The sequence below is a fragment of the Paenibacillus lemnae genome (assembly GCF_012933385.1).
GTDB classification, from domain to species: domain Bacteria; phylum Bacillota; class Bacilli; order Paenibacillales; family Paenibacillaceae; genus Paenibacillus_AQ; species Paenibacillus_AQ lemnae.
This window is the reverse complement of sequence record NZ_JABBPN010000027.1, coordinates 1-47,877: the sequence shown is the minus strand read 5'-3', so window position 1 is coordinate 47,877 and position 47,877 is coordinate 1. Positions and strand designations below refer to the sequence as shown.

Below are 47,877 nucleotides of genomic sequence, written 5' to 3'. Positions count from 1 at the left end.
ACAACCGCCCTAGGAAATGCCTCGGCTGGAAGTCTTCTCACCAATCGTTCATGGACGAGGTGTCGCGCTTAGCTTGACAATCTGTCATCAGATAAAAATAATTTGTTTTCAAATGAGCTTTACGATAACATAGGTGTAAAACGTTGCCGCTTATTTTGTCGAACTTAAAGAAGGCAGCAAATTTGGAATGGAGGGAGTCGGCTTGGGAAAAACCATGGCAGAAATGCAGCAAGAGGTTGATGCTTACATTTCTCAGTTCAAGGAAGGTTATTTCAGTCCCTTGTCCATGATGGCTAGAATGTCCGAAGAGGTCGGTGAGCTGGCCAGAGAAGTGAATCATCGCTATGGTGAAAAACCGAAGAAAGCGGATGAGGAAGAGAACTCCATTGAAATGGAACTCGGCGACATCCTGTTCATCACCCTATGCTTTGCCAATTCTCTCAATATTGATCTGGCAGAAGCGCATAACAAGGTGATGCACAAATTCAAGACACGGGATGAAGGACGCTGGACGAAAATAAACACCGAATAGGCTCCTATTACATATGCTGTACCAAACCCGCTTAAGGGGGAGGGACAGCCAGTGAAGGATAATCCATATATTCAACATGCATACCGATGCATCCTGCAGAATGATTTTGAAGAGGCGATCCGCTGGTTCAAGGAAGCAATTCAATCTGATCCGGGAGACGCGGAGATTCATTATAGATGTTCGATCACTTATGGAAGAAGCGGGAAATTGGAACCCGCTGTATTTCATGCTGAGAAAGCTGTGGAGTTACATCCGGATCATGAAGGATACCAGCTGCATTTACATCATGTAAAAGCATTGCAGCTTGTACAGCAGGCCAGAAAGCTTGTAGAGAACAAAATCCAACCTGCATCTACGGATTTATACCTTGCGGCCCAGCTGTTAAAATCCGCTGTATCGATGGATCCCTTGGATCCCGAAGCTTATGTATGGCTGGCTTTGGTGTATACAGAGCTGAATGAGCATCCGCTTGCTATTTCCACCTTAAAAGAAGTGATAGGCCTATATCCTCAGGAGAGCGGTTTGCAGCACTTGATGGAAGAACTTAAACAACGATTAAGACAATATTTGCAGGACTCATAAGTTGTATTTCATGGACCGGAGGGATTACGATGTCGAAACGTATAAAAGTGACCGTTGTCGGTGCGGGGGGCCGTATGGGCAAAGAAGTTGTTAAATTGGTGCTGCAGGATGATGAGCTGGAGCTTGCCTCTGCCGTCGGATTGAGCGACAGCGGGAAGGATGCCGGTGAATTGGTGGGACTCCCTTCTTGCGGGATCACGGTAACCTCTGATTTAGAGATGGCATTGGTGGAGAGCAAGCCGGATGTGATGGTTGACTTTACAAATCCTCAGTCGGCGTATGACAACACAGCTTTGGCTATTAAACACGGGGTTCGTCCGGTAATGGGGACGACCGGTTTCACACCAGAACAAATCGAAGATCTGGACAAGCAGTGTCATAGCCGGGGGATTGGCGGACTGATCGCGCCGAATTTCTCCATTGGAGCAATACTGATGATGAAATTCGCGGCCCAGGCTGCGAAATATCTCCCGCATGTAGAAATCATTGAAACCCACGGTGATCAGAAACTGGATGCTCCTTCGGGTACTTCCATTAAGACGGCTGAGCTTATTGCTGCGAACCGTGAAGAGCTGCGTCAGGGTAATCCTGCTGAAGAAGAAGTCATTGAGGGTGCCAGAGGCGGCTATTATAATGGATTTCGGATCCATAGTGTCCGTCTTCCGGGTGTGTTTGCCCAGCAGGAAGTTATTTTTGGCGGCTTCGGACAAAGTTTGAAAATACGTCATGATTCGTATGAACGGGCAGGATACATGCCAGGCGTAAAAATGGCTGTTCAGAAAGTAATGGAATACACAGGGATGATTTACGGCTTTGACCATTTTATAGAGTAGAGAAAGAAGGAGAAAACCATATGATGCAGATTGCTTTTATTGCCCACGACCGTAAAAAAGAAGAGATGGTGAACTTTGTTATCGCTTATGAAAAAGTGTTCCAGGGTCACCAGTTGTATGCTACAGGTACCACAGGCACCAGAATAATGGAACAGACGTCACTGAAGATTGAACGGTTTGCCTCCGGACCACTGGGAGGAGACCAGCAGATCGGTGCTTTGGTTGCCAAGAACGAGATGGATTTGATCATCTTCCTGCGTGATCCCTTAATGGCCCAGCCGCATGAACCGGATATTAATGCGCTCCTTCGCTTGTGCGATGTACAGGGCATTCCTCTTGCGACGAACATTGCAACTGCTGAAGTTCTGGTGAAGGCATTGAATCGTGGAGATTTGGGCTGGCGTGAACTGGTGCACAAATATAAGCCGGGCGTTGACCAATGAGTTCAGAATCACAAAAGCTGGATATATTGATCTTCGGCGCACATTCAGACGATGCAGAAATTGGAATGGCCGGAACGATCGCCAAACATACACAAGCCGGATTATCGGTAGGCGTTTGTGATTTGACCCGTGCCGAGATGTCCTCCAACGGCACAGTGGAGAATCGGCAGATGGAAGCTAAGGCAGCTGCCCGTGCTCTGGATTTGAAAGTACGCTGCAATTTAGAGCTGGATGACCGCGGGCTCTGGATGACTGCGGAGCATGTCGAAGCTATCGTCAAGGTCATCCGAACGTATTCACCTTCAATCGTGTTCGCTCCCTATTGGGAAGACCGCCATCCTGACCATGTTGCTTGCAGCAAACTGGTGGAGGAGGCGGTCTTTAATGCCAAACTGCGCCGGTATATGCCGGATTCAGCAGCTGTAAGAGTGGAACAGTTATATTTTTATTTCATCAATGATCTGGGCAAGGCGGATCTGATTGTGGATGTAACATCCCACTATGAACAAAAAGTGCAGGCTCTTTCGTGTTACAGATCTCAATTCGAAAAAAATGATCCTGATTCTGTATCGACACCGCTTACGGAAGGGTATATTGAACGTGTACGGGCTCGTGATTCGCTGCTGGGACAGCGAAGCCTGATTCCTTATGCAGAAGGCTTTGCCTCCAAGACACCGTACACCGTCCGTTTATTTGGCAGCCATACAGAAGCGTAATTACAGGTACATACGCTGTGCAAACAAAGGAGGTTTCCCTATGAAACAGAAGCCGCTTAAAATCGGCATCACTTGTTATCCCTCATTGGGTGGATCAGGTGTCGTGGCGACTGAACTGGGAAAGCTCCTTGCGGAGCAAGGGCATCAGGTGCATTTTATTGCGCACAGTATTCCGTTCCGTTTAGGGGCTTTTCATAAAAATATATTTTATCACGAGGTTGAAGTTAACGATTATTATGTGTTCCGTTATCCGCCGTATGACCTGTCGCTTGCGACCAAGATGGCTCAGGTGGCCAATATGCAGCAGCTGGATGTCATGCATGTTCACTATGCGGTTCCTCATGCAGTATGCGCATTTTTGGCGAAGCAGATGGTCGGAGACCAGCTTAAAGTCGTCACTACACTGCATGGCACGGATATTACCGTGCTGGCACAGGATGAATCTCTCAAGGATCTCATTCGTCTCGCGATTAATGAAAGTGATGCTGTTACCGCCGTTTCTCAAGACCTGATCCGGGAAACGCGTGAGGTGCTGGACATCAACCGGGACATTGATTTAACTTACAATTTTGTTGATCCTCGGATTTACTACCCTAGAGATTCGGCTTCTCTGCGGCGTGATTATGCGGAACCCGGAGAGAAAGTATTAATGCACATTTCCAATTTTCGTCCTGTCAAAAGAGTTCAGGATGTAGTGGATATATTTGAACGTGTGAATAAGGCCTTACCCGCCAAGCTGCTGCTGGTCGGCGAAGGACCTGATCTTCCAAAAATTCAGTGCCGCATCAAGGAACTGGGTCTGGAAGACAGGGTGCATTTTCTCGGCAAACAAGATGAAATCGCTCATGTGATTTCCATGGCTGATGTGCTTCTGCTGCCTTCCGAGAAAGAAAGTTTTGGTCTCGTATCGCTTGAAGCCATGGCCTGCGGCGTTCCGACTGTTGGATCTATGGCTGGGGGGATCCCTGAGCTTGTGACTCACGGTGAAACGGGATTTTTGGCGTCGATTGGAGATAGTGCCAAAATGGCAGAGCATGCCATCCATCTGCTCAGCAACGAAAAGCTGGCTTCAGACATGAAGGAAGCTTGCCTGAAGCGGGCCACATCAGAATTTTGCAATGAACGAATCCGCAGTGAATATGAACAAATTTATTACCGGGTATTGGGACGGAAAGCGAAGGAGCCACATCCTGCCTGTCGCTGAAGGGAATGGCACCTCTTTCCGCTGATTTGAACGGTTTAAAGGAACAGGAGACCCATGGCAGAACATCGTGAAAGTATAAATTGGAAGCATGCTGATCCTCTATTGGTGTCGGGCAGTGTCCAGGTAATCAAAACCATTCTTGAGAACGGGTATGAAGCCTTTTGGGTGGGAGGATGCGTCAGGGATGAATATATGGGCCGTAACGTCAGTGATATTGATATTACGACCTCAGCCCTGCCTGATGTGATAACCTCTCTTTTTGATCGTGTCATTCCAACAGGAATTCAGCACGGTACGGTAACTGTACTGGCAGAAGGCCAATCCTATGAAGTAACCACCTATCGTGTGGAAAGAGGAAGCGATGATCATCGACATCCTGCCGAAATCGTATTTGTAAATGAAATTGAGAAAGATCTTCGCCGTCGTGATTTTACGATGAATGCCATGGCGTTGGGTTTGGAAGGGCAATGGGTAGATCCATTCGGTGGACGCGATGATATTGATAAAGCGCTGATTCGTTGTGTAGGGGAAGCCAAGGTCCGTTTCCAGGAAGATGCATTGCGCATGGTAAGGTGTATACGTTTTGCTTCTGTGTTCGGTTTTATGATTGCTAAAGACACTTGGAACGGATTGCTGGAGGTTAAAAAGACATTAGGCTGGATTGCTATGGAAAGAATTCGCAGTGAGCTGGATAAAATGATGTCTGGACCGGACCCGCTGCGCGGACTGTCTCTGATTAAGGAGAGCGGATTGCACCTGGAGATGAAGGTGCCTTTTCCATATCAAGATCAGGAGCAGGATGTTTCCTTTATCAGAGCGATTCAAGGTGTATCGGCAGATCAGCCGGATATCCGCTGGGCTTTACTGCTGATGGGCTGTAAAATATCAGCAGCGGAAAGTTCAGATCTCCTGCGAAAGTGGACCTTTTCCAATCGGCGCAGGGAACTGATCTTGGGTCTGGTGAAGTTCCAGGAGGCATGGGACTATTCCTTGAGAGAAGCACAGCCTGATGCTGATCGGGTGCTTTGGATTCAACTCGTTCTGCAGATGGGGGTTCCTGCAGCGGAAGCGTGGCTGCAGCTGCAGGAAGGTATCCGGAGTACGGGGGGGACCGCACTTGTCCAGATCGAGGATGCGAGGGTTTGGCTTAAGGGAATGCAGGTCAAGAGTTTGAAGGAATTGGCTTTGACTGGTGATGAGCTGTTGACATCCGTAAATCGCAGAGGCGGACCGTGGATGAAGGGGCTGCTTTCTCATCTGCTGTTTCAGACGGCAGCCGGTTATATGCAGAATGATGAAACAGTTTTGATTGAAGAAGCGAAGCGGGTGATTCAAGATGAAGGAATATAAACAAGATCCTCTGCTGGATATGTTCCGGCAAAGTCCGGATCAATTTCTATCCGGTGAAGAGATTAGCCGTAAACTGTCAATCAGCCGGACAGCAGTGTGGAAGCAGATCAACAAGCTTAGACAGGCCGGGTACGAATTTGAAGCCCTGCCGCGCATGGGATACCGGATCACAGAAACCCCGATGCCGCTGGATGAGCACATGTTGGCAGAACGATTAAAGTCTCAAAAATTTGGGCGCAAGCTTCATATATTATCGACTACGGAATCGACTCAGGAAGATGCCAGGCTTTTGGCAGAACAAGGAGCCTCTGAAGGTACTGTTGTTCTGGCAGAGGAGCAGCGAAGCGGCAGAGGGCGCATGGGCAAGACGTTTTATTCACCATTCGGGAAGGGAATCTTTATGAGTATTATCCTGAGGCCCGAGCAGCCTGTCCATTTGGTTCAGCAGCTTACCTTGTTATGCGGTGTTGCCGTTCAGAAAGCGATTGAAAAAACAACAGGACTCAAAGCCGGCATTAAATGGCCAAATGATGTACTGATTGGTTCTAAAAAGGTGTCCGGAATCCTTTTGGAATCGAAGGCTGAAGATGATGCAGTACGATACTGTATAGCCGGACTGGGGATTAGTGTCAATATTCCTGAGGAGGGCTTTCCGGATGAATTAAAACCCATTGCTACATCTTTAAAAGTTGCAGGAGGCCGGTCCGTGGATCGGAATGAATTGATTGTCTCTACACTACATGAGCTTGAATATCTTTACGAACTCTATAAAGAGCAGGGTTTTCAAATCATAGCCGATATGTGGGAGGCTTCTTCCGTAACACTTAACCGAAGAGTAGCAGTACATACACCTCGAGGGATAACCGAGGGGACAGCATCAGGGCTTCATTCATCCGGGGCACTCTTGATCCGCAGAGATGATGGAGAATGGATGCCTGTGTTCTCTGGAGAGATTCGTGTTGTGCCGCTGGATAAAGAATAGTGAAAATTTACTGTGGATTTGTTATACTTAAGAAGTAAAGGCGGTATCTGAAACTAAGAACTGCACTTTATCATTCTTATTATGATTAAATCATTAAACTGCACAGCCGGTTACGTGGATTCTGCTCTGAGCCGAAAGGACCGAGACAGAAGGGACGATCGCGAGTGACTCTTTTTTGCCTTTCGGACCTTTTTAGCGGTACAGCTAAAAAAGGTTTTTTTGTTGTGTTTATACAAAAACTATAGGAGGCATGGTGTCGCATGGCAGGTAAACAACCTTTAAATATTATTAAAATTCAAAATATGAAGCATGAACGCACCCCGATCAGCATGATCACGGCCTATGATTATCCATCTGCCCAACTGGCTGAAGAGGCTGGTGTAGATATCATTCTGGTAGGAGATTCTCTAGGAAATGTTGTTCTTGGCTACAATTCTACAATCCCTGTGACGATGGAGGATATGGTATATCACACCCGCTCGGTTGCCCGCGGTGCGGAGAATACATTCATTGTGGCAGATCTGCCTTTTATGACATATCACGGAAGCCTGGACGAAACGCTGGGCAATGTACGCAAACTGATGCAGTACGGGCATGCCCATGCTGTTAAATTGGAGGGTGGAGCCGAGATTGCAGATACGGTCAAGCATATTGTGCAGGCGGGAGTGCCGGTGCTGGGTCATATCGGTTTAACGCCTCAGTCCGTGAACCAGATCGGTGGATACCGGATTCAAGGTAAAGATGAACAGGATACTGCTCGCTTGATGAGGGACGCCAAAGCATTGGAGCAGGCAGGGGCATTTGCCGTCGTGCTGGAGCTGGTAACCGAAGAGGCTGCCGCTTCCATTAGTGAAGCACTGAGCATCCCGACGATCGGGATCGGGGCGGGCCGTGCCTGTGACGGACAGGTTCTGGTATATCATGATGTTCTGAAATACACGTCTTCATACCGTGAGAAAAAATTCGTGAAGAATTATGCAGATGTCGGAGCCTTGGTAAGGGAAGGCATCTCGCAGTACGTGCAGGAAGTGAAAGAGCGTTCATTCCCGGCAGAAGAGCATGTGTTTGCAGGCAGCTCAGGGACTTCGGGTTCCACCCCTGGACTTTACGGACATTCCAAGGATAAAGGTGAGTCATAAATGAAAGTCATAAGAACGATAGATGAGCTTCGTTCAGAGCTGGCAGACGGCCGTTCTTCTGGAAGGGGGCCTGTCGGTTTCATCCCGACCATGGGGTACCTGCATGAGGGTCATGGCAGCTTGATGGAACTGGCGCGCAAACAGTCAGGGACGGTAGTTGTGAGTATTTTTGTGAATCCTATTCAATTCGGACCGGGAGAAGATTTCGAGACCTATCCTCGAGATGAGCAGCGTGATTTGAGCTTTGCGAAATCAAAAGGGGTAGACATCGTGTTCCTTCCTTCTGTCAACGAGATGTATCCACAGCCTACAAAAACCAAAGTGTCAGTATCTGAGTTGACTTCTCTTTTATGCGGGGCTTCCCGTCCAGGACATTTTGATGGCGTAACAACGGTAGTTAATAAATTGTTCAACATCGTGAAACCGGATTTTGCCTATTTCGGCATGAAAGATGCGCAGCAGGTTGCAGTCATTGAACAAATGGTGCGTGATCTGAATCTGGATGTGAAGATTGTTCCATGTCCCATTGTCAGAGAAGCTGATGGTCTGGCGTTAAGTTCCAGGAATGTATATTTAAACGACGAAGAGCGAATGCAGGCATTGGTATTGTCCAAGTCGTTACAAGATGCTGTTGATGGCATGCATAAAGGGATTCTTACAACAGCAGGAGAGGTAAGGGAACAGTTGACGTCAGCCATTTCCAAGGCGCCTCTTGCAGACATCGATTACACAGAAATTCTACAGTTCCCTGATCTCGTAAGTATCCCTGATGATGCGGAACTTGAAACCATCGAGAATGCTATCATTTTGGCACTCGCAGTGAAATTTGGGGAAACCCGATTGATTGATAATATATTATTTCAACCGAAAGCAGGTGCATGACATGTTTAGAACAATGATGAAATCCAAAATACATCGTGCCACCGTCACAGAAGCCAATCTGAATTATGTCGGAAGTATTACCATTGATGAAGATCTGATGGATACTGCTGATTTGCTGGAGAATGAAAAAGTTCAGATCGTAAACAATAACAACGGTGCAAGGCTGGAAACTTACGTTATTAAAGGGCGCCGCGGGAGCGGAGTCATCTGTCTGAACGGAGCTGCAGCCCGTCTGGTTCAGCCTGGGGATCAGGTCATTATCATCTCTTACGCCATGATGTCCAAGGAAGAATATGAAGTCCACCAGCCTACAGTCGTCATTGTTGATGGAAACAATAAACCGCTGATTACCGAGCATCGTGAAATTCATGCAACGATCCGTTAAACGGTTATCCCCCAAAATGTGACGAATGGATTTTAGAATGAAAAGAAGCGCCTTTACAAAAAATGATATCAGGTCGGCCGCACTGATCTCATTTTCTGGCTAAGGGTGGGATGCACTCCATGTTTCAGCATGTATTCGATGAAATGAACAACATGTTAGATGATATTGTGAAGCATTACCCTTCTGCTCAAGGCTCACAAAAACAGGCGCTCGTACACAACTGGAATTTGCTGAAAAAAATGAGTGAAGGCATTATCGATGAATGGCTGCGGTTTGAGGAGCGGATGGCCATTTTTCGTGAAAATGCGGCTTCTCCACCGGTATTTCCGCCGACCGAATCACCGGAGCTGCAGCTGGATTCATTTATCCGCGGACAAGGATATTACAAGCTGCTCATGTTCAAACCGGCCATTGCCCAATTTACTGCAGCAGCAGCTGTTTATCCTGAAAGCCTGCTCATCCGGTTGTATATGGCGATGTCACACCTTCATCTTGGCGATACAGGAGAAGCCTCGAAGTACTTGATCTCTATACTCCCGATGGCGGATGATAAAAAACTGAAAGCCATGATTTATAACGCCATGGGATGTATACAGGTACTGAAGGGTGTGACGGAGAAGGCTTCGGAGTTTTTTACGCTTGCCATTCAAAGCGATCCGACCTTCCCTGATCCGCTGATCAACCTGGAGGTGTGTCACAAGAAACGCGGTGAGCTTCAGTATGGCAGTCCGCTGATCTCGATGATGTGATGATTATCATACTGTCCAAGAAGCGATGCCCGCTCGTTGTATGAGCACCAGGGCATCGTCTTTTTGTGCCTGGAATGTTCAAAAGGCATAACTTCTGTTATGCTGGTAAGTAGACTGCAGGAAAGGGATTTAGCTAAAATGAAATTTGCCGTTTTGGATTTTGAAACCACGGGCAGCCAGTCAAGTGATGAGATTATTCAAGCAGGACTGGCCATCATCGAAGAGGACCGCACCGTTTCGCGTATATTCGGTTCTCTGGTGAATCCTGGAATTCCGATTCCGCCTTTCATAACGGGTCTCACCGGTATTTCCAATGAGGATGTTGCAGATGCACCGTCCCTGGAAGAAATGATGATGCAGCTGGTGCCTTTGCTGGACGATGTTGTTCTTGTGGGGCACAACGTGACGTTTGACTTTAACTTCTTACAGAACGCGCTGGACCGGTGCGGATATTTGCCGTTCAGCGGACGTATTCTGGATACTATACATTTCTTGAAAATTTGTTTTCCTTCCCTGCACACGTATCAGCTGGGGATGGTGGCATCTCAGTTTGGGCTGACACATGATCGTCCTCACCAGGCAGATAGTGATGCGCTTGCGACGGCGCATGTACTGTTGAAATGTCTGGAGGAGCTTGATCATCTTCCGTTGATTACGGTTCAGCGACTTAGTGACCTTTTCACCGATGAAGATAGTGACCTGAGGTGGTTCTTTGATGGTCTGAGAGCGGAGAGGGAGAACAGGCCGCTGGATGAGACGGAGGATCAAGGGAAAATCTTCTTCAGGCAGTTTGCACTGGCCGTGGATGATTGGACGGATATGACTCCCGTCAGAGATGAAGAGGATGGCAATCCGCTGGAGAATGTCACCTTTCAGCAGTATATGCAGCAGGTGCGGGATAATCTCAGCGACACGCTTCCTAACTATGAGAGCAGGGAAGCACAGGATCTTATGTTCCAGGAGGTCATGACCGCGCTGGATGAACATAAACATCTGCTCATTGAAGCGGGTACTGGAACAGGTAAATCCTTAGGCTACCTTCTGCCATCCATCTATCAGAGTGTGAAGCAGGAGCAGAAAGTGATGATCAGTACACATACGATCAATCTCCAGGAGCAGCTGCGTGACCGGGATGTCCCTTTGTTAACGAAGGTAATTCCCTTTCCGTTTCAAGCAGCCGTCTTTAAGGGAAGACAGCATTATTTGTGTTTGCGAAAATTTGAACATAAAATAAATAGAAGAGACTTCAGTTCACCCAAGGAAGATGTGGTGACAGCGGCCCAAATGATCGTCTGGCTCAGCCAGACGAAAACAGGTGATGATGAGGAACTGAATTTGGGCGGGCGCAGCAGTGATTTTTGGGAAAGTGTGTCAAGTGACTCGGACTCCTGCATTGGCAGGGCTTGTCCATGGTTCAGAAAATGTTTTTATCACCGTGCTCGTCATGAAGCGGGTATGGCTGATGTGGTCATTACGAATCACTCCAAGCTGTTTACCGATGTGAAAGCCAATCATCAGCTTCTTCCTGTCTATGAAAATCTAGTCATCGATGAAGCTCATCAGCTGGAGGAAGTTGCTGGTAAGCATCTTGGATTAAACCTGAAGTATTTTTCCATCGTTCACACCTTAATGCGCTTGTATAAAGACAGCCGAAGCGGACAGCTCCCTGCCATACGTCAGATCCTTCAAGGGTCAGGACATGAGAAAGCTTCAGAATGGCTGAGCGTTGTAGATCATATGCTGCCTGATTTGCTCAGTGTGAAAGAACATTGGGACCGGTTAAGCGATCAATTGTTTGGTCTGATTCCTGAGCGCGGGGATGCGCTGCCGGGAGAAGCCGGGCAGTTCACACTGCGGTTGTCAGCTGCTAAAAAGCCGAAAACATGGACAGCATTGTCCGAAATTGAGCATCAAATTTACCTCACCTTAGGTGATTTGGCCCGTCAAGGAGACAGGCTAGTCAGCGAGCTGAGAGAAGATCTGGATGATTACAGTGCTGAGGGTCTGGTCACAGACTTAAACGGATTGTTTAAGGATTTGGCATCCCATCGTGAAGAACTGCACTTCTTCATGAGCCTCGATCAGGAGGAAACCGTGTACTGGATGGAGGCCAACAGCAATTATCGGAGCAAATCACTGCAGCTGTATGCCGTTCCGATTGATGTAAGTGCTCAGCTTAAAGCTTTGTTTTTCGATAAAAAGCAGAGCGTGATTCTGACATCGGCCACACTGTCTGTAGATAAATCGTTTCAATATATGATCGATAATCTTGGGCTGAAGGAAGCAGCAGAGCAGAACAAACTCAATACCGTCCTGCTTCCTTCACCTTTCAATTACCGGGATCAGGCACTGCTTATTGTGCCTCGTAATTTTCCGAGTGTGAAAGGTACAGTAGGCGACCCGCTGTTTGTCAACACACTGGTACAATCTCTTGCGGATGCTGCACTTGCTACCCAAGGAAGGATGATGGTTCTCTTCACGTCCTATAAGATGCTGCGGCAGGTGTATGAGCCGTTGAAGGACCAGCTCCAATCCAGTGATATACATGTGCTGGGACAGGGGATGGATGGTTCGAGCCGGACGAAGCTCATTCGCCGCTTCCAGGAGAGCCCAGGATCTGTGCTTCTGGGAACGAGTTCTTTCTGGGAAGGCGTAGACATTCCGGGAGAGGCTCTGTCCTGTCTTGCCATCGTAAGACTCCCATTCCAGCCGCCAAATCACCCGCTGGTTGAAGCTAAAAGCGAGCTTCTTCAACAGCAGAAGAAAAATCCATTCATGAAACTATCCGTACCACAGGCCGTTATACGCTTCAAACAGGGGTTTGGCCGTCTGGTGCGTACGGCGAGTGACCGCGGAATTGTCATTGTGTACGATACGAGGGTTATTGAATCCTATTATGGCAAGTATTTTCTGCATTCTCTTCCAGGACCCAAGATGGAGCATATGCCGGTGGATCACATGGTTCCAAGAATTTCGGAATGGCTCCAGGCTCCATGAAATTATGAATATCTTTTTTATGAAATATGATGGTTTTCATTTGATTCAATAGGGGGAGCTAGCATGAAATCGGATAAAATATCGGAAGCCGTGGTCCGCAGGCTGCCTGTATACCTGCGGTACCTGAACGAACTTCATCATCGTGAAGTCCCTACCGTTTCCTCACAGGAGCTTGGCCAGAAGCTTGATCTTAATCCGGCTCAGATCCGGAAGGATCTTGCTTATTTTGGCGATTTTGGACGAAAAGGCATTGGATATGATGTGTCCTATCTCATTGAGAAGATCAGACAAATTCTTAAACTGGACCAGCAGATCAATGTCGTTCTGGTAGGTGCGGGTAATCTGGGACATGCCCTATCCAACTACAATGCTTTTTTGAAAGATAATATGAAGATTGTTGCGGTATTTGATGCACATACTTCAAAAGTAGGATCACGTATTAACAATCTGACGGTTCAGCCGATGGAAGAATTGACATCAACAATTCAGGATCATGGAATCCGCATCGGTATCATTACCGTTCCTGATGTTGAAGCACAGAATGTCGCCGACCGTCTGGTAGCATCAGGCATTGAAGCGATCCTCAATTTTGCTCCGATTATTTTAAAGGCACCGCCACAGATTCGTATTCACACGGCTGATTTTACAACGGATCTGCAGAGTTTAGCGTATTACCTGGACAATGGGAAGGAGGAAGTCAAAGATGCCGCAACAGAAATGGGTCATTAAAAACGGAACATTCGTTGTGTTACAGGATGAAAAGACGCTTGTAAAAGGGTATATGGTCATTGAGGGGGACCAGATCACCTATATCGGGGAAGAAGAACCTCAGCTTGAAGAAGGAATAGAGGTGCTGGATGGCAATAACCTTTTGTTCATGCCCGGTCTGGTGAATACCCACGGCCATACTGCCATGTCTTTGCTTCGTGGATATGGAGATGATTTGGCACTCCAGGTTTGGCTGGAGGATAAAATGTGGCCAATGGAAGGGAAGTTTACCGCTCAGGATGTGTACTGGGGAACTTCGCTGTCCGTCGTAGAGATGTTAAAAGGAGGAACAACGACCTTTTTAGACATGTACGACCATATGGACCAGGTTGCAAACGTGACGGAACAATCCGGAATGCGGGCTGTCCTGACGAGAGGGGTCATTGGTCTCTGTCCGCCTGATGTGCAGAAGAGCAAGCTGGATGAAGCTGTTGCTTTCGCTAGAGACTGGCATGGTAAGGCTGATGGCAGAATTACAACGATGATTTCGCCGCATGCTCCATACACCTGTCCGCCGGATTTCATTGAAAAATTCGTACAAGCATCGATCGACCTGAATATTCCGATGCATACTCATATGAGTGAAACACGGGCTGAGGTTGAGCAAAATGTGAAGGATTATGGTGTACGGCCTGTAGAGCACCTGCGCAAACTTGGTGTTTTCTCTCGGCCTTGTCTTGTTGCGCACGGTGTGCATTTAAATGATGAAGAAATCCAAATCCTAGCAGATCATGGCGTAGCCGTGTCCCATAATCCCGGCAGCAATCTTAAGCTTGCGAGCGGCATTGCCAGAGTCCCTGAATTGTTGAAAGCAGGCGTTACGGTTTCTCTCGGTACGGATGGCCCAGCAAGCAACAATAATCTGGATATGTTCGAAGAGATGCGTCTAGCGGCGTTAATACATAAAGGGGTCAGCGGGGATCCAACAGCCATACCGGCAGCAGAAGCCTTTCGCTTAGGCACAGAATACGGAGCCCGCTCGCTGTTCTTGGATCAGGTAGGGACACTAGCTGAAGGCATGAAGGCTGATTTCATTGCTTTAAATACCGACCAGGCTCATTTTCTCCCGCGCACCGACTTTATATCTCACGTGATATACTCCGCCAGCGCGAAAGATGTTGAGCATGTATGGGTTGACGGTAAACAGATCGTCAAAAACGGCAGCTGTCTCACAATGGATGAGGAAAAAATCCGCAGCGAGGCTCAAAGATCTTTTGAGCAGCTGTTGGCCCGCTAGGAACTTGGGAACGGGGTTAAGACATTGAAAAAAAACACCAAGCGAATCCTGCTCACGATATCTTGTATTCTTCTCGCACTGCTGGCGGTTCAAATTTATTATTCAGATGTCATGTCCGGAATCTGGGATGAAGAAAGAGCAGCGGTGCAGACCGCAAGGCAGCATGGAGGCCTGGGTAAGGTGCAGAAAACCTATCATTCTGTTTGGGACAAGGACAGCATTTACTGGGTGGCGGCCGGACAAGATGGAGAAGGACAGGATATCATGGTCTGGATCAAATTTACGGAAGACGGTAAACCGGCAGGAGAACAAGCTGTGCATGCGGAGCGTATATCAGATGGTACATCAGAACAACAGATCATGTCTTTGATTGATCGGGACCTGCCTGGTGCAGAGATCCTTCGCTTGCTGCCTGGGATGTATGACGGAGAGTATGTTTGGCAGCTGCATTATAAGAACGAGAAAGGAACGCATTATCGGTTCTTTCGGTTTCAGGATGGCGCACCCATTGGTGAGGATATAACGCTCCCTAATCAAGGATAAAATTATGTTTTTTCAAATTTTTTAATACTTTAAGATCATGAGACCGCGATTCGTGCTGGTCTCATGTTTTTTTATTTTTACTCATTTTTGTTCTAATCCCCATGAATACATCAGCTGAGTAGTCATTACTTTATGGCTTACACCAGGCAGCCTTAATCTATAGTGATAAATCATAATATAAATGTGCTTCATCGTACAAACTAAAATACATGATATAAGATAAGGAGTGAAAACAATGTTTACTTACCCTAAAACATTTTCACATATTGGTCTTTCAGTACCCAAACTGGAACAAGCTGTTAAATTCTACACCGAAGTTTTAGGGTGGTATGTAATCATGAAACCATCGGAGATCGAGAATGATGACACTCCGATTGGTCAAATGTGCAGGGATGTTTTTGGAGAAGATTGGAGAACGTTCAGAATTGCCCATTTAGCAACTGGTGATAAAATTGGTGTTGAAATGTTCGAATTCCCTGAGAATGAGACACCCAATAATAATTTTGAATATTGGAAAACGGGGATTTTTCACTTTTGCATTCAAGATCCAGATATTGAAGGACTTGTGGAGAAAATCAAGCTGCACGGTGGAAAACAACGTATGCCAATTAGAGAATATTATCCAGGTGATAAACCGTATCGCATGGTATATGTAGAGGATCCATTTGGAAATATTTTCGAAATTTATAGTCACAGCTATGAATTAACATATTCGCAGGGAGCGTATTAAAATATCATTATGGACAGTAAAAATACGGCTAAGGGTGATCCTTAGCCGTATTTGAGCGCAGCGATATGAATACGCTTACACAAAAAATGTTTTCAATATTTTCACAGTTGTAAATGAAATCGTATATATAATGTGATATACTCATACATGTATTAAATTAGCAGAAAAGAAAATAGCAAAGAAAACAAACCCTAGTTTCACATTTCAAGTTTGAAGGAGGAACTTTCTTTGAAACTTCGCATTGTTCCTATAATGCTCTCTGTTGTTATTACAGCATCTGTTCTTTTTGGAGGCTGGTTTCTCTATCGGCAGTTCGCTTTGCAAAGTCCTTTAACTCAGGTTGTATCGAATTACGATGGCGTGAACAGCTCTCAAATAGATATTAAACACAACACCGTCACTTTGAAACTTAATTTAAAGCCTGAAACAAATTTAAGAGATCTTGTGAATCATGTGAACAAGGAAGGCCGCAGTGTAATTGGAAGCCGTGAGTTGAAAATCGAAGTCGAAGATCACTCATCCGAGGTGCTCGATCAGTGGTGGGATGATGCGATGTTGTCTGTTGCAGAAGCGATGGACAGCAGACAGTATACGGATATTTTAGATTCACTGAATGCTTTGGCTGAGGATCAGCCGAATCTGAAGGCGAAAGCGCAAATTGATGATAAAAATGTATATGTAAGCTTAACCGATGGTAAATCAGGTAAATATATTATTCTGCCGCGTCAGCCCGGCAAAATGGAGGTATGGAATCATGCCTAGATGGATAAAAGAAGCAGCTATAGGTTTTGTTCCTGTATTGATCTTGTTTTTAGCTTTTGTTGGCATTAATATGGTACCCCTTTTGATAGCAGCCGTCCTCATCGGTGCGTTGTTTATGGTTTTAAAAATGAAAGGCGGCATTGCAGTAGGTGCTGCGAGTGACCGTAACCGAAAAAAAGTCGCACCAGCTAAATTAACGTTTGAAGAAATTGGCGGACAGGAGAATGCCAAGCAGGAGCTTCGTGAAGCGCTTGATTTTCTCATAAGACATGAAGAAATCCAAAAGTTCGGTATCCGTCCACTGAAAGGCATCTTGTTGACTGGCCCTCCGGGAACAGGTAAAACGCTAATGGCTAAAGCAGCTGCACACTATACTAACTCCGTATTTGTAGCAGCATCCGGTAGTGAGTTTGTTGAAATGTACGTCGGTGTCGGTGCTGGGCGAATCCGGGATTTGTTTAAAGACGCTCGTAACCGGGCTGCAAAAGAAAACAAACAAAATGCTATTATATTCATTGACGAAATTGATGTTATTGGCGGGAAGCGTGAAGGGGGTCAGCAAAGGGAGTATGACCAGACCCTGAACCAGCTCTTAACAGAAATGGACGGAATCTATTCTTCCGAATCGCCGCGTTTGCTCGTCATTGCTGCAACGAACCGCAAAGAGATGCTCGACAGCGCTCTGCTTCGTCCGGGCCGTTTTGACCGGCATATTCAGGTCGATCTGCCAGACAAAAAAGCGAGAACGCACATTCTTAATCTGCATGCAGGCAACAAACCTCTTCATCCAGATGTGGATCTGGATAAGATTGCAGAAGAAGCATATGGTTTCTCCGGAGCTCAGTTGGAAAGCGTTATGAATGAAGCTGCTATCTATACGATGCGTGAGAGTGTGGACATGATCCGTCAAAGTCACCTTTCCATGGCAATCGACAAAGTGATGATGGGTGAACGTTCTGATCGTGAGTCGAACCTGGAAGAGAAGAAACGTGTGGCCATACATGAACTTGGACATGCCATTATGGCAGAACTCGTTCGTCCGGGCAGTGTGAAACAGGTGGCTCTGAGTCCCCGCGGTAAGGCTTTGGGGTATGTGCGTCATAATCCTCAGCAGGAACAATATTTATATACAAAAACATTCCTGGAGGAACAGATTATGATTGCGCTTGGTGGTGCTGCTGCCGAGGAAATCTATTATGGCGGAAGAAGCACAGGCTCCAGCAATGATTTTGAACAGTCCATCAATATCGTAGAAACGATGATGAAATCCGGACTGACATCACTAGGAATTGTTAATATGAATATGGTAACGACAGAAGAGTTAATGAAAGAGAATAATCAAATTCTGGAAAACCTGATGGGGCAGACTAAACAGCTGCTGCTTCAAAATCGTCCGATCTTTGATCATTCACTGGACATCCTGATGACGGAAGAAATTCTCTCCGGCGAGCAATTTCGTTGTCAATTTCGTGAAAATGCACTTCAGCCAGCATAGTTCTTTATGCCTGGCTGTTTTTTTTTACTTTTTCAACGTGCTAAGATATTATTATATCTTGTGCCCGTATAAATGTATGATTCGATAAAGAAGGGTACAATAAAGTATAGGATCCAAAGAAAGGGTGGAGCAGAACCATGAATTTCAAAAAAATCGGAGTCATCGGCGGAGGAACAATGGGCCAGGGCATTGCTGAAATGCTCGCAGCTAAGGGCCTTGATGTCATGCTGGTGGAGAAAACTCCAGAGAAACTTGAGTATTCATATGACATGATCGGGACAAGTCTCGACAAGCAGCTGGAAAAGTGGGGGATCACACTGGCTGAGAAAAAATTGATTCTGGGAAGAATTCAGAAGGTGACTCATTTTGCAGAGCTAAGTGGCTGCGATATGGTGATCGAAACCATTACTGAAGATTTGGAAGCCAAAAGACAGGTGTTTGCGCAGCTGGATCAGGTTTGTCCAAGTCATATTATACTGGCAAGCAATACATCCTCTCTCAGTTTGACCGAGCTAGCAAGCTCGACCATGTACCCGGAGCGGGTGATTGGCATGCACTTTATTCATCCTGTTTCTAAAGTCGATCTGGTAGAAATCATTCGCGGACTGAAAACGTCTGACAATACTTTTAATGAAACGAAGCGATTCGTAGAAGAAATTGTAGAGAAAAAAGGGATCATGGTATTTGAATCACCTGGTTTTGTATCCAGCCGTATGATTTGTCTGCTGATCAATGAGGCGCTGCATCTACTTCAAGAAGGTGTGGCATCCCCTGAAGATATCGATGATGCCATGCGTATAGGATACAGCTTCCAGCATGGTCCTCTTGAAATGGCAGACCGTTTCGGATTGGATTCCGTACTGGCTGCTCTTGAAAGAATGTTCCGTGAATTCGGAGAGCTGAAATATCGTCCTTCCATTGTCATTAAAAAAATGGTGCGGGCCGGCCAGCTCGGTGTTAAAACAGGAGAAGGCTTCTTCAAGTACGACAAGGATGGTGACCGGATATGAAAATTTTAGTAATCAATGCAGGTAGCTCGTCTCTGAAATATCAGCTGTATAACATGACAGACGAATCCGTATTGGCTAAAGGACTGGTTGAGCGTATCGGGATGGACTCCTCTATTCTGACTCATAAACCGGCAGGCAAGCAGGAAGTGACAGAAGTGAGTGAAATTCTGGAACATATTACGGCGATCCGCAAAGTTCTTTCCATGCTTACCCATGAAGAACATGGTGTCATATCTTCCATTGAAGAAATACAGGCTGTGGGTCACCGTGTTGTTCATGGTGGCGAATCTTTCAAAGCTTCCGCGCTGGTGGATGAAGCAGCGAAAAAAGAAATCCGTCGTTTATTTGACCTGGCTCCACTGCATAACCCGGCGTCCATGATGGGGATCAAGGCAGCTGAAACCAACATGCCTGGTATTCCACAGGTTGTTGTATTCGATACAGCCTTCCATCAGACCATGCCGGAAAAATCATATCTATACGCCATTCCCCGAGTTCTTTATAATAAATATAAAGTCCGTCGTTACGGTGCACACGGTACATCGCACGAGTATGTCAGTCACGCTGCAGCCCAATTTCTGGACAAGCCGATTGAGGATTTGAAGATCATTACATGTCATATCGGCAACGGTGCATCCATAACCGCCGTTCAGAACGGTGAGTCTATCGACACCTCTATGGGAATGACGCCGCTGGAAGGCTTGATGATGGGTACACGCAGCGGTGACCTCGATCCGGCCATCGTTCCTTATGTAATGAACAAAGAGGAACTGACAGTCAATGAAGTGAATTCCATGCTGAATAAGCACAGCGGGCTGCTTGCGATTTCGGGCATCAGCAGCGATATGCGTGAGATTACCGAAGGTATGGAAAAGGGAGAGCCGCATTCAACGCTCGCTTTTGACATGTACGAGTATCGTCTGCGTAAGTATATCGGGTCCTATGCAGCAGCTATGAACGGGGTCGACGTCATTGTGTTTACAGCAGGTGTCGGAGAAAACTCGATCGTGCTTCGTGACCGTGTACTGAAACAGCTCACCTATCTGGGTGTGGAATTGGACGAGGAGCTGAACAAGATTCGTTCCGGCGATCCCCGTCGAATTTCTACAATGAATTCCAAAGTAGAGGTTCTAGTAATTCCTACCAATGAGGAATTGGTTATTGCCAGGGATACCCATCGCATCGTGAACGCGGCAAACTCGCAGTAAAACTGCATGTTTAAGGAGAGATTGTTTGCATGACCAAAAAAAGTGCCATACGCCAAGTCCATCAGCATGTTGGAGAGACGGTTACGATCGGAGCCTGGATTAACAATAAAAGATCCAGCGGCAAGATCCAGTTTCTGCAGCTTCGTGACGGAACAGGCTATATTCAGGGAGTCGTCGTTAAAAGTGAGGTTTCAGAACAAATCTGGAATGATGCCAAAAGCTTGACGCAGGAAAGCTCCTTATATGTTACAGGTGTGATCCGTGAGGAACCGCGCAGCCAATCCGGATATGAAATGACGGTTACGAACATCGAGGTTATTCATCTGACGGAAAATTACCCGATTACCCCGAAAGAGCATGGTGTTGATTTTCTGATGGATCACCGTCATTTATGGCTTCGCAGTCAAAAGCAGCGAGCTGTGATGGTGATTCGTGCAGAAATTATTCGTGCGGTCCAGGAGTATTTTGATACCAACGGTTTTACGCTGGTAGACCCTCCGATCCTGACGCCGACCTCTGCTGAAGGGACAACGAATCTGTTTCACACCAAGTATTTTGATGAAGATGCTTATCTGACGCAAAGTGGGCAGCTGTATATGGAAGCGGCAGCCATGGCTTTGGGCAAAGTGTATTCTTTTGGACCGACATTTCGTGCGGAAAAATCCAAGACACGCAGACATCTGATTGAATTTTGGATGATTGAACCGGAGATGGCATTCACAGACCATGAGGAAAGCCTTATTGTACAGGAACAGTTTATCAGCCATGTCGTGCAGTCTGTCCTTAAAAACTGCCGTATGGAACTGGAAGCCGTAGGTCGAGATATTTCGAAACTTGAGAACATTCAGGCACCATTTCCAAGAATTTCATATGATGAGGCCATATCATTTCTACAATCTGAAGGTCATGAAATCTCGTGGGGAGAGGATTTTGGAGCTCCACATGAAACGGCCATTGCTGAAAAATATGAGAAGCCTGTCTTTATTACGCATTACCCGGCAGAGATTAAATCTTTCTATATGAAGCCTGATCCTAACCGGCCTGACGTTGTCTTATGTGCAGATATGATCGCTCCTGAGGGTTATGGTGAAATTATTGGCGGGTCCCAGCGTATTGATGATCCGAAGCTGCTGGAAGAGCGGTTTGCAGAACATGGCTTGTCGATGGAGACCTATCAGTGGTATATGGATCTTAGAACGTATGGTACCGTGCCGCATTCCGGCTTCGGTCTCGGGTTGGAGCGTACAGTGGCCTGGATATGCGGCCTGGATCATGTGCGTGAAACCATTCCGTTCCCGCGTACGCTGTACCGGTTATATCCGTAAACGGCACTATTATGAATAATCATAATAAGCAAGAACTTAGCAAAGCTTGGGCTGCAGGGGCAGCAGTAGGAATGAATCAAGGGATTGCCATGATTCCCTATTCGCTGCTGCGCTTCTACCGCCGGCTGGACTTGAGTGACAGCGATTGTATGCTGTTGGTTCATCTTCTTGGCTTCGGACAGGTAGAGCACAATGCTTTTCCATCTCTGGAGGAGCTTCAAGAGGTGACAGGCACTCCATCAGAGTCTATTGCTGCCAGTCTGCAGCGGTTAATGAAAGAACAGTGGATCACGATTGATGAGTATACGGATGCTGAGCGGGGGATTCAGTTTGAGCGGTATAACCTCCAGGGTACCTATCTGAAACTTGCGGAATTTATGGCCGAAGAGCAGTGGGAGTCTCCAGTGAAAGAGACTGTTTCCCGAAATGTGGAGTCCTCTCGCAAGCCTGCTGGAAAAGGTGCTTCTACGCCTGCTGAACCTCGTCCTCACATAGAGCAGGAGAAGGAAGAACGAAATATGTTCACCATCTTCGAAAAAGAGTTTGGCCGTCCGTTATCACCGATGGAGTTAGAAACGATATCAGGATGGATCGATCAGGATCGGTATCCAGATGAGCTCATTCTACTTGCTCTGAAGGAAGCTGTCTTTGCAGGCAAAGTTCACCTGAGATATATTGATCGTATTCTGCTGGAGTGGAGCCGCAATCGGGTGCGCACAGCGCAGGATGCCAAAGCTTATACTCAAAAATTCAGAAATATCGGCAGATAATAGGAGAGGCAGTCCCGTTTAGAATGAAAGGGACTGCCTCTCCTTTGATTTATTCTGAGTTATTATAAAGTTAAACATAGTTCAAAATTTATGAGGTAGAAGTCAGCCAGTGATCCGGCGTATCGAAATAGGGCGGGAGCTTTGTTAATTTATCGCCTATTGCAGCATTCACCTGCATTTGAGTCAAAAATAAGACATCGGAAAGATCCGCTCCGGAAATATCGGCATCCCGGAAATCCGCGCCAATGACATCAGCAAATCGCAGATCTGCACCTCTTAAATCGGAGGCAATGAAATACACACCCCTCAAATTTGCACAGCGCAGGTCGGCGTTATTGAGTTTGGCACCAATCAGATCCGCCCCCCGCTTTATGTTGTGTCTTGAAGATATTTTAAATCTGCTTGCAGCTTCAGCACGGATCTGTTCACTATACTTCACCAGCAGCGTATTAACTTCTGCCCGGTGCTCCGGAAGATTGATTTGAGCTAATTCCTCTGGGCCCAGTAAGGTGAGCTGTTCTGTTTTATCCAGCATTTGTTCAAGTTCCAGCCCGTCAGTAGAAGAGGAACACATTTCTCTTGCTTGGGTTACATACCACAGCAGCTCATGAAGCTGCCACATCATTGGAAAGACGTGGAACATCAAACTGGCCTTTAAAGCATCTTCACGCCAGTCGACACCCTTAAACGTAATCTGGGACACCTGTTGACCTGCTCCAAAACAGTCATAGACCGTACATCCTTTGAATCCGGATTGCCGCAGGCGGCTGTGGATACCGCACTTGAAATGATCGTTTAGATTAGAACATGGCTGTCCAGCAGGTTTATCCATGGCGAAATCGGAAGAGGAAGAAAAGGGAAGTGCCGTACAGCACAATCCGAAACATTGCTCGCAGTCTGCCTTCAGACGGTTACGGCTGGCAGCAGAGCCGCTTGTATAGATTGACATGACATTGAAACTCCTTATGGTTTACAATTTGATAGATATGAATAGTATACTGGAAGTTATCAAAAGATTGCATAAGTAGTTAATTAATATACATAGATAAAGAGGAGCAAACATGTTGAACAACATAAAGACGAAGAGCTCGTACATTTTTTATTTGAGTTGTGTGGTTGCTTTTGCGGGCGCTGTGGCAGCGGCACAGTTCGTATCTCTACCTGTGATTATTAGTGTATTTCTTCTCCTGATCGGCGTGGCCGCTGCTGTATCGAATGTACAGGTAAAACAGGGAGCAGCTATGACAGCTGCCATAATGATCGGATTTCCATGCTACATGAAACTCAGCGATTATATTCAAGTCACCCTGAATGAATCACATGAGTGGTCCATCATCGTATCCAGAGCAGGTCTGATCGGTCTTCTTGTTCCCATCATTCTTGTCCAAATTGGATTTAAACTGCATAGGCAATGGCTGGCGCCAGGAAGTTTTGCAGGGCCCGTTTATTTTCCATTCATTTTGAAAGGGTATATTAAGGATCCAGTTTGGCGTTTTTTGATCATCTTCACGGTCATTACTATATTCTCATTCGTATGGTTCATCGATTGGAGGAAAGATACACTCGGACAGCTGCTGCTGTACGGAATAGCATTTGGATTGATCAATGGTATCTTGGAAGAAATCCTGTGGAGAGGATATGTGCTGAGCGGGTTCACCGGGATGTTCGGAGAAATTAAAGGTATTTTCATAGCCGGTACCGGCTTCGGATTCTATCATTTCCATCTGGGGTTTGGCTGGGAAATATGTCTGCTGTTTGCTGTATTCGGCTGGATGATGTCGGCCCTGGCCGTCCAAAGCAAAGGTCTGCTGCCTGTCATCATCATGCATATCATCATGAATATTCTTTTTGTTTTGAGCGGCATGATATTTTAGAGTAAAAAGGAGAGAGCGTATGACGATCGTGATTCGCGAGGCTGGTCCCAAGGATGCCAAAGCGCTTATTCGTCTGCTTGAACAACTGGATGGTGAAACGCAGTTTATGCTTTATGAACCTGGAGAACGTCAGATTACAAAAGAAATGCAGACTAAAAGGCTGGAAACAATGCAGGCATCGAAGCATTCCGTTATGCTGCTTGCATGTACTGATGATAAAGATTTGGCCGGATTTATTGTCGGAAGCGGATCAGAACTTCAACGGATAAAGCATTCTATTTACATTGTAATTGGAATTCAGCAGAAATATACAGGGCAAGGCATCGGCAAACGTCTCTTGGAAAATCTGGAGAACTGGGCTAGGGGCCGTGGAGTTACAAGATTGGAACTCACGGTGATGTGTCATAATGAAACAGCACTTCGGTTGTATCACTCTGCGGGGTTTGAGGTGGAAGGTACAAAAAGGAATGCGATTAAAGTGGATGGCCGCTTTATTGATGAGTTTTACATGTCAAAACTACTTGAATAAATGACAAGGCGAAATCATCAAAAAATAAGGCAGTCCCTTCAGATCTAAGATCTTTAGGGACAGCCTTATTTACATAGAATGAACTAAAGAAAATAATCATCTAAAGCGGAGGTGACAAGTGATTCTGTAGAGGCAACAGCGGTCGTAAGAACACTTGCCATCGCAGCCACCCGGAAAGGTAAATATTAATATTTAATCTATCTATATAGATTGAAAATAAGAATTACACGTTTAACGGAGAGTGAGAACCGATCTGGAGAAGCGAAGCGGTCGCCTTTATCCCCGGATTTAACCCTTATAGTATTTAAATTCGAAAAAAATCCGGGGATAACAGCGATCGGAAGATGGTTCTCAATCGAAGTGAACCTGTATGTAATTTTTAAGTTCATCCTATATAACAGAAAATTATTTATTTCAAAGGTCTGGCAGCTTCCAGCAGGAGACGCTTATACGTATACTCAAAAATAAATTCGAAGGCCTCCAAATGGCGTTTGGCTTCAAAAGCATTACGTCCCCAGGCATAAATGCCATGATTGCGCAGAAGAATGCCTGGAACGCTTACGTCCAGTGCGCCTGGCACGAGTTCCGCAATTCGTGGGATTTCGGCATAGTTGGGTAATACAGGGATCGAAATAGAGGCATCTTCTTCCCAAATATTAAATGCTTTGATCAGTTCAATCCCTTGGGCAGGAACAAAGCCCTGCTTCCCGTAATACTCACTAATTAGATTGTTATCGATTGTATGCACGTGAAAAATAGCTCCACAGCCGGTTTTGCGATAAATCTCACAGTGAATCAGCGTCTCGGCACTCGGCTTCAAGCGTGTCGCTTCACAAGGTTTACCATTCTGGTCCACGAATAAATAATCTTCGGGTGTGTGCACCGATTTGTCTTTCCCGCTCGCTGTTACAGCAAAATGAAATTCATCCTCTTGAAAATCTCCAACACGTACGGATAAATTGCCGCTTGTTCCAGGGAACCAGCCCCGGGATGCGAACAGCTCTTTCACTTGATGGAGCTCCTGCAGCGCAGTCTGTTTCTGCTCCAGTGTAATGTCCGAAAAATTCATTATTTATAGAACCCCCTGGCTGGATTTTAAATTCATATCTTGAATAATGTCATGGAAATTATGAAATGGTACATGGTTAACTCCCAATTTTTCACACTGTTCAGTTAAGGCTGCTCTGGAATAAACCAGATCCGCTTTTTTGGCCCCTTCGAAATCGGTGATACTGTCGCCGATCAGAATCCGAAAATAGTCATCAGGCGAAAAATCCTTCATTACAGTCACCTTGCACATTCCGCACTCATTACTGCAGCCTTCCCCACATGGGTGGGGCCAGGTAATTTCGATGGTGTCGCCGCTGAAGTCCGCTCCGTTGCAGAAAATGTGATCCTCTGGAATGCCAAATGGCTCTAGAAGAGGCTTGACGAAAAAGTCAATGCCTCCGCTGGTGACATAGAAGGGGATACCCTGGCTTTTCAAATAGTCCAGGTATTCTCCGAATCCTGCCCGAATGACTGCTTGATTGATCACGAATGAGGTGATTTCCTCCTGCTGGCTGGAAGGAAATAGGGCGAACATCGCACCTACACCTTCACGAATGGAAATGTTGCGATCCAGCGTATCTTGAATAATATCATCAACGCCCTCAGGTTTAAAATGCTTCATAATGGCTACGATGTTGTCGTTGTCAGTAATCGTGCCGTCGAAATCACAAAAAACAATCGGCTGTTTGTCTGATCTCATGATGTTTTATTCTCCTCCCCAGATGTCCAGAGCCGCTTTCAGTGCAGGATGAGATGCCGCTTGTTCGGTCAAGGATATACCATTCACCGCAGCATCGATAGCCTGGACAAAGGCTTGTCCTCCAGCTTCGGTTCCCATCGGATGGCCATGAATGCCTCCACCTGCATTGACGACAACGTCTGTACCGAAGTCACGCAGGATTTTTGGAACCAGTCCAGGATGAATGCCGGCAGAGGGAACAGGCATGCTGCGCTTCATACCTAGTGAAGTCGTATGCAGCTGATCCCGGATGGACAGGTTTTCTTCCCTAGGCATCGTTACGGAACCATACGGTGAAGGGAATAGCACCAGATCTGCTCCGGCAACCCGCATCAGCTGTCCCAGCAGTACAGGTGCAGCAATGCCGTAATGTGGCGATGGATACAAAGCACCTGCAAGCGCCGGGTGAGCCATGAGAGGCACGGTCAGGTCCGGATCTGATGAAAGCTCCTGCAGGACGTCGTAGCCGTAGGATAGCACATTGAAGAGCAGGGCATTTGCGCCTGCATCAATGGCTCGCAGAGCCTGTTCCTTCAGTCCGGAAGTGCGGCCCGTCAGGTTGGCAGCATACAGCAGTCTTTTACCTGTTTCTTCTTCTACATCTCTGGCTGCATCCATGCACAGACGAACTCGCGTCTCAATCGGCGTCAGATCATTTTCAAACAAAATTTCGTCATCTTTGACAAGGTCTACACCTCCGCGGGCCTGCCGGATGAACTGTTCTCTCAATTCAGCAGCGTTAAGTCCGATCACGGATTTAAAAATGCTCATCAGCAGGGGACGATCGTAAACACCGAGCAGCTGGCGGATTCCGTCAATGCCGAATTTGGGTCCGGGAAAAGAAGATAAAAAGTTATCAGACAAATCCAGCGAGATCAGCTTGATTCGTCCATCCATGGAAATTTTTCCGAATACCGTGACAAGCAGGGCAGGGATATCCCGGCTGAAATTGACATCAGGATAAGCAATACGAACATCTGCGTAACGACTTCCTTCTGTTCCATCAGCAGATTCATGAACTTCTACGGCATAGACTTCGCCCAAATGCTTTTTCATTGCTTCGCGTTTGGCCTGCGGCAGCTCGGTCCAGCTGCCAACGGTCATTCCGACAGCGATGGACTCCGCTTTCTTATGAAAATCAGCACGATCATCGTGAATTCGATAGGTTGCAATACAATGGCTCATGAGGTTTGTCCTTTCAGCGCCGCACCCATTTCACGCGAACGCTCTGCGCAGCGGTTAACGGCGGCTATAACAGTTTCAAAGAAATCCCCCTGGTCCAAACGTTCCAGTGCTGCCTGGGTTGAACCATTGGGTGAAGTGATTTTTGCTCTTAGTGCGGAGGGCTGCTCACCGGTAACCTGTACCATTCGGGCAGCTCCCATGATCGTTTGAAGGGTCAGCTCACGGCTCTGATCTGCTGTCAGACCGCCGCGAATTCCCGCTGCAGTCATGGCTTCCATCATGTAATAAAAGTAAGCGGGACCACTGCCGGATATTCCGGTCAGAATATCCATTTTATCTTCTTCAATCACGGTTACATCTCCAACCGCTTCAAACAGCGTCATAACCAGCTGCCGCATGTCATCCTGAATTCCTTTGGAAAAAGCAATTCCTGTGGATCCAAGGCCAATCGAGCTGGACGTGTTTGGCATCGTGCGCGCCACCGGCTGCTGCTGACCCAGCAAAGAATGGGTCGTCTGAATCGAAAGTCCTGCGATGACAGATACGAGCAGTTGGTCTTCGGACAGCACAGGACCGAGTTCCTTTAATGCCTTCGCAGCATCTTTCGGTTTCATGGCAAGCACAATGACGGGACTGGTCTTCAAAATTTCCAGTTTGCGCTCCGGGTCATTCTCTGTCTGCACCCCGTAGTTATTCTGCAGTTCCTGAAGCCGCTGGATATTGCTGCGGTTCAACATGAAGATGTTATCAGGCTGTACAACAGAGCGGCTGACAAGACCTTTTACAATCGCCTCTGCCATGGAGCCTGCACCGTAGAAAGTAATTCTTTTATCAATTAAAGGGCGGTTTTGAGGGGATTGGCACACAGATGATTCCTCCTTGTTTAGTTATTATCGAATCTGCCCGCTGCCGCTGACAATATATTTGGTTGATGTCAGTGCAGGCAGCCCCATAGGGCCCCTGGCATGGAGCTTTTGCGTACTGATGCCGATTTCGGCACCGAATCCGAATTCAAATCCGTCTGTAAAGCGGGTTGACGCATTATGATACACCGCAGCCGCGTCTACTTCCTGAATGAATCTCGCGGCGTTCTCTTCCGAGGCGGTTACGATGCATTCCGAGTGCTTCGTTCCGTAAGAAGCAATATGATCCATGGCCTCCCGGACATCTTTCACCACTTTGACGTTCAGCACATAATCATTATACTCTGTAGCGTAATCTTCGGAAGAGGCGGTATTCACCCAGCTGGCCAATTTCTTCGTTCTGTCGTCGCCGCGAATCTCGACATGGAGATCACGAAACCGCTCCAATAGACGGGATATATGCTGAGCAGCATAATCCTCATGAACCAGCAGGGTTTCCATGGCATTGCATACCGAAGGACGCTGCACCTTGGCATTAATGCTAATTTCCTCAGCCATCACGGGATCAGCAGACTGATCGATAAATGTGTGACAGATCCCTGCACCCGTTTCAATAACAGGTACGGTAGCATTCATGACGACATTTTGAATGAGGGAGCTGCCTCCACGCGGAATGATAACATCCAGCAGACCGTTTAACTTCAGCATCTCATCTACGGAAGCGCGGTTCGTATCTTCAATCAGCTGCAGGGCATCCTGAGGGATCGCTGTATGAGACATCGCTTCATGCAGAACCTCGACAATCTTGCGATTGGAAGAGATCGCGGAAGATCCTCCCCGCAAAACGACAGCATTGCCGCTTTTCAGACATAATCCAGCTGCATCGACAGTTACGTTCGGACGTGCTTCGTAGATGATACCGATGACACCGATCGGGACCCGGACTTTTTGAATATGCAGACCATTCGGACGTTGTATCGTATCCAGTGTATCTCCGATCGGATCCGGAAGCTGAACGATCTGTCGCAGACCTTCCGCGATGCCCTCAATACGGCTCTCATCCAGGGCCAGACGATCCAGCAGGGATGAAGAGGTTCCCTGTTTTTTTCCTCTATTCAAATCTTCCTCATTCGCCTTGATAATGTCAGCTGACCGTGCGATAAGTGCATCCGCCATGGCCAGAAGAGCCTCATTCTTCTGTGTGCTGTTCAGTTTATTCAGAACAGGAGCTGCCATTTTGGCAAGTCCCGTTTTATGTCTTACTTCACTCATGATCCATCCGCCTCCTCTTAATGACAATCAAACTTATTATTTAAGTGTAATCCATTCGTCCCGGTGAATCACTTCCAGCCGATGCACTTCACCCAGGGCGGAGAGGACTTCCGTAGTGGACAATCCCTGGATTTGCTGAAGCTGCTCTTCATCATAATTGATGATGCCCCGGCCCAGTTTCTCACTGCGGCTGTTGATGACCTCTACGACGTCCCCTGCATGGAAATGACCTTCCACACGTTTTACGCCAACCGGCAGAAGACTGTGTCCACCGTGAAGCAGTGCTTTTTCTGCACCCTCATCCACCGTGATCATACCGATCGGAGAAGACATGAAACCAAGCCACTGTTTTTTCATCGGCAGGGAAGAGAGGTGGGTGGCAAAATAGGTGCCTTTTCCGGTTCCCTCCAGGGCTGTCTTCAAATCTCCGCTCAAATCGGCTCTCCCGATAAATACAGGTACGCCTCCTCGGGTGGCAATTTTGGCAGCATCGATTTTGGAACGCATGCCGCCAGTGCCGACACTGCTTCCGGAACCGCCGGCTATCGCATAAATATCATCTGTAATCTCCTCGATCTCTGTTAAACGTTCCGCATCCGGTGATATGCGAGGATCGGCTGTATAGAGACCATCCATATCTGTCAAAATAAGCAGCCGCCTGGCCCTGACCATATTGGCAACCAGTGCGGACAGTGTATCATTATCGCCGAATTTCAACTCGTCAACGGATACGGTGTCATTTTCATTAATGACGGGAATCACACCCTGTTTGAGCAGTTCCTCAATGGTCCGGCTGGCATTATTCATCCGCTTCCGGCTGGCAAAGTCAGTCCTAGTCAAAAGAATTTGTGCAGCGAGCAGACCATGCTCCGCAAATGCGGCCTGATAAGACTCCATAAGAAGTGCCTGGCCCACGGCTGCGGCAGCCTGCTTCTCATGGAGAAGACGGGGTCTGGTTGTATAGCCGATTTTACGAAATCCTGCTGCAACAGCGCCCGAGGTAACGAGCAGGACTTCATGACCTGCGTCACGAAGTTCGGCCAGCTCTGAGGTATAGAACTGAACAGCTTGTGGGTGGAGCCCGCCTTCTGTCGTGGTCAGGGAGCTGCTTCCGATTTTTACGACGATGCGAGAAGGCATCGTGATCACTTCCTCTATTAACATTATGGGAACAAAAAAAGCTCTCATCCTTTAATGACAAAGGACGAAAGCTTGGACTTCCGCGGTACCACCTTTATTGATGAGATTCTCATCCGGCTTTAGCCCTGTAACAGGAGGCACTGTCCTGCAGTTGGCAGGCCGTTCAGGGTTAGGATTCGGAAAGGGGCTGACGGCGAATTCTTCCAGCCTTCATGGAATTCGCTCTCTATACGCGCCGCTGCTTTCTTACTGGTCCCGTCATCACGTTTGTCAATGTTGTTCCTTTATTTATTGAAAGAATACCACAAGAACGGGTTCATTTCAAAGCTAACGGGTTAAAAAACGCCTAGCTTGCCAATCCGTTCAGCAGCTTCGCGCAGACGATCCTCACTGCAGAGCAGTCCTGCACGGACATACCCTTCACCGTGTGAGCCGAAGCCGATTCCAGGAGCCACAACGACATGAGCCTGCTCCAGCAGCAGATCTGCAAATGAAGATGAGGTATAACCGTCCGGTACCGGCAGCCAGCTGAAGAAAGACCCTTCCGGCTTCTTGGTTTTCCACCCGATCTGGTCAAGAGCTTCGTGAAAAGCGTCTCTTCTGGATTGATAAGCCGAAACCAGATCATGAACACAGGTTTGCGGAGCAGTAAGTGCTTCAGCTGCTGCTGCTTGAATACCGCCGAACAGACTGACATAGATGTGATCCTGCAGCTGGTTAATGTAGGAGATGATTTTTGAGTTTCCTAATGCAAAACCAACTCGCCATCCAGCCATGTTGTATGTTTTCGATAAGGTGTAAAACTCTACGCCCACATCTTTGGCTCCATTTGCCTGCAGGAAGCTGACCGGGCGCTGTCCGTCAAAACCGATGCCGCCGTATGCAAAATCACTTGCGACAACGATTCCGTGCTGAGCGGCAAAAGAGACTGTTTCTTCATAAAAGGATAACGGAGCTGTCGCAGATGTCGGGTTATTCGGATAATTCAGAAACATAAGCTTCGCACGTTCCCGATCTCGATCGGATATGGCCTTGTAATCCGGCAGGAATGCATGCTCCTCCAATAGCGGCATAAATTTCATCTCTGCGCGGGCAAGCGCGACACCAGACCAGTAGTCGGGATACCCCGGATCAGGCACCAGGCAGAGATCACCTGGATTCAGCAAAACCTGCGGAAGCTGGACAAGTCCGGTTTTACCGCCGAACAAAATGGCAACTTCGGTTTCGGGATCCAAATCCACATTGTAATCTTCCTTATATCGCTTTGCGATCGCTTCTTTGAGAAAGGTATAGCCGGTGAACGGTGAATATTTGTGGTACAGCGGATTTTCCGCTGATTGTTTAAGCGCAGAGACGATATGAGACGGTGTTGGCATATCGGGATTGCCTTGCCCGAGGTTAATCACATCGTGACCCATTGAGGTCAGGCGTCCGACTTTTGCTACAAGTGTGGCGAAAAACTGGGTCGGCAGCTGGGACATGATATCTGCCGGCTGGATTTCAAAGGATGCATGATGATTTGAATTCATAATAATATTTCACTCCGGTTCTGTACTGCCTTTTTTTCGAAAGTGAAGTACGTCAGATATAGTTTTAAACCATAATTTATCATGATTTATTCGGGGTGTATAGTGGGAGGGACAGTCTCTATTGAATTTGAGGGGCTCCCGGGATATGATGAACTACAAAAGAGAAGGATGCGGCTCGGCCGTCACACACGATAGATGCAGTGCAGCATGCCCTTCAGTTCGAAAGGGGACTTCAACATGAATATATCATTGATTCAATCCTATATCGCATTAGGGGACCCTGATGCTAACTTCGCTCATCTGGCAGAACAGATGGACAAAGCCCTTCAACAAGAAACAAAACCTGACATCCTGGTGCTTCCGGAAATGTGGAATACCGGTTATGCATTGGACCAGATTCACGAGCTGGCTGATCTGAATGGCGAACGCACGCATACGTTCTTAAGTACCTTTGCCAAAAAAAATCAGGTTCATGTGGTAGGCGGGTCCATTGCCGAAAAAGTGGAGGACCGAGTTTACAATACGATGTATGTATTTAACCGTGAAGGTCGCCAGACGGCCAAGTATTCCAAGATTCATCTATTCTGTCTGATGGAAGAAGAGAAACATTTGACGGCTGGTGTGGAGACAGTCACTTTTGAAATGGAAGACGGATTGTTTGCCGGAGCTTCGATCTGCTATGATATCCGGTTCCCTGAGCTGAGCCGCAGTCTCGCACTTGCAGGTGCCAAGGTGCTGTTTGTCCCTGCGGAATGGCCGAATCCGCGTCTGCATCACTGGAGAACGCTGCTCAGCGCACGTGCAATAGAGAACCAGATGTATGTCGTAGCCTGCAATCGGGTCGGCACCAGCGGAGATACCACCTTTTTCGGCCACTCCATGATTATTGATCCTTGGGGAGAGATTGTGGCAGAAGGCGGCGAAGATGAGGAATTGATATCAGGATATCTGGATCCGGAACTGACAGATTCGGTTCGGCAGCGGATCCCGGTGTTCGAGGACCGAAACCCTCATCTTTATAAACTGGATTAGTTATTTCAGGAGTTTCATCTTTAGAGGTAAGGGTATACTATGTGTATTCCCCCCTAAAGGAGGCTAAAAACCATGGCAGACCAAGGTAATAAGCATGAGAGTAACGACAGCCGTGACAGCCAGGAGAACATTCAGGAACAGCAAAATCAGTTCCGGAACTTTGTGGAAGACGTATCCAAAGGCGGCGGTTACAGCGAAAACAGTGGTGTGAATGAAGATAAAGCGCGCATTCCGGACAATCAAAACCGTATGGTTGACAAGCATAATCTGCGAAAATAAGCAGTTGGACTGACCCTTAAATTTAAAAAAAGAGTTTGAACTGCACGAAAGGTGCAGATTCAAACTCTTTTTTGTTTTAACTGTGCAGAGATTTATCTCCATCCTCAGCTAGGCGGTGCATGACTTCTTTAAAAGTTTCGATAAACGCTTCAGCTGCTTTAGACAGGTATCTGCCATGCCTGTAGGCGATCACCAGCGTTCGGCTGGGAACCGGTTCTGCCAAAGGCAGGTAGACAGGGATAAACTCGCTTCGTTTGGCTCTGGCGATAAAACGGGGAACAAGTGTGACTCCCATTCCTGCAGCGACAAGAGACTGCACGGTTTCAATATTATTGCTCTCAAATACCACATTCGGTTCAAAACCGGCTTCACGGCATAAATCGAAGGTCAGCTTGCGAAATCCCTGGCCTTTTTTTAATACAATAAATGACTCATCCTTGAGATCGCTCAATGAGACAGGGTCCGGAGCAGCCTGGCTGGCTCGCTGTGCGAGCCGGTGCTGTTGCGGAACCGCAAGATCGATCCGCTCTTCCCCGATCGGTACCCAAGACAGAGAAGGCTCGGCGAGCGGAAGAGAAAGCAGGCTAAGGTCTGTCTTTCCGCTGGCGGTCAGCTTCTCCAGATTCATCGAAGAGTCTTCTAAAAGCGCAATCTCAATGTCACCATACTGCTGATGAAAAGCCGGCAGGACCCAAGGCAGTAAATGCGAGCCCGTGATCGGCATGCTGCCTACGACAACCTTCCCTTTTCGAAGCTGGGAGATATCCGACATTTCCTGCCGGAGCTGTTCTACCGCATCCATGATTTTCTGTGCATGCTCAACAAAGCTTGCTCCTGCGTGGGTCAGTTCCACTGTACTCGTATTGCGCTGAAACAGAAGGACGCCGAGCTCCTTCTCCAGCTTGGATAACTGCTGGCTGAGAGAAGGCTGAGCGATATGAAGCTTTTCTGCAGCCCGTGAAAAATTTTTATCTGCTGCAATTTGCAGCGTGTATTGAAGCTGACGCAGTTCCATATGATCACTCCATTATAGGAAATACCTATTATTATATCTTATTGTATAGTTTTGAATGATTTTTGAAAAGGATGGAACATGTTATAGTCTTAACCTATTGCTTTTATAGATTTTATATCTTGGAACAATCACTATGAAAATGTTATATTACTATTAACTGAAAGGGAGTACGGTTATTCCTTTCTCATGGACGTATAGAACTAATGAGGTGATATGAATGAGTAAAAAGACAATGTTTGAAAAAATCTGGGACAATCATGTGATTCACCAGGAAGAAGGAAAGCCGGGAATCTTGTATATCGATCTTCATCTGGTGCATGAGGTTACTTCTCCACAGGCTTTTGAAGGCCTGCGCCTTAGCGGCCGTAAAGTTCGCCGTCCTGAGCTGACTTTTGCGACAATGGACCATAACGTGCCGACAAAGGATCGGTTTAACATCACGGACCCGATCTCCAAGCAGCAAATCGATACGCTGACTCAGAACTGCCGCGATTTCGGTGTTACACTGTATGATCTCGAGACGATCGACCAGGGTGTCGTACACGTCATGGGTCCTGAGCTTGGATTGACCCATCCGGGTAAAACAATCGTTTGCGGTGACAGCCATACTTCGACTCACGGTGCTTTCGGTGCGCTTGCATTCGGTATCGGTACGAGTGAGGTAGAGCACGTACTGGCTACACAGTGCCTCCAGCAGGCAAAGGCTAAAACAATGGAAGTCCGCTTTACAGGCAAACGCAATCCTGGCGTTACTGCTAAAGATATGATTCTTGGCGTTATTGCTAAATACGGTACTGATTTCGCTACTGGATATGTTATCGAGTATACCGGTGAATCGATCCGTGAGCTGTCTATGGAAGAGCGTATGACGGTCTGCAACATGTCGATCGAAGGCGGAGCCAGAGCGGGTATGATCGCTCCGGATGAGACAACGTTTGAATATCTTCGCGGCCGCCAGCATGTTCCGCAGGGAGAACAATTTGATCAAGCTGTTGATGCTTGGAGAAATCTGGTGACCGATGAGGGTGCCGAGTTTGATTCCGTTGTAGAATTTGATGTTGAAACACTGGTTCCTCAAGTGACCTGGGGCACCAGCCCTGGAATGGGTACAGATATTTCTTCTAACGTGCCGAATCCTGCTGATTTCCCGACAGAAAATGAACGCAAGGCTGCTGAAAAAGCGCTGGAATATATGGCTCTGACACCGGGTACGCCGATGTCTGAAATTCCGATTGATTATGTATTCATCGGTTCTTGTACAAACGGCCGGATTGAAGACCTGCGTGCTGCGGCTTCAGTTGCCAAAGGACACCACGTTGCCTCTCAGGTTACTGCAATCGTCGTTCCAGGTTCAGGACGCGTCAAGATTCAGGCAGAGGAAGAAGGTCTGGACAAAATCTTCACAGAGGCGGGTTTTGAATGGCGTGAAGCGGGATGCAGCATGTGTCTGGCGATGAACCCTGATGTACTGCAGCCTGGTCAGCGCTGTGCTTCCACGTCCAACCGTAACTTCGAGGGACGTCAGGGACGCGGCGGCAGAACACATCTGGTATCTCCTGCTATGGCTGCCGCGGCTGCTGTCAAGGGACACTTTGTTGATGTGCGTGATTGGAATTTCGTAAGCGAAGAAGCTTTAGTCTAAGAAGGGGCGGGGAATAAACGATGCAAGCATTTACGAAAATGACCGGATTGGTTGCACCCGTAGACCGGGTCAACGTCGATACCGATGCCATTATACCTAAACAATTTCTCAAAAGAATCGAGCGTACCGGATTTGGACAGTTCCTGTTCTTTGAATGGCGTTTCGACGAGCAGGGTGAAGTAATCACGAGCTTTCCGCTTAATCAGCCTCGTTATCAGGGTGCTTCAGTTCTGATCTCAAGAGCAAACTTCGGATGCGGATCTTCTCGGGAGCACGCGCCTTGGGCGATTCTGGACTTCGGCTTCCGCGTAGTTATAGCGCCTTCGTTTGCAGATATTTTCTACAACAACTGCTTTAAGAACGGTATTCTTCCGATTAAACTGTCGGAAAGCCAGGTAGAAGATCTGTTCCAGCGTACAGCTGCGACAGAAGGATACCAGCTGAATGTAGATCTCGAAAATAAAGTGATTACAGATGAGCAGGGCCTTCGTATTGAATTCGATCTGGACGAACATCGCCGTCAGTTCCTGCTGCAGGGCCTTGACGATATCGGACTGACACTTCAGCATGGAGAAGCAATCGACGCATACGAACAGCAGCATCAGAACCGTCTGTTCGCTTAATTCGCCATGTATCGAGCTTTATATCTATAAAACTAAAAAACTTCCATATCCGGTGTAGGATATGGAAGTTTTTTCTGTTAGAATCAGAGTCAGAGAGTTCATAAGGATACATAGTCCTTGATGTGTCGTTTATTGTCCCCATGTGGCCATGTAAGGTCACGGTATCTTTACGAAAACATATCATAGAATGGTAGAGGTGTAATCATGAAAAAGTCCGGATTGCTTATGTTTTTGCTGCTTCTTTTGTTTGTGTTTGCCGGTACAGGACGAGCGGAGGCGAGTGGGACGAAAATTTACCTGGATGGAGAGCCATTAAATCTCTCATCTGATGTGCAGGTAGCGAATATCAACAACAGCATTATGATCCCGATTCGTGTCGTTTCTGAGAATCTCGGCTATAAAGTAGAGTGGAACAAAGCCAGTCAGACTGTATCCGTGCAGAACAGCAGCAAGACCGTGATCATGGGTGTCAATCAGAAAGAGGCTGATGTGAACGGAAACATCGTGAGCATGAGTATACCTCCACTGCTTCAAGGAAATACGACGCTCGTCCCGCTCCGTTTCGTAAGCAGCGAGATGGGGATGGATGTGAAATGGGATAATTTGTCCAAAGCCGTGTATCTGTCTTCGGCAGGCAGTATGTCTGATCCATGGGCAAGTGAACCGCCGTTAGGCTCTGGAAGTGTTATTAGTAATCCAGGGAATCAGCCAGAAGCTCCATCTGGACCATCCAATCCAACGGAAACGCCTGACATCAATAACTTATCGACTGTAGACGCAATCAGCTTTATGGACAACCGTTTAATGGTTGCGCTAAGTGGATCTGTAACTCCAAAGGTCAGCACTCTCACCGGACCTGAACGTATCGTTATCGATTTACCAAGTGTGAAATTTTCAGATACTTTTGTGAACAGCAATCCACTGGATGCCAAGCAGCATGGCCAGATGACATTAACCGGTTATCCGGATGTAAAGTCAGTCCGATATTCATTATTCAGCAATAATCCTTCTACTGTTCGAATTGTCTTGGATCTTAATTATTCAAAAGGATATACTGTCTCCGGTACTGAAAACGGATCCGGGCTATTGATGGTCGATCTCAACACAGCTGATCCCGGTGCAGGTTCGGTTGTGATTCCTCCTGCAGGCAGCTCCGGCAAAAAAACGGTTGTCATTGATGCAGGGCATGGGGATAATGATCCCGGTGCTGTCAGTCCTAATAAACGCAGAGAAAAAGATTTCAATCTTTCCATGGCCCTGAAGGTTGGAAAGCTGCTGGAAAAGGAGAAAGGGATCGATGTCGTCCTTACTCGCAGCAACGATACGTTTCTTGAGCTTCGTGATCGGGTAAAGATTGCTAACAACCTTAAAGCAGATGTGTTTGTGTCCATTCACGGTAACAGCAATCCATCAAGCAGCCCGAATGGTACAGAAACCTTTTACACCCGTGACAGCAGTTTGGCTTTTGCCAAGATTATGCATGAACATCTGGCTAAGGGAACCGGACTGAAAAACCGGGGGGTATCAAAAGGAAATTTCCATGTCACAAGAGAAACGGTAATGCCTGCAGCACTGCTGGAAGTCGGATTTCTGAGCAACAAAGGTGATGAAGCTCAAATGTTTAATGAAGAATTTCAGAACGTGGTGGCACAAAGCATCGTAAATGGAATTAAGGAATATCTTAAAGTACAGTAATGTACTTCATAGGGGGACGTCATTATGAGAAATGTAAAATATCTAGCAGTTGGTATGCTGACTATGGCATTGGCTGTAAGCACCGGATGTGGTGCCAAGCCGGAAGCTGCACCTGCAGTCAAACCTGCTGCAATGGAGCCGGTTACGGAAGCTAGTAAACAGCCGAACGTTGACGTGCCTGCCGATTCGACACCGACAGAGAATGAAAGTAAAGATACCCCCAAACAGGAGGACACTCCCGTGAAGGATCAAGCTCAAGGTACAGCAGGAACAACGACCGCATCGAATGATCCATCATCTAGCACCGGTGAAACCAAGCAGCAGGAAGCGCCTGCACGCAAGGAGAAAATTGTTGTATACTATACCGATCCGGATTTGATGGAGCTGAAAAAGGCATCTGCAGAGATCACGTATACTGAAGAAAAAGACAAGTATGCCAAAGCTTTCAAGGCTCTGCAAGAAAGCAGCAATGAGCAGCTGATACCGCTTTGGAGTGACAAGATCACTTTAAATGGTGTGCAGTTTGAGAACGGAGCATTGACACTGGATGTGAACAAGCCAGCTGAAGCCAATCTGGGATCCGGTGGAGAAATGTTTGCGCTGGAAGCTTTGCATAAAACTTTTTTCCAGTTTGATGAAGTGGAATCCCTTGAATTACTCGTCGATGGCAAACAAGTTGAGACGCTAATGGGTCATGTAGAACTGGAACACCCGATGACAAGAAATGCGCAATAAATGCATTTTGTCTGATAACAACATTGAAAAATGATAGGTTATACCCATTATTCTCGCCGCTGTATCTCAGCGGCGGGATTTTTTTTGGTAAAACGGGAATAATTTCGCAACTTTAGGGTCATGGTCGCGTCTATAGTGTGTCAGGTAATGTCGGACAGGCCGGGAAGAAAACGCCAATTTATGGTAGAATAAGAGGATGGTAGGGGTGAAGGATGAAGAAGTTTAGTTTGTTAATGTTTCTGTTCATCATCATGTTGGTGTTTCCTAAAGGTGCGGATGCCAGTTCATATAGTGCCAAAATCTATATGAACGAGAATGAGTTGAACTTGTCACAAGGAGTCCATGTTGAAAATATCAATGGAACGGTCATGGTGCCGATTCGTGTTATTTCCGAGAACCTTGGATATTCTGTCAGCTGGAATAAGGCGGCTCAAAAAGTAACCGTACAAGGTGGGGGCAAAACCGTCGAGATGGTGGTTGGAAGCAGCTCTGCTAATATTGACGGTAACCGTGAAAACATCGCGAAAGCGCCTGTGTTACGCGGTGGTACGACAATTATACCCATCCGCTTTGTGAGTGAGCAAATGGGCATGAATGTCAGCTGGAATAACCATGAAAAAGCGGTATATCTTATTACCCCGGATTATGTAGGTTCAAACCCTGGCGGTTCTCAAAACGGTTCACTGACTACCATTGATGGTATCAGTTTCAGTAATAACCGTTTAATGGTGGCTGCAACGGGTACGGTGAAACCTAAAGTCATGACTCTGACTTCGCCTGACAGGATTGTTATTGATATCGAGAATGCAGAATTCTCCAAGGACTTTGGCAGCAATAACAATCTTGATGACACATACCACGGAGATCTGGCTGTCACAGGATATCCGGATGTGAAATCTGTGCGATACTCGCTGTTTAACAACAATCCATCTACCGTACGCATGGTCATTGACCTTAGTTATGCAAAGAACTACACGCTGCATAATGATGCATCAGGTTTGTTTATCGTAGACTTGAACACAGCTTCAACACCTGCACCCGAGCCAGGTGCGAAAGGCAAAAAGCTGGTGGTGATTGATGCCGGTCATGGTGCTCATGATCCGGGAGCGATCAGTGTGTCCAAGAAAAAGGAGAAAGACTTTGCGCTTAGCCTGGCCCTCAAAACAGCAAAGCTGCTGCAGAATGATAAAAACATTGATGTCGTGCTTACCCGAAGTGATGATACGTTTTTGGAACTCAGGGACCGTGTGAAGATTGCGAATAATTTAAAAGCAGATGTGTTCATTTCCATCCATGCCAATGCAGGCCCTTCATCAGCTTCAGGGACCGAGACGTTTTATGAACGTTCTTCAAGCAAATCTTTGGCTAATGTTATTCACAAGCACATGCTGAAAGCAGTAGGTTTAAAAGACCGTAAAGTAAAATATGGAAACTTCCATGTTATTCGTGAAACGAACATGCCTGCCATTTTGCTGGAAGTCGGGTTTTTGACCAACAAAACAGATGAGAGCAAGCTGTTTGATAACAATGTTCAAAACCGTGTAGCCCAGTCGATTGTTGATGGTCTAAAAGAATATATTAAATAATTGGAAGATAAATGGTAAGTGGAGGTGTGCAGATGAATAAAAAAATATGGTCTGCGGCGCTCCTGGCAGCGGTTATGCTGCTGGGAACGGCATGTGGAGATAAACCTGGAGCGGCTCCCGCTCCGACGGAAGACAATAATCAGGAACCCGCAGTAACGACGCCAGCTGAGCCTAGTGAGGAACCAGAGACTCCGGCAGACAGCGAGACGCCAGACAGCTCGAATGGTGCAGGCGGTGGTGATTCCACTGCAGGCGGCGGTGGGTCAAGCCAGACCGATTCACCGGATAATTCAGCTTCACCAGATAACACAGCTGTTGAACCGGAGGAAAAGACAGAAACCATTAAAGTTTATTACACGGATCCAGATGCTATGGAGCTGCTTGAAGGATCAGCGGATATCCAGTATGAAGATGAAAAGTCCAAGCTTGAGGCCGCTTTTAAAGCACTTCAGACCAGCGACTCGGACGAACAGTATCCGCTATGGCAAAATATTGAGCTTCTGTCGCTGACATTTGAAGATGGTGCGCTTACATTGGATCTCCACATACCGGATACAGCGAATATGGGTTCCGGTGTAGAAGCATTTGCTATGGATGCGTTGAAGCAGACGTATTTTCAGTTTGATGAAGTTCAGTCCATCCAGCTGCTGGTAGACGGCAGCCAAGTGGAAAGCCTGATGGGCCATGTATCATTAAACAATCCTGAAACCCGGTAATGACGGCGGGAAGGAGATCACACACTGCTGTCGAATAATAGAAATAATGAAAGAAGAACAGCAGATTTGAAAGGGGAAACATCATTCATGCTATTAAGACGTAATAAACATCATTCCAAAAAAGTGGTCTCCGCCGTCATGGCCGGGCTAATGGTTATGGGGTCGGGTTCTGTCGCGGCATATGCGGCAGGAGAGAATACAAGTATTACGGCGGGTGCGCCTAATCTTTTCAGTGACGTGGCAAACGGATATTGGGGAGAAAAATATATTTATCAGCTGGCAGCACAAGGTATCGTTATGGGGAATAACGGAAAGTTTCGTCCAAATGATCCCGTTACCCAGCAGGAAGCTGTCACGATGGCAATCCGTTTCTTGAATATGAATGTCTCAGTTAGCACCGGCACGTCTACGGCATTACCGACAAATATGAAAGTGAATAACTACTTTGTACCGTACGTGCAATTGGCGCTTCAGCAAAGCCTGCTCGACAGGAAAAAAGAATCGGATTACAAAGATGAAAAGGTGATTTGGGGGGCGAATAAAGCTTCCCGTGAATGGATCACTGAAGTATTAATCCGCTCGATCGGCCGTACATCGGATGCGAATGCGGCAATGAACCAAGCGACGGGCTTTGCGGATAACGCCAAGATATCAGTAGATCGTCTGGGATATGTGAACGCTGCGGTTGAATTGGGTCTGGCCAAGGGAGTAAACGGCAATAAGTTTGATCCTCAAGGAGCCGTGACCCGTGCACAGCTCGCCACGTTCTTCAGCCGGGCACAAGCGTATATTGATGCCCAGTATGAGAATCAGTATGAAGGGTATGTCACTTCGATAAGCAGCGATAAGATTGAGCTGTACACAGACGGACAGAATCGTTCGTTCCCGCTGCTTCCGACTACAGCAACATTTGAAAAATCTTCTGAGAAACGATTGGCCATATCGGACATCAAGCCATATACGCAGGTGACCGTGATTGCCAAAAACGGAGCTGCGTCTTATTTGGAAATCTTAGACCCGGAGCAAAAGGTGGAGTCTTTTGAACGCAAGTACGCCAGACTGTCGCCAAACAATGTGATTTGGTTCGATACGGATAACTCTTTTGAAGAACTGTCCTATGACAGCAGCACGCTGTTTATGGATCAGAACGGAAACAAAATTGATCCGAACGATGCCAAAGCATTGGTACCGGGCAGTGTTGTCACCGTCGAAAGAGAAACATTCAGCCCTCAAAAACGAGTGGTTGCCATCCGTGTGAAGAACGGATTGGTAAACAAGACAGCAGCTGGAATCATTCAGGCTGTGGATAACACCAGCAAGACGATCACGTTCAGAGATGGTGCAGGCACGCTGGTGGAAACTTTCAACTGGAATGACAGCACACTGATCCAGTATCAGAATCAGCTTCTGAATCCAGCAGAACTGAAAGCCGGATCGATTGTGAGTTATACCGTGGAGAACAGTGTCCTGAAAAAAGTGGAAATTAATCAAAGTGTGGATCGTACGGTTACCGCCATGCTTTACGCCGTAGAGAAAAGCGGCAAGACCGTGACTTACAAACGAAACGGCAGCACACAGCTGGAAACCAAATTTCTTGCTGAGAAACCTGAACTGGCCATCAGCGGTATTGCACAGCCTGTGCTGGATGATCTGATTCCGGATGCCACTGCCGGAGACCAGGTGGAACTGACGATCAATGGTGAAGAGAAGGTCACGCGTATTGCCGTTCTTGGACGCCAGATGGAAGTGATGAATCAGGCTACAGTGGTGCGTTATGATTCCGCTAAAAACTGGCTGATGGTCAGCGACAGTGAAGGAAAACCACAAGTCATCGTCCTGGATTCGAAAACGAAACTGGATTCGTCGGCAGGGAGTACATTGTCTGCGGTGGAAGGCCTTTTGGGTGCAGGAAGAAAAGTCAATATCAAGCATTTGGGGAACCGTGCATTATCGCTTGAGATTGTCTACAAATATGATGGCAGAATACTGGACATTAATACGACTTCTAAGACGATCAGTATATTGACACTTGATGGTCAAACGGTAAAAATTCCTTACAGTAATCCTTCCGTAGAGTTGTACAGCAAACAGACAGCTGCCCTTTCGGATCTCAAAGTCGGTGATGAAGTGTCGGCACAGCTGTCAGCCAACCAGGATCTTCTGGCCAGTCTGAAGTCCAAGACATCGCTGCAGTTTGAAGTGACGGCAACAGAGCCTTCACTGAACCGTATCCGAGTGTCAAATGAAGGAGTTACCAGCATGTTCTACACGGACAAGGCTCAAATGACCGATGAGAACGGCCAAATGCTGCGGATTTCCGACCTGCGTCAAGGTTCATTGATCAATGTTCAGTTTGTGGGGACGACGCCTGTCGTCATTCAGGAAGTTAAATTGACATTGGGCCAAATCGTTAGTGTGGATGCTGCCGGAAATTCGCTCACCGTAAAAGCTTTCAACGGAGCGAATCAGCCGATTGTGATTTCCGGAGCCGTAAAAGTGATCCGGGGCGGAGCCGTATCGTCCAGCCTTTCAAGCCTTACGACCAATGATCGGGTAGAGGTTCGTAAAGATATTGATGGTACGACGATTGTAAAAGTGCTGGATTCTCTGAGCCGCTCGTTCTGGAGATATGAAAATGGAGATATCCTGGTAAAACGAACCTATACGACCGATGATTATCGCTTCCGGGCAGCATCAAACGTATTTGTTCACCAAAATGATCAGAACTTGTCCGTGCAATCCCTTAAAGAAAATGATAATATTGTACTGTATTTCAGCAACGGTTCCGTTGTAGAGGTCGTGAAACAATAGTTGTCACATGGGGAATACACGAGAAACACCGTCTTGATGCGGGATTTGCTCGCATCAAGACTTTTTTTTGCGGGAGGGACCTGATATGAACACGGCTGCCGTAAGGCATATTCTCGATACCATCGGTCAAATGTACCCCGATGCGCATTGTGAACTGAATCATGAGAATGCCTTTGAGCTGACCATTGCAGTTCTGCTGTCTGCTCAATGCACAGATGAAACAGTGAACAAGGTGACGAAAGATCTGTTCCGGAAATACAAGACTCCCCAGGATTATGTCTCGGTTCCAATTGAAGAACTGGAGCAGGACATCCGCAGGATCGGATTGTTCCGCAATAAAGCCAAGCATATTCAGAGTCTTTGCCTGATTCTGATCGAACAGTACGGAAGCGAAGTGCCGGAAGCGCATGATCAATTGGTCAAGCTGCCCGGGGTCGGACGCAAAACAGCGAATGTCGTCGTTTCTAACGCATTTGGAGTGCCGGCTATCGCGGTAGATACCCATGTGGAGAGAGTATCCAAGCGTCTCGGACTTGCAGGCTGGAAAGACAGTGTGCTGGACGTGGAAAGAAAGCTGATGAAGAGAGTGCCGCAGAACGAATGGACACTAACGCATCATCGACTGATTTTTTTCGGCAGATACCACTGTAAAGCGCAAAATCCGATGTGCCAGGTATGTCCGCTTCTCGACGTGTGCCGTGAAGGCAAGAAACGTATGAAAACGTCAGTCGTCAGGAAGAATAAGGAACAGACCGCAAGCAGCAAGAAATAGACAAAGACAAAAGAGGATGGGATTAATGATGAAATGCATCTCGGTTTATACGGACAACTTTGAATTGTTCTCGGATATTTTTGAACAGGTGGTGGAAAGCCAGCTGGAAGAAAATGAAGAAAAAGAATTGGAAGGTATCACATTCAGTCATTCCGGCGAAGCGCCGGAGCATTATTTGGAGCGTATGTCCCAAAAGCCTGAAGTTGTTGTCATGCGTGACAAATCTCGCGGTTTGACAATTTTGCAGCACGGCAATGTCTTCGAAATTCTGATTCCGGAAGCTGAAAGTGCAGCTGCATTGTAATTAACAACAGGACTGGAGTCACAGTGATTCTGCATGATCTAATTTCAAATAGCGGCCGCCCGGGATTTTTTCCTGTGCGGTCTCTTTTGCTTACAAGCCACACAATGGTACAATAAATGAATTGAAATTATACCATCCATGTCTTCAGGGATAAGGAACAGGAGCGAAGAGAACAGTGAAGGTTGTGACAGAAGTTGAAACCGGATTCACCTCCGGGCAATTACAACAAGCCATACAGCAATTTACGGAATGGAATGACGAATCCTCAGCTGCCTTGACGAAAGATCTTCTTGCCAAACAGGCTGCAGGTGAGCTGACATTAGCATTTTGCGGTCATTTTTCTGCCGGTAAATCGAGCATGATTAATGCCCTCTGCGGTACAAAAGTGCTGCCTTCCGGTCCCGTGCCTACGAGTGCAAATGTTGTGACGATTCGTAATGGCAGTCCACGGGCAAGTATTCACCGCGCCGGAGGCGGGACAGAATCGAGTCTGAATGTAACAACACAGGAACTGGCAGAGTACTGCCGCAACGGGGGCGAATATTCCTCCATCGATGTGTGGGAAGACATACCCTGGCTTGGGAAGCATGGCGTCCTGATGGATACGCCCGGCGTGGATTCTACGGATGATGGACACCGTAAAGCGACCCATTCTGCACTACACATGGCAGACGTGGTTTTTTATGTGATGGATTATAATCATGTCCAGTCTGAGAGCAATCTGATGTTTGCTAAAAGTTTGTCCGATTGGGGAAAGCCGCTGTATCTGATCGTTAATCAGATTGACAAGCACCGTGATGATGAACTCAGTCTGACTTCTTATTTGAGCGATGTGAACAAAGCGTTTGAACAATGGAAAGTACAGTACAGTGGTCTGATGTGTATTTCATTGAAAGAACACGAGCACCCGTATAACCAATGGGCCGATTTAAAGTCACTATTGTCCGCTTTACTGGAAAACCGGGATACCCTGCTGGAATACAGCGTCGCCTGCTCGCTCCGTCATGTGACAGAAAGCCATGCAGAACAGTTTATCCGCAGTCATCAGGAGGAAAAAGATGCCCTGCTGGAGGAGATTGGCGGCGAAGAAGCGATACATGCGCTGCAGATAAGGGTCCAGGAGCAGGAAAATAAATGGAACGAGGCTCGTGAATATCCGGATACCCTTGCCTCGGATCTTAGAAAAGAAGCAGATGCGCTGCTTGGAAATGCCAACCTGATGCCGGCAGATGTGAGAGACCTGGCGCTTTCCTGGCTGGAAAGCCGTAAGAGCGGATTTAAGGTCGGGTTTCTCTTTTCTGCAGGAAAGACAGAGGAAGAGAAAAACCGCCGATTGGAGCTGTTTGTCAATCGTTTGAAGCAGCAAATGTCTTCCCAGGTGGATTTTCATCTGCGCACCTTATGGAGGGAAATGGTGGAGCGCACAGCGGCATGGGATGATGCGTGGGAACAAGCCCTGGACAATGTGCTTCCTTCACTCAATGAAGAGATGCTCATACGTTCAACAGACACTCAAGCGGTCCTGTCGGGTGAATATGTGTTGAACTACTGCAAGCGGCTGGCCGAGGACATCAAGGCCGGCTACCGGCGGGCCGTGGCGGAGCTCGCCGAACGGCTCCGCACGGCGGCGGCGGACAAGAACACCGTCCGCCTGGCAGAGCTGGAGCGCCAGCACGCCGAGCTGCTGGCGCAGTCGGCGGCCTCCGCCCGCCATGCTGCACTGCAGCAGGCGGAGGCCGCCCGCACCCGTGCGGCTGCTGCGCTCGCGCCGCCGCACACCCCCCTCACCCCCGGCCTGCTGCCGGAGGTGAGGGAACCGGCTGCGCTGCCGCAGGCCGCAGCCG

The 47,877-nt window shown here is 47.2% G+C and carries 46 protein-coding genes; 37 read left to right on the top strand and 9 right to left on the bottom strand.

Annotation, left to right across the window (positions count from 1 at the left end; translation table 11 throughout):
- The first annotated feature begins 187 nt into the window (after positions 1-187).
- From HII30_RS19930 to HII30_RS19820, 23 genes are all read left to right on the top strand, one after another.
- Complete coding sequence (locus HII30_RS19930) at positions 188-532, top strand: nucleotide pyrophosphohydrolase (RefSeq protein ID WP_211184699.1); 345 nt, start codon at positions 188-190, stop codon at positions 530-532.
- A 51-nt stretch (positions 533-583) separates the two neighbouring features.
- Positions 584-1,114 carry a tetratricopeptide repeat protein gene (locus HII30_RS19925; RefSeq protein ID WP_169506791.1) on the top strand — a complete coding sequence of 177 codons (531 nt, stop codon included), beginning with the start codon at positions 584-586 and terminating at the stop codon, positions 1,112-1,114.
- A gap of 29 nt (positions 1,115-1,143) precedes the next feature.
- Positions 1,144-1,947, top strand: a complete 804-nt coding sequence (gene dapB / locus HII30_RS19920; protein WP_169506790.1) for a 4-hydroxy-tetrahydrodipicolinate reductase — start codon at positions 1,144-1,146, stop codon at positions 1,945-1,947.
- Between the two features lie 20 nt (positions 1,948-1,967).
- A complete protein-coding gene (gene mgsA / locus HII30_RS19915) occupies positions 1,968-2,390 on the top strand; it encodes a methylglyoxal synthase (protein WP_211184698.1) in 423 nt (140 codons plus the stop codon).
- Positions 2,387-3,106 carry a bacillithiol biosynthesis deacetylase BshB1 gene (gene bshB1, locus HII30_RS19910; RefSeq protein ID WP_169506789.1) on the top strand — a complete coding sequence of 240 codons (720 nt, stop codon included), beginning with the start codon at positions 2,387-2,389 and terminating at the stop codon, positions 3,104-3,106. Before mgsA ends, bshB1 begins: the two co-directional genes overlap by 4 nt.
- A gap of 40 nt (positions 3,107-3,146) precedes the next feature.
- On the top strand, positions 3,147-4,310 hold the full coding sequence (gene bshA / locus HII30_RS19905) for an N-acetyl-alpha-D-glucosaminyl L-malate synthase BshA (protein WP_169506788.1): 1,164 nt from the start codon (positions 3,147-3,149) through the stop codon (positions 4,308-4,310).
- A 54-nt stretch (positions 4,311-4,364) separates the two neighbouring features.
- Entirely contained in the window at positions 4,365-5,660 is a 1,296-nt protein-coding gene (locus tag HII30_RS19900; protein WP_169506787.1) for a CCA tRNA nucleotidyltransferase, read from the top strand.
- A complete protein-coding gene (locus HII30_RS19895) occupies positions 5,647-6,642 on the top strand; it encodes a biotin--[acetyl-CoA-carboxylase] ligase (protein ID WP_169506786.1) in 996 nt (331 codons plus the stop codon). Before HII30_RS19900 ends, HII30_RS19895 begins: the two co-directional genes overlap by 14 nt.
- Positions 6,643-6,902: 260 nt before the next feature.
- A complete protein-coding gene (gene panB, locus HII30_RS19890) occupies positions 6,903-7,781 on the top strand; it encodes a 3-methyl-2-oxobutanoate hydroxymethyltransferase (RefSeq protein ID WP_169506785.1) in 879 nt (292 codons plus the stop codon).
- A complete protein-coding gene (panC, locus tag HII30_RS19885) occupies positions 7,782-8,663 on the top strand; it encodes a pantoate--beta-alanine ligase (protein ID WP_169506784.1) in 882 nt (293 codons plus the stop codon).
- 1 nt (position 8,664) lies between these two features.
- A complete protein-coding gene (gene panD / locus HII30_RS19880) occupies positions 8,665-9,048 on the top strand; it encodes an aspartate 1-decarboxylase (protein WP_169506783.1) in 384 nt (127 codons plus the stop codon).
- Between the two features lie 119 nt (positions 9,049-9,167).
- Positions 9,168-9,797 (top strand): tetratricopeptide repeat protein, encoded by a 630-nt coding sequence (locus HII30_RS19875; RefSeq protein WP_169506782.1) that lies wholly within the window; start codon positions 9,168-9,170, stop codon positions 9,795-9,797.
- Positions 9,798-9,935: 138 nt separating this feature from the next.
- Positions 9,936-12,794, top strand: a complete 2,859-nt coding sequence (dinG, locus tag HII30_RS19870) for an ATP-dependent DNA helicase DinG (RefSeq protein WP_169506781.1) — start codon at positions 9,936-9,938, stop codon at positions 12,792-12,794.
- 63 nt (positions 12,795-12,857) lie between these two features.
- Positions 12,858-13,523: a redox-sensing transcriptional repressor Rex gene (locus HII30_RS19865; RefSeq protein WP_169506780.1), complete on the top strand. Its 666-nt coding sequence runs from the start codon at positions 12,858-12,860 to the stop codon at positions 13,521-13,523.
- Positions 13,498-14,799 carry an amidohydrolase gene (locus tag HII30_RS19860; RefSeq protein WP_169506779.1) on the top strand — a complete coding sequence of 434 codons (1,302 nt, stop codon included), beginning with the start codon at positions 13,498-13,500 and terminating at the stop codon, positions 14,797-14,799. The genes HII30_RS19865 and HII30_RS19860 overlap by 26 nt, the downstream gene beginning before the upstream one ends.
- Before the next feature lie 24 nt (positions 14,800-14,823).
- Complete coding sequence (locus HII30_RS19855) at positions 14,824-15,342, top strand: cell wall elongation regulator TseB-like domain-containing protein (RefSeq protein ID WP_169506778.1); 519 nt, start codon at positions 14,824-14,826, stop codon at positions 15,340-15,342.
- A 235-nt stretch (positions 15,343-15,577) separates the two neighbouring features.
- Entirely contained in the window at positions 15,578-16,072 is a 495-nt protein-coding gene (locus HII30_RS19850; RefSeq protein ID WP_169506777.1) for a lactoylglutathione lyase family protein, read from the top strand.
- Between the two features lie 228 nt (positions 16,073-16,300).
- On the top strand, positions 16,301-16,834 hold the full coding sequence (locus tag HII30_RS19845; RefSeq protein ID WP_169506776.1) for a hypothetical protein: 534 nt from the start codon (positions 16,301-16,303) through the stop codon (positions 16,832-16,834).
- Positions 16,827-18,329: an AAA family ATPase gene (locus HII30_RS19840; RefSeq protein ID WP_169506775.1), complete on the top strand. Its 1,503-nt coding sequence runs from the start codon at positions 16,827-16,829 to the stop codon at positions 18,327-18,329. The genes HII30_RS19845 and HII30_RS19840 overlap by 8 nt, the downstream gene beginning before the upstream one ends.
- Positions 18,330-18,466: 137 nt before the next feature.
- On the top strand, positions 18,467-19,339 hold the full coding sequence (locus tag HII30_RS19835) for a 3-hydroxyacyl-CoA dehydrogenase family protein (protein WP_169506774.1): 873 nt from the start codon (positions 18,467-18,469) through the stop codon (positions 19,337-19,339).
- A complete protein-coding gene (locus tag HII30_RS19830; RefSeq protein WP_169506773.1) occupies positions 19,336-20,547 on the top strand; it encodes an acetate/propionate family kinase in 1,212 nt (403 codons plus the stop codon). The genes HII30_RS19835 and HII30_RS19830 overlap by 4 nt, the downstream gene beginning before the upstream one ends.
- 29 nt (positions 20,548-20,576) lie before the next feature.
- The gene (gene asnS, locus HII30_RS19825; RefSeq protein WP_169506772.1) at positions 20,577-21,872 is read left to right on the top strand and encodes an asparagine--tRNA ligase; all 1,296 of its coding nucleotides are present in this window, start codon (positions 20,577-20,579) and stop codon (positions 21,870-21,872) included.
- An 11-nt stretch (positions 21,873-21,883) separates the two neighbouring features.
- The gene (locus tag HII30_RS19820) at positions 21,884-22,642 is read left to right on the top strand and encodes a DnaD domain-containing protein (protein WP_169506771.1); all 759 of its coding nucleotides are present in this window, start codon (positions 21,884-21,886) and stop codon (positions 22,640-22,642) included.
- Positions 22,643-22,730: 88 nt separating this feature from the next.
- Here HII30_RS19820 and HII30_RS19815 read toward each other — a convergent pair whose 3' ends face one another.
- The gene (locus HII30_RS19815) at positions 22,731-23,591 is read right to left on the bottom strand and encodes a pentapeptide repeat-containing protein (RefSeq protein WP_169506770.1); all 861 of its coding nucleotides are present in this window, start codon (positions 23,589-23,591) and stop codon (positions 22,731-22,733) included.
- A 112-nt stretch (positions 23,592-23,703) separates the two neighbouring features.
- Between HII30_RS19815 and HII30_RS19810 the strand changes: the two genes are divergently transcribed.
- Together HII30_RS19810 and HII30_RS19805 are read left to right on the top strand one after the other, a co-directional pair.
- Positions 23,704-24,516 (top strand): CPBP family intramembrane glutamic endopeptidase, encoded by an 813-nt coding sequence (locus HII30_RS19810; protein WP_169506769.1) that lies wholly within the window; start codon positions 23,704-23,706, stop codon positions 24,514-24,516.
- A gap of 19 nt (positions 24,517-24,535) precedes the next feature.
- A complete protein-coding gene (locus tag HII30_RS19805) occupies positions 24,536-25,045 on the top strand; it encodes a GNAT family N-acetyltransferase (protein WP_169506768.1) in 510 nt (169 codons plus the stop codon).
- A 409-nt stretch (positions 25,046-25,454) separates the two neighbouring features.
- Here HII30_RS19805 and mtnB read toward each other — a convergent pair whose 3' ends face one another.
- The 7 genes from mtnB to HII30_RS19770 all read right to left on the bottom strand — a co-directional run bounded on the left by mtnB (position 25,455) and on the right by HII30_RS19770 (position 32,823).
- Positions 25,455-26,114, bottom strand: coding sequence for a methylthioribulose 1-phosphate dehydratase (mtnB, locus tag HII30_RS19800; RefSeq protein ID WP_169506767.1), 660 nt, complete (start codon positions 26,112-26,114; stop codon positions 25,455-25,457).
- A 3-nt stretch (positions 26,115-26,117) separates the two neighbouring features.
- Complete coding sequence (locus HII30_RS19795) at positions 26,118-26,795, bottom strand: 2-hydroxy-3-keto-5-methylthiopentenyl-1-phosphate phosphatase (protein WP_169506766.1); 678 nt, start codon at positions 26,793-26,795, stop codon at positions 26,118-26,120.
- A 6-nt stretch (positions 26,796-26,801) separates the two neighbouring features.
- On the bottom strand, positions 26,802-28,019 hold the full coding sequence (locus tag HII30_RS19790; RefSeq protein WP_169506765.1) for a 2,3-diketo-5-methylthiopentyl-1-phosphate enolase: 1,218 nt from the start codon (positions 28,017-28,019) through the stop codon (positions 26,802-26,804).
- Complete coding sequence (gene proC / locus HII30_RS19785; protein ID WP_169506764.1) at positions 28,016-28,885, bottom strand: pyrroline-5-carboxylate reductase; 870 nt, start codon at positions 28,883-28,885, stop codon at positions 28,016-28,018. The genes HII30_RS19790 and proC overlap by 4 nt, the downstream gene beginning before the upstream one ends.
- 24 nt (positions 28,886-28,909) lie before the next feature.
- A complete protein-coding gene (locus HII30_RS19780; protein WP_169506763.1) occupies positions 28,910-30,154 on the bottom strand; it encodes a glutamate-5-semialdehyde dehydrogenase in 1,245 nt (414 codons plus the stop codon).
- A 36-nt stretch (positions 30,155-30,190) separates the two neighbouring features.
- Positions 30,191-31,294 (bottom strand): glutamate 5-kinase, encoded by a 1,104-nt coding sequence (gene proB, locus HII30_RS19775; protein WP_246246758.1) that lies wholly within the window; start codon positions 31,292-31,294, stop codon positions 30,191-30,193.
- A 335-nt stretch (positions 31,295-31,629) separates the two neighbouring features.
- Positions 31,630-32,823, bottom strand: a complete 1,194-nt coding sequence (locus tag HII30_RS19770; protein ID WP_169506762.1) for a pyridoxal phosphate-dependent aminotransferase — start codon at positions 32,821-32,823, stop codon at positions 31,630-31,632.
- Between the two features lie 237 nt (positions 32,824-33,060).
- On the opposite strand from HII30_RS19770, the gene HII30_RS19765 reads away from it, so the two are divergent.
- Both HII30_RS19765 and HII30_RS19760 read left to right on the top strand, forming a co-directional pair.
- A complete protein-coding gene (locus HII30_RS19765; protein WP_169506761.1) occupies positions 33,061-33,855 on the top strand; it encodes a carbon-nitrogen family hydrolase in 795 nt (264 codons plus the stop codon).
- A 72-nt stretch (positions 33,856-33,927) separates the two neighbouring features.
- A complete protein-coding gene (locus HII30_RS19760; protein WP_169506760.1) occupies positions 33,928-34,134 on the top strand; it encodes a hypothetical protein in 207 nt (68 codons plus the stop codon).
- Positions 34,135-34,210: 76 nt separating this feature from the next.
- On the opposite strand, the gene HII30_RS19755 is transcribed toward HII30_RS19760, so the two are convergent.
- Entirely contained in the window at positions 34,211-35,149 is a 939-nt protein-coding gene (locus HII30_RS19755) for a LysR family transcriptional regulator (RefSeq protein ID WP_169506759.1), read from the bottom strand.
- 217 nt (positions 35,150-35,366) lie between these two features.
- On the opposite strand from HII30_RS19755, the gene leuC reads away from it, so the two are divergent.
- The 10 genes from leuC to HII30_RS19705 all read left to right on the top strand — a co-directional run.
- Complete coding sequence (gene leuC / locus HII30_RS19750; protein WP_169506758.1) at positions 35,367-36,791, top strand: 3-isopropylmalate dehydratase large subunit; 1,425 nt, start codon at positions 35,367-35,369, stop codon at positions 36,789-36,791.
- Positions 36,792-36,811: 20 nt separating this feature from the next.
- On the top strand, positions 36,812-37,414 hold the full coding sequence (gene leuD / locus HII30_RS19745; protein WP_169506757.1) for a 3-isopropylmalate dehydratase small subunit: 603 nt from the start codon (positions 36,812-36,814) through the stop codon (positions 37,412-37,414).
- 204 nt (positions 37,415-37,618) lie between these two features.
- Positions 37,619-39,109, top strand: a complete 1,491-nt coding sequence (locus HII30_RS19740; RefSeq protein WP_169506756.1) for an N-acetylmuramoyl-L-alanine amidase family protein — start codon at positions 37,619-37,621, stop codon at positions 39,107-39,109.
- Between the two features lie 24 nt (positions 39,110-39,133).
- The gene (locus HII30_RS19735) at positions 39,134-39,844 is read left to right on the top strand and encodes a GerMN domain-containing protein (protein WP_246246743.1); all 711 of its coding nucleotides are present in this window, start codon (positions 39,134-39,136) and stop codon (positions 39,842-39,844) included.
- 212 nt (positions 39,845-40,056) lie between these two features.
- Positions 40,057-41,430 carry an N-acetylmuramoyl-L-alanine amidase family protein gene (locus HII30_RS19730; protein WP_169506755.1) on the top strand — a complete coding sequence of 458 codons (1,374 nt, stop codon included), beginning with the start codon at positions 40,057-40,059 and terminating at the stop codon, positions 41,428-41,430.
- A 32-nt stretch (positions 41,431-41,462) separates the two neighbouring features.
- Positions 41,463-42,146 (top strand): GerMN domain-containing protein, encoded by a 684-nt coding sequence (locus HII30_RS19725; RefSeq protein ID WP_169506754.1) that lies wholly within the window; start codon positions 41,463-41,465, stop codon positions 42,144-42,146.
- Positions 42,147-42,233: 87 nt separating this feature from the next.
- Positions 42,234-44,957, top strand: coding sequence for an S-layer homology domain-containing protein (locus HII30_RS19720; RefSeq protein ID WP_169506753.1), 2,724 nt, complete (start codon positions 42,234-42,236; stop codon positions 44,955-44,957).
- Between the two features lie 85 nt (positions 44,958-45,042).
- On the top strand, positions 45,043-45,729 hold the full coding sequence (gene nth, locus HII30_RS19715; RefSeq protein WP_169506752.1) for an endonuclease III: 687 nt from the start codon (positions 45,043-45,045) through the stop codon (positions 45,727-45,729).
- Positions 45,730-45,757: 28 nt separating this feature from the next.
- Positions 45,758-46,033 (top strand): NAD/NADP transhydrogenase alpha subunit, encoded by a 276-nt coding sequence (locus HII30_RS19710; protein ID WP_169506793.1) that lies wholly within the window; start codon positions 45,758-45,760, stop codon positions 46,031-46,033.
- A 175-nt stretch (positions 46,034-46,208) separates the two neighbouring features.
- Positions 46,209-47,877, top strand: a 1,669-nt coding sequence (locus HII30_RS19705) for a dynamin family protein (protein ID WP_343045134.1), incomplete at its 3' end; no start/stop codon positions are given.

Bases quoted from the DNA above. Each gene is read 5' to 3' on its own strand.
- HII30_RS19930 (WP_211184699.1), top strand. From the start codon at position 188: ATGGAGGGAGTCGGCTTGGGAAAAACCATGGCAGAAATGCAGCAAGAG.
- dapB (WP_169506790.1), top strand. From the start codon at position 1,144: ATGTCGAAACGTATAAAAGTGACCGTTGTCGGTGCGGGGGGCCGTATG.
- mgsA (WP_211184698.1), top strand. From the start codon at position 1,968: ATGATGCAGATTGCTTTTATTGCCCACGACCGTAAAAAAGAAGAGATG.
- bshB1 (WP_169506789.1), top strand. From the start codon at position 2,387: ATGAGTTCAGAATCACAAAAGCTGGATATATTGATCTTCGGCGCACAT.
- bshA (WP_169506788.1), top strand. From the start codon at position 3,147: ATGAAACAGAAGCCGCTTAAAATCGGCATCACTTGTTATCCCTCATTG.
- HII30_RS19900 (WP_169506787.1), top strand. From the start codon at position 4,365: ATGGCAGAACATCGTGAAAGTATAAATTGGAAGCATGCTGATCCTCTA.
- HII30_RS19895 (WP_169506786.1), top strand. From the start codon at position 5,647: ATGAAGGAATATAAACAAGATCCTCTGCTGGATATGTTCCGGCAAAGT.
- panB (WP_169506785.1), top strand. From the start codon at position 6,903: ATGGCAGGTAAACAACCTTTAAATATTATTAAAATTCAAAATATGAAG.
- panC (WP_169506784.1), top strand. From the start codon at position 7,782: ATGAAAGTCATAAGAACGATAGATGAGCTTCGTTCAGAGCTGGCAGAC.
- panD (WP_169506783.1), top strand. From the start codon at position 8,665: ATGTTTAGAACAATGATGAAATCCAAAATACATCGTGCCACCGTCACA.
- HII30_RS19875 (WP_169506782.1), top strand. From the start codon at position 9,168: ATGTTTCAGCATGTATTCGATGAAATGAACAACATGTTAGATGATATT.
- dinG (WP_169506781.1), top strand. From the start codon at position 9,936: ATGAAATTTGCCGTTTTGGATTTTGAAACCACGGGCAGCCAGTCAAGT.
- HII30_RS19865 (WP_169506780.1), top strand. From the start codon at position 12,858: ATGAAATCGGATAAAATATCGGAAGCCGTGGTCCGCAGGCTGCCTGTA.
- HII30_RS19860 (WP_169506779.1), top strand. From the start codon at position 13,498: ATGCCGCAACAGAAATGGGTCATTAAAAACGGAACATTCGTTGTGTTA.
- HII30_RS19850 (WP_169506777.1), top strand. From the start codon at position 15,578: ATGTTTACTTACCCTAAAACATTTTCACATATTGGTCTTTCAGTACCC.
- HII30_RS19840 (WP_169506775.1), top strand. From the start codon at position 16,827: ATGCCTAGATGGATAAAAGAAGCAGCTATAGGTTTTGTTCCTGTATTG.
- HII30_RS19835 (WP_169506774.1), top strand. From the start codon at position 18,467: ATGAATTTCAAAAAAATCGGAGTCATCGGCGGAGGAACAATGGGCCAG.
- HII30_RS19830 (WP_169506773.1), top strand. From the start codon at position 19,336: ATGAAAATTTTAGTAATCAATGCAGGTAGCTCGTCTCTGAAATATCAG.
- asnS (WP_169506772.1), top strand. From the start codon at position 20,577: ATGACCAAAAAAAGTGCCATACGCCAAGTCCATCAGCATGTTGGAGAG.
- HII30_RS19820 (WP_169506771.1), top strand. From the start codon at position 21,884: ATGAATAATCATAATAAGCAAGAACTTAGCAAAGCTTGGGCTGCAGGG.
- HII30_RS19815 (WP_169506770.1), bottom strand. From the start codon at position 23,591: ATGTCAATCTATACAAGCGGCTCTGCTGCCAGCCGTAACCGTCTGAAG.
- HII30_RS19810 (WP_169506769.1), top strand. From the start codon at position 23,704: ATGTTGAACAACATAAAGACGAAGAGCTCGTACATTTTTTATTTGAGT.
- HII30_RS19805 (WP_169506768.1), top strand. From the start codon at position 24,536: ATGACGATCGTGATTCGCGAGGCTGGTCCCAAGGATGCCAAAGCGCTT.
- mtnB (WP_169506767.1), bottom strand. From the start codon at position 26,114: ATGAATTTTTCGGACATTACACTGGAGCAGAAACAGACTGCGCTGCAG.
- HII30_RS19795 (WP_169506766.1), bottom strand. From the start codon at position 26,795: ATGAGATCAGACAAACAGCCGATTGTTTTTTGTGATTTCGACGGCACG.
- HII30_RS19790 (WP_169506765.1), bottom strand. From the start codon at position 28,019: ATGAGCCATTGTATTGCAACCTATCGAATTCACGATGATCGTGCTGAT.
- HII30_RS19780 (WP_169506763.1), bottom strand. From the start codon at position 30,154: ATGAGTGAAGTAAGACATAAAACGGGACTTGCCAAAATGGCAGCTCCT.
- proB (WP_246246758.1), bottom strand. From the start codon at position 31,294: ATGCCTTCTCGCATCGTCGTAAAAATCGGAAGCAGCTCCCTGACCACG.
- HII30_RS19770 (WP_169506762.1), bottom strand. From the start codon at position 32,823: ATGAATTCAAATCATCATGCATCCTTTGAAATCCAGCCGGCAGATATC.
- HII30_RS19765 (WP_169506761.1), top strand. From the start codon at position 33,061: ATGAATATATCATTGATTCAATCCTATATCGCATTAGGGGACCCTGAT.
- HII30_RS19760 (WP_169506760.1), top strand. From the start codon at position 33,928: ATGGCAGACCAAGGTAATAAGCATGAGAGTAACGACAGCCGTGACAGC.
- HII30_RS19755 (WP_169506759.1), bottom strand. From the start codon at position 35,149: ATGGAACTGCGTCAGCTTCAATACACGCTGCAAATTGCAGCAGATAAA.
- leuC (WP_169506758.1), top strand. From the start codon at position 35,367: ATGAGTAAAAAGACAATGTTTGAAAAAATCTGGGACAATCATGTGATT.
- leuD (WP_169506757.1), top strand. From the start codon at position 36,812: ATGCAAGCATTTACGAAAATGACCGGATTGGTTGCACCCGTAGACCGG.
- HII30_RS19740 (WP_169506756.1), top strand. From the start codon at position 37,619: ATGAAAAAGTCCGGATTGCTTATGTTTTTGCTGCTTCTTTTGTTTGTG.
- HII30_RS19735 (WP_246246743.1), top strand. From the start codon at position 39,134: ATGAGAAATGTAAAATATCTAGCAGTTGGTATGCTGACTATGGCATTG.
- HII30_RS19730 (WP_169506755.1), top strand. From the start codon at position 40,057: ATGAAGAAGTTTAGTTTGTTAATGTTTCTGTTCATCATCATGTTGGTG.
- HII30_RS19725 (WP_169506754.1), top strand. From the start codon at position 41,463: ATGAATAAAAAAATATGGTCTGCGGCGCTCCTGGCAGCGGTTATGCTG.
- HII30_RS19720 (WP_169506753.1), top strand. From the start codon at position 42,234: ATGCTATTAAGACGTAATAAACATCATTCCAAAAAAGTGGTCTCCGCC.
- nth (WP_169506752.1), top strand. From the start codon at position 45,043: ATGAACACGGCTGCCGTAAGGCATATTCTCGATACCATCGGTCAAATG.
- HII30_RS19710 (WP_169506793.1), top strand. From the start codon at position 45,758: ATGAAATGCATCTCGGTTTATACGGACAACTTTGAATTGTTCTCGGAT.